Origin of the sequence: Kitasatospora sp. LaBMicrA B282 (assembly GCF_050325825.1) — a bacterium.
Taxonomy (GTDB): Bacteria; Actinomycetota; Actinomycetes; order Streptomycetales; family Streptomycetaceae; genus Kitasatospora.
Genome location: NZ_JBNQTI010000040.1, coordinates 11,196 through 55,351, shown reverse-complemented (window position 1 = coordinate 55,351; position 44,156 = coordinate 11,196). Strand labels below are relative to the sequence as shown.

At 72.5% G+C, this 44,156-nt stretch carries 37 protein-coding genes and 1 riboswitch; of the genes, 12 read left to right on the top strand and 25 right to left on the bottom strand.

The genetic code is table 11. The annotated features are described in order from the left end of the window. The 3 genes from ACQRUO_RS14190 to ACQRUO_RS14180 form a co-directional block, all read right to left on the bottom strand. On the bottom strand, positions 1-495 hold a 495-nt coding region (locus tag ACQRUO_RS14190; protein ID WP_428316232.1), incomplete at its 3' end, for a GGDEF domain-containing protein. Positions 496-838: 343 nt separating this feature from the next. Next, the gene (ligA, locus tag ACQRUO_RS14185) at positions 839-3,175 is read right to left on the bottom strand and encodes an NAD-dependent DNA ligase LigA (RefSeq protein ID WP_428316231.1); all 2,337 of its coding nucleotides are present in this window, start codon (positions 3,173-3,175) and stop codon (positions 839-841) included. Between the two features lie 19 nt (positions 3,176-3,194). After that, positions 3,195-4,235 (bottom strand): methionine synthase, encoded by a 1,041-nt coding sequence (locus tag ACQRUO_RS14180; protein WP_428316230.1) that lies wholly within the window; start codon positions 4,233-4,235, stop codon positions 3,195-3,197. Between the two features lie 119 nt (positions 4,236-4,354). On the opposite strand from ACQRUO_RS14180, the gene ACQRUO_RS14175 reads away from it, so the two are divergent. Together ACQRUO_RS14175 and ACQRUO_RS14170 are read left to right on the top strand one after the other, a co-directional pair. After that, complete coding sequence (locus tag ACQRUO_RS14175; RefSeq protein WP_428316229.1) at positions 4,355-5,077, top strand: ABC transporter ATP-binding protein; 723 nt, start codon at positions 4,355-4,357, stop codon at positions 5,075-5,077. Between the two features lie 64 nt (positions 5,078-5,141). Continuing rightward, positions 5,142-7,484, top strand: coding sequence for an FtsX-like permease family protein (locus tag ACQRUO_RS14170; protein ID WP_428316228.1), 2,343 nt, complete (start codon positions 5,142-5,144; stop codon positions 7,482-7,484). A gap of 82 nt (positions 7,485-7,566) precedes the next feature. Here ACQRUO_RS14170 and ACQRUO_RS14165 read toward each other — a convergent pair whose 3' ends face one another. Beyond that, positions 7,567-8,103: an ArsR/SmtB family transcription factor gene (locus tag ACQRUO_RS14165; protein ID WP_428316227.1), complete on the bottom strand. Its 537-nt coding sequence runs from the start codon at positions 8,101-8,103 to the stop codon at positions 7,567-7,569. A gap of 114 nt (positions 8,104-8,217) precedes the next feature. Here ACQRUO_RS14165 and ACQRUO_RS14160 point away from each other — a divergent pair, with 114 nt between their 5' ends. Next, positions 8,218-9,165, top strand: coding sequence for a DUF2218 domain-containing protein (locus ACQRUO_RS14160; protein WP_428316226.1), 948 nt, complete (start codon positions 8,218-8,220; stop codon positions 9,163-9,165). A 14-nt stretch (positions 9,166-9,179) separates the two neighbouring features. Here ACQRUO_RS14160 and ACQRUO_RS14155 read toward each other — a convergent pair whose 3' ends face one another. From ACQRUO_RS14155 to ACQRUO_RS14145, 3 genes are read right to left on the bottom strand one after another with little or no spacing between them, the layout of a single operon-like run. After that, a complete protein-coding gene (locus ACQRUO_RS14155; RefSeq protein ID WP_428316225.1) occupies positions 9,180-9,941 on the bottom strand; it encodes a class I SAM-dependent methyltransferase in 762 nt (253 codons plus the stop codon). A 50-nt stretch (positions 9,942-9,991) separates the two neighbouring features. Next, entirely contained in the window at positions 9,992-10,198 is a 207-nt protein-coding gene (locus tag ACQRUO_RS14150; protein ID WP_428316224.1) for a DUF397 domain-containing protein, read from the bottom strand. Beyond that, positions 10,195-11,076: a helix-turn-helix domain-containing protein gene (locus ACQRUO_RS14145; RefSeq protein WP_428316223.1), complete on the bottom strand. Its 882-nt coding sequence runs from the start codon at positions 11,074-11,076 to the stop codon at positions 10,195-10,197. The genes ACQRUO_RS14150 and ACQRUO_RS14145 overlap by 4 nt, the downstream gene beginning before the upstream one ends. Before the next feature lie 235 nt (positions 11,077-11,311). Here ACQRUO_RS14145 and ACQRUO_RS14140 point away from each other — a divergent pair, with 235 nt between their 5' ends. Beyond that, entirely contained in the window at positions 11,312-11,737 is a 426-nt protein-coding gene (locus tag ACQRUO_RS14140) for an ATP-binding protein (RefSeq protein WP_428316222.1), read from the top strand. Between the two features lie 48 nt (positions 11,738-11,785). On the opposite strand, the gene ACQRUO_RS14135 is transcribed toward ACQRUO_RS14140, so the two are convergent. From ACQRUO_RS14135 to ACQRUO_RS14075, 13 genes are all read right to left on the bottom strand, one after another. After that, on the bottom strand, positions 11,786-12,583 hold the full coding sequence (locus ACQRUO_RS14135; RefSeq protein ID WP_428316221.1) for a TrmH family RNA methyltransferase: 798 nt from the start codon (positions 12,581-12,583) through the stop codon (positions 11,786-11,788). 11 nt (positions 12,584-12,594) lie between these two features. Beyond that, positions 12,595-13,284 (bottom strand): SDR family oxidoreductase, encoded by a 690-nt coding sequence (locus tag ACQRUO_RS14130; RefSeq protein ID WP_428316220.1) that lies wholly within the window; start codon positions 13,282-13,284, stop codon positions 12,595-12,597. Positions 13,285-13,297: 13 nt separating this feature from the next. After that, positions 13,298-13,825 carry a TIGR00730 family Rossman fold protein gene (locus tag ACQRUO_RS14125; RefSeq protein ID WP_428316219.1) on the bottom strand — a complete coding sequence of 176 codons (528 nt, stop codon included), beginning with the start codon at positions 13,823-13,825 and terminating at the stop codon, positions 13,298-13,300. A 15-nt stretch (positions 13,826-13,840) separates the two neighbouring features. Beyond that, positions 13,841-15,013, bottom strand: a complete 1,173-nt coding sequence (gene mnmA / locus ACQRUO_RS14120) for a tRNA 2-thiouridine(34) synthase MnmA (protein WP_428316218.1) — start codon at positions 15,011-15,013, stop codon at positions 13,841-13,843. Between the two features lie 43 nt (positions 15,014-15,056). After that, positions 15,057-16,226: a cysteine desulfurase family protein gene (locus tag ACQRUO_RS14115; RefSeq protein ID WP_428316217.1), complete on the bottom strand. Its 1,170-nt coding sequence runs from the start codon at positions 16,224-16,226 to the stop codon at positions 15,057-15,059. A 76-nt stretch (positions 16,227-16,302) separates the two neighbouring features. Beyond that, a complete protein-coding gene (locus tag ACQRUO_RS14110) occupies positions 16,303-16,962 on the bottom strand; it encodes a trimeric intracellular cation channel family protein (protein ID WP_428316216.1) in 660 nt (219 codons plus the stop codon). Between the two features lie 99 nt (positions 16,963-17,061). Continuing rightward, positions 17,062-18,174, bottom strand: coding sequence for an ABC transporter ATP-binding protein (locus ACQRUO_RS14105; RefSeq protein ID WP_428316215.1), 1,113 nt, complete (start codon positions 18,172-18,174; stop codon positions 17,062-17,064). Between the two features lie 55 nt (positions 18,175-18,229). Further along, positions 18,230-19,291, bottom strand: coding sequence for an ABC transporter ATP-binding protein (locus ACQRUO_RS14100; RefSeq protein ID WP_428316214.1), 1,062 nt, complete (start codon positions 19,289-19,291; stop codon positions 18,230-18,232). Continuing rightward, positions 19,288-20,298, bottom strand: a complete 1,011-nt coding sequence (locus ACQRUO_RS14095; RefSeq protein WP_428316213.1) for an ABC transporter permease — start codon at positions 20,296-20,298, stop codon at positions 19,288-19,290. The genes ACQRUO_RS14100 and ACQRUO_RS14095 overlap by 4 nt, the downstream gene beginning before the upstream one ends. A 214-nt stretch (positions 20,299-20,512) precedes the next feature. Then, positions 20,513-22,249 carry an ABC transporter substrate-binding protein gene (locus tag ACQRUO_RS14090; protein ID WP_428316212.1) on the bottom strand — a complete coding sequence of 579 codons (1,737 nt, stop codon included), beginning with the start codon at positions 22,247-22,249 and terminating at the stop codon, positions 20,513-20,515. A gap of 96 nt (positions 22,250-22,345) precedes the next feature. Then, the gene (locus ACQRUO_RS14085) at positions 22,346-23,341 is read right to left on the bottom strand and encodes an ABC transporter permease (protein WP_428316211.1); all 996 of its coding nucleotides are present in this window, start codon (positions 23,339-23,341) and stop codon (positions 22,346-22,348) included. Positions 23,342-23,860: 519 nt separating this feature from the next. Further along, the gene (locus ACQRUO_RS14080) at positions 23,861-24,739 is read right to left on the bottom strand and encodes an enhanced serine sensitivity protein SseB C-terminal domain-containing protein (RefSeq protein WP_428316210.1); all 879 of its coding nucleotides are present in this window, start codon (positions 24,737-24,739) and stop codon (positions 23,861-23,863) included. Positions 24,740-24,895: 156 nt separating this feature from the next. Beyond that, the gene (locus tag ACQRUO_RS14075) at positions 24,896-25,732 is read right to left on the bottom strand and encodes an enhanced serine sensitivity protein SseB C-terminal domain-containing protein (RefSeq protein WP_428316209.1); all 837 of its coding nucleotides are present in this window, start codon (positions 25,730-25,732) and stop codon (positions 24,896-24,898) included. A 140-nt stretch (positions 25,733-25,872) separates the two neighbouring features. Next, positions 25,873-25,977: riboswitch (glycine riboswitch) on the top strand. Positions 25,978-26,125: 148 nt separating this feature from the next. Here ACQRUO_RS14075 and gcvT point away from each other — a divergent pair. The 4 genes from gcvT (at position 26,126) to ACQRUO_RS14055 (ending at position 30,654) form a co-directional block, all read left to right on the top strand. Next, a complete protein-coding gene (gene gcvT, locus ACQRUO_RS14070; protein WP_428316208.1) occupies positions 26,126-27,244 on the top strand; it encodes a glycine cleavage system aminomethyltransferase GcvT in 1,119 nt (372 codons plus the stop codon). A 100-nt stretch (positions 27,245-27,344) separates the two neighbouring features. Next, positions 27,345-27,725 carry a glycine cleavage system protein GcvH gene (gene gcvH, locus ACQRUO_RS14065; protein WP_428316207.1) on the top strand — a complete coding sequence of 127 codons (381 nt, stop codon included), beginning with the start codon at positions 27,345-27,347 and terminating at the stop codon, positions 27,723-27,725. 140 nt (positions 27,726-27,865) lie between these two features. Then, positions 27,866-29,134 (top strand): serine hydroxymethyltransferase, encoded by a 1,269-nt coding sequence (gene glyA, locus ACQRUO_RS14060; protein WP_428316206.1) that lies wholly within the window; start codon positions 27,866-27,868, stop codon positions 29,132-29,134. 152 nt (positions 29,135-29,286) lie between these two features. Beyond that, positions 29,287-30,654 (top strand): L-serine ammonia-lyase, encoded by a 1,368-nt coding sequence (locus tag ACQRUO_RS14055; protein ID WP_428316205.1) that lies wholly within the window; start codon positions 29,287-29,289, stop codon positions 30,652-30,654. 67 nt (positions 30,655-30,721) lie between these two features. Here the strand turns inward: ACQRUO_RS14055 and ACQRUO_RS14050 are convergent, their stop codons facing one another. After that, positions 30,722-32,218 carry a UbiD family decarboxylase gene (locus ACQRUO_RS14050; protein WP_428316204.1) on the bottom strand — a complete coding sequence of 499 codons (1,497 nt, stop codon included), beginning with the start codon at positions 32,216-32,218 and terminating at the stop codon, positions 30,722-30,724. Between the two features lie 11 nt (positions 32,219-32,229). Next, complete coding sequence (locus tag ACQRUO_RS14045; RefSeq protein WP_428316203.1) at positions 32,230-33,102, bottom strand: NAD(P)H-binding protein; 873 nt, start codon at positions 33,100-33,102, stop codon at positions 32,230-32,232. A gap of 200 nt (positions 33,103-33,302) precedes the next feature. On the opposite strand from ACQRUO_RS14045, the gene ACQRUO_RS14040 reads away from it, so the two are divergent. Next, positions 33,303-34,232 carry a LysR family transcriptional regulator gene (locus ACQRUO_RS14040; protein ID WP_428316202.1) on the top strand — a complete coding sequence of 310 codons (930 nt, stop codon included), beginning with the start codon at positions 33,303-33,305 and terminating at the stop codon, positions 34,230-34,232. Between the two features lie 77 nt (positions 34,233-34,309). On the opposite strand, the gene ACQRUO_RS14035 is transcribed toward ACQRUO_RS14040, so the two are convergent. The 3 genes from ACQRUO_RS14035 to ACQRUO_RS14025 form a co-directional block, all read right to left on the bottom strand. Further along, a complete protein-coding gene (locus tag ACQRUO_RS14035) occupies positions 34,310-34,786 on the bottom strand; it encodes an ATP-binding protein (protein WP_428316201.1) in 477 nt (158 codons plus the stop codon). A gap of 206 nt (positions 34,787-34,992) precedes the next feature. Next, positions 34,993-36,231, bottom strand: coding sequence for an Ig-like domain-containing protein (locus ACQRUO_RS14030; RefSeq protein WP_428316200.1), 1,239 nt, complete (start codon positions 36,229-36,231; stop codon positions 34,993-34,995). A gap of 291 nt (positions 36,232-36,522) precedes the next feature. Further along, positions 36,523-37,800, bottom strand: a complete 1,278-nt coding sequence (locus tag ACQRUO_RS14025) for a L,D-transpeptidase (protein ID WP_428316199.1) — start codon at positions 37,798-37,800, stop codon at positions 36,523-36,525. 376 nt (positions 37,801-38,176) lie between these two features. Here ACQRUO_RS14025 and glgX point away from each other — a divergent pair, with 376 nt between their 5' ends. From glgX to ACQRUO_RS14010, 3 genes are all read left to right on the top strand, one after another. Beyond that, complete coding sequence (gene glgX, locus ACQRUO_RS14020) at positions 38,177-40,399, top strand: glycogen debranching protein GlgX (RefSeq protein ID WP_428316198.1); 2,223 nt, start codon at positions 38,177-38,179, stop codon at positions 40,397-40,399. An 84-nt stretch (positions 40,400-40,483) separates the two neighbouring features. After that, positions 40,484-42,298: an ABC transporter ATP-binding protein gene (locus ACQRUO_RS14015; protein WP_428316197.1), complete on the top strand. Its 1,815-nt coding sequence runs from the start codon at positions 40,484-40,486 to the stop codon at positions 42,296-42,298. Continuing rightward, positions 42,295-44,118 (top strand): ABC transporter ATP-binding protein, encoded by a 1,824-nt coding sequence (locus ACQRUO_RS14010; protein ID WP_428316196.1) that lies wholly within the window; start codon positions 42,295-42,297, stop codon positions 44,116-44,118. Before ACQRUO_RS14015 ends, ACQRUO_RS14010 begins: the two co-directional genes overlap by 4 nt. Positions 44,119-44,156: the final 38 nt, after the last annotated feature.

Below are 44,156 nucleotides of genomic sequence, written 5' to 3'. Positions count from 1 at the left end.
GGCCGGGCCGCCCACCGCCCCGGCCGACCGGGAGCTGCCGGACCGACCGCCGGCCCCACCGGCCCCGCGCAGCACCCGGTGCAGCCGGCGGCCGATGTGGACCAGTAACCGGTCGCCGGCGGCATGTCCGAGCGTGTCGTTCAGCGACCGGAAACGATCGAGATCGAACAGGATCAGGCCGACGCTGTACTCCTCCTCGGTCTCGTGCTCGGCGATCGCCTCCTGGGCGGCCAGCAGCAACGCATGCCGGTTCGGCAGTCCGGTCAGCGGATCGGTGAGCTGATCCCTGGCCCGGTCCCGGGCGATCCGCCAGGCCGCCACCAGGACGGCCAGCGGGACCGCGAAGAGCGGCAGCAGTTCGGGCTCGTGCCGGCTGACCAGGACGGCCAGCGGAATGAGCGGTGCGGCTCCGGCCAGCAGCACACCGAGCAGCAGGACCGCACCCGCCACCCCCTGCGGCGGACGCGTCAGCGCACCGCCGGTCCCACGATCCATACGCCCTGTCCTCCGTCAGGCCCGCCCCCGCCAGGCCGCATCGCGGCTGGAACCGACCCGAAGAACGGTCGGCCCTGGCACTACCTGATCGCGTGCCAGTCGGTCTCAGCCCGGGAGCGGCCCCGGTCGGCGCCGGCCCCCAGCTGATCCTGCTGGCCGGTGCCCCCACTCCTGCTGACACACTGTTGCGCTCCAGGGTAAGTCCGCCCCCGGGGTGGGGGCGGACTTTCGGTCATCCGGAAGCACGCCAGCACGGGGTCGGCGCCGCACAGTGACACGATGCCCCCTTTACGCGCCCACCACCCGGGTGACGAGGCATCAGCACGATAACAAGAGGGACACGTCAGGCCTGGTCAGCCCCCTCGGGGGTTACCTCGGCGGCCCCGGCGGCGGCCGTTCCGGAGTCGCCGGCTCCGGGAACGGTCGACCCGGCCTCCAGCGGCGGCAGCCCGAGGTGGGCCCGGGCCGCGCCCGGACCGGCGTCGAGCAGCACCGCGAAGCCCGCATCATCCAGCACCGGCAGGCCGAGTTGCACCGCCTTGTCGTACTTCGATCCGGGGTTGTCACCGACCACCACGAAGTCGGTCTTCTTCGAAACCGAACCGGTCACCTTCGCTCCGCGGGAGACCAGCGCCTCCTTGGCCCCGTCCCGGGTGTGCCCCGCCAGGGTGCCGGTGACCACCACGGTGAGCCCCTCCAGCGGACGCTCCCCCTGCTCCTCGGCCGCCTCCTCGACGAACCGCACCCCCGCCGCCCGCCACTTGCGCAGGATCTCCCGGTGCCACTCCTCCTCGTACCACTCGACGATCGCCCGGGCGATGATCGGACCGACCCCCTCGGCGGCCGCCAGCTGCTCCTCGCTCGCCGCGAAGATGGCGTCCAGGTCACGGAACTCGCGGGCCAGCGCCTGCGCGGCCACCGGCCCGACGTGCCGGATCGACAGACCGTTGAGGAAGCGCCAGAGCGGGCGCTCCTTGACCGCGGCCAGGTTGTCCAGCAGCACGGTGGTGTTCTTCTTCGCCTCCCCCTTGAGATTGGCGAAGAAGGAGACAACCTTCTCCTCCCCGGTGGCGTCGTCGAGCTTGGGCAGACCGGTCTTCTGGTCGCGCACCAGCACCTTGATGGGCAGCAGTTGCTCGACACTCAGGCCGAAGATGTCCCCCTCGTTCTTGACGGGCGCCTCGGCCGGCTCCAACGGCTGGGTGAGCGCGGTGGCCGCCACGTAGCCCAGGCCCTCGATGTCCAGCGACTCGCGTCCGCCCAGGTAGGCGATCCGCTCGCGGATCTGGGCCGGGCAGTGCTCGGCGTTGGGGCAGCGCAGGTCGATGTCGCCCTCGGACATCGGGCGCAGCTCGCTGCCGCACTCGTGACAGGTCGCCGGCATCACGAACTCCTGCTCGGTGCCGTCCCGCAGGTCCTCCACCGGGCCGAGGATCTCCGGGATCACGTCGCCCGCCTTGCGCAGCACCACGGTGTCGCCCAGCAGCACGCCCTTGGCCTTGACCACCTGCTGGTTGTGCAGCGTGGCGTACTGCACCATCGACCCGGCCACCTTGACCGGCTCGGCCAGCACCGCGTACGGGGTGGCCCGACCGGTGCGGCCGATCCCGACCTTGATCGAGGCCAGCTTGGCGGTGACCTCCTCCGGCGGGTACTTCCAGGCGATCGCCCAGCGCGGCGACTTGGAGGTGGCGCCGAGCCGGCCCTGCAGCGCGATCTCGTCCACCTTGACCACCACGCCGTCGATCTCGTGCTCGACCGAGTGGCGCTGCTCGCCGTACTTCTTGATGAAGGCCCGCACCTCGGCCAGGCTGCCGACCACCGTGTTGTGCTTCGCGGTGGGCAGGCCCCAGTCGCGCAGCAGTCGGTAGGCGTGCGACTGGCAGTCGATCTCGAAGCCCTCGCGGGCGCCGATCCCGTGCACCACCATGTGCAGCGGGCGGGCGGCGGTGACCAGCGGGTCCTTCTGGCGCAGCGAACCGGCGGCGGCGTTGCGCGGGTTGGCGAAGAGCTTGACCAGCGCCTGGGGACGCTTGCCGGCCCTGGCCCGCTCCTCGTTCTCCTGCCGGCGGCGCTCGTTCTCGGCGGCGAAGGAGGCGTTGAGCTCCGCGAAGGCCTCGGTGGGCAGGTAGACCTCGCCGCGGATCTCCACCAGCGCGGGGACGTCCTCGCCCGTGAGCTGGTGCGGGATCTCCTTGATGGTGCGGACGTTGGCGGTGATGTCCTCGCCGACCCGGCCGGTGCCGCGGGTGGCGGCGAGCACCAGGCGGCCGTGCTCGTAGGTGAGGTTGACCGCCAGGCCGTCCACCTTGAGCTCGCAGAGGTAGTGGTAGTCCAGGCCGTCCAGCTCGCGGGCGACCCGGTCGGCCCAGGCGGCCAGCTCCTCGTCGTCCATCGCGTTGTCCAGGCTGAGCAGCCGCTCCCGGTGCTCGACCTTGGTGAAGCCCTCGGCCGCGCCGCCGCCCACCATCTGGGTCGGCGAGTCCGGGGTGACCAGCACCGGGTGGTCGGCCTCCAGCGCCTCCAGCTCGCGCATCAGCACGTCGAACCGGGCGTCGCTGACGATCGGCGCGTCCTGCTCGTAGTAGCGGACCCGGTGCTCCTCGATCTCCGCCGCCAGCTCGGCATGACGCCGGCGCGCCTCCGCCGGGACTTCCTCCCAGCCCTCGACAGCCGCCACCGAACGCCCTCCTTGACCGTTACTCCGGGTTGTCCACCAGGCTCTGAGCACCCCTCACGCTGAGTGACAGCGCCTGCCGGGCGTGGGCCGGGCTCGCGCCCGCCAGCCCGCAGGTCGGCGTCACCAGCACGCGGCGGCCCAGCAGTTCCGGATCGAGTCCGAGCCTGCGCCACAACGTCCTGACAACGGTGACATTACCGGCCGGGTCCGACACTGCCCGATCGACGCCACCGGACCCGGCGACCGCGGGAACCACACCGGCCAGCAGCACCGCGCCCGCCTCGATCGCCTCACCCAGGTCGTCGTCCTCACGCTCCGTCAACAGCCCGAAGTCCAGGGAGACTCCGGCCACGCCGGCCCGGCGCAGCAGCGGGATCGGCACCGCCGGCGCGCAGCAGTGCACCACCACCGGGGCGTCCAGCGCCCGGACCAGCTCGCGCAGCACCTCCTCGGCCAGCTGCCGGTCCACCGCGCGCAGCCGCTGGAAGCCGCTGGCCGTCTTCACCGCACCGGCCAGCACCGCGGGCAGCGAGGGCTCGTCCAGCTGCAGCACCACGCTCGCGCCGGGCACCCGCTTGCGCACCTCGGCCAGGTGCCGGCGCAGGCCCTCGGTGAGCGAGCCGGCGATGTCCCGGCAGGCGCCGGGGTCGGCCAGCGCCTTCTCGCCGTGCTTGAGCTCGATCGCGGCGGCCAGCGTCCACGGCCCGACCGCCTGCACCTTGAGCGCGCCGGTGTGGCCCTGGGTGAACTCCTCCAGCGCGTCCAGGTCCTCGCCCAGCCAGGAGTGCGCCCGCCGGGTGTCCCGGCCCGGCCGGTCGGCGAACCGCCAGCCGCTCGGCTCGACCTGCGCGAACAGCTCGACCAACAGGCCCGCGGTGCGCCCGATCATGTCCGCCCCCGGCCCGCGGGCCGGCAGCTCGGGCAGGAAGGGCAGTTGCTCCAGGGCGCCGACCGAGGTGCGGGCGGCCTCCCGGGCGTCGGTGCCGGGCATCGAGCCGATGCCGGTCGCGGCGCCGAGCAGGGCGGGGAAGGCGGGTTCGCGGGTCGCTTCGCTGGTCACGGGTGCAGACTACGCGGCCGGCGGGGCCGGCTGCCGGGTACATCCCCGGGATGACCGGCCCGCCGGATTACCCCGCCGGGCTGATGATCACCCGGGGCCGCGCCCCTAGCTTTGCTGCCATGACCAGAACAGAGGACACGGGGGACCTGGCCGCGGACCAGGTGGTGGTGCGCCTGGCCGGCGTGCGCAAGGAGTTCGGGGAGGCGGTCGCGCTCGACGGGGTGTCGCTGGAGATCCGGGCCGGCGAGGCGGTCGCGGTGATGGGGCCCTCGGGCTGCGGCAAGTCCACCCTGCTCAACATGATCGCCGGTCTCGACCGGCCGACCACCGGCTCGGTGACCGTGCTCGGCGAGGACCTCGGCGCGCTCGACGAGACCGGGCTCGCGCTCTTCCGGCGGCGCCGGATCGGCATGGTCTTCCAGTTCTTCAACCTGATCGACGACCTGCCGGCGCTGGACAACGTGGCGCTGGCGGCCCAGCTGACCGGCACCCCGGCCCGCCAGGCCCGGCGCCGCGCGTTGGAGCTGCTGGACGAGCTCGGCATCGCCGACCGCCGCAACGCCTACCCCGCGGTGCTCAGCGGCGGCGAGCGGCAGCGGGTCGCGGTGGCCCGGGCGCTGATGAACCGCCCGGCCCTGCTGCTGGCCGACGAGCCCACCGGCGCACTCGACAGCCAGGCCGGCGAGCAGGTGATGGACCTGCTGATCGACCTCAACCAGATCGGCCAGACGCTGCTGCTGGTGACCCACGACCGGCGCCTGGCCGCCCGGTGCGCGAGCCGGCTGGTCGAGTTCTCCGACGGCCGGGTGGCCCGCGAGTCGGCCCTGGAGCGGACCCAGTGAGCGAGCGAACAATTCAAGGGCTGCGCGTGCGCGAAGCGCTCACCGAGCTCTGCGAGGTGGGCGCATGAGCGCTGTGTGGCGGGCCTCCCGGGCGGCGGTGCGGCGGCGCCGGCTGCAGACCTTCGTGATCGGCCTGGTGATCCTCACCTCCACCGTCGCCCTGGTGGTCGCGCTCGGCCTGGTGCAGGCCGCCTCCGGCCCGTTCGACCAGACCTTCGACCAGCAGCGCGGCGCCCAGCTCACCGTCACCTACGACCCGGCCAAGGCGAGTGACGACCAACTGGTCCGGGCCGCCGAGCACCCCGGCGTCACCGCCGTCGCCGGCCCCTTCCCCGAGGTGGTGCTCACCGCACCCCCCAGCGGGATGCAGACCTCCGACGCCGCCGCGTACGTCCCGCCACCGGGTCCGATCACCTTCGTCGGCCGCGCGGACCCGGGTGGCCCGGTGGACCGGGTCGACCTCACCGAGGGGCGCTGGGCCGAGCGGCCCGGCGAGCTGGTGCTCATGAAGGCCCCCAGCCAGCACTACGCCAAGATCGGCAGCCGACTCACGCTGCCCGGGGCGCCGCCGCTGACGGTCGTGGGCCTCGCCTCCAGCATCAGCCTGACGGCCGACGCCTGGGTGACGCCCGACCAACTGGCCGCGATGCACCCGACCGCCACCGAGATGCTCTACCGGTTCGCCCACGCGGGCACGGCGGGCCAGGTGCAGGCCGGCCAGGCCGCGGTCACCGCAGGGCTGCCGCCGGGCTCGGTGCTCGGCTCGACCTCCTACCTGACGGTCAAGCAGTCGATGACCGCCTCGGCCCAGGCCTACATCCCGTTCCTGGGCGCCTTCGGCGTCCTGGGCCTGCTGGTCGCGGTGCTGATCACCGCCAACGTGGTCAGCGGCGCCGTGGTCTCCGGCTACCGCCACATCGGGGTGCTCAAGGCGCTGGGCTTCACCCCGAACCAGGTGGTCGCGGTGTACCTGATGATGATGCTGGTGCCGGGGGTGGTCGGCGGCGCCCTCGGCACCGGGCTCGGCGTGCTGGCGGCGAGACCACTGCTGCGGATGTCCTTCTCCGGCTTCGATGCCGGCTTCTTCACCGCCACGCTCAGCCCCTGGGTCCCGCTCGGAACGCTGATCGGCATGCCGGCCCTGGTGCTGCTGGCGGCCCTGTTCCCGGCGCTGCGCGCGCACCGCCTGCCCGCCGCCCGGGCGATCAGCGCGGGCAGCGCGCCGCGCGCCGGGCGCGGGCTGTCGGTGCAACGCCGGCTCGCCGGGACCCGGCTGCCGCGGTCCGTGAGCCTGGGGCTGGGCCTGCCGTTCGCCCGGCCGGCCCGGACCGCGCTGACCATGATGTCGCTGGTGCTCGGCGTGCTGACGGTGACCCTCACCGCCGGACTGAGCGGCACCATCAACGCGATCGTGGACTCGGACGCCGGCCGCGTCTCGACCGTCATCTACGCGAGCGCCTCGGGCGGTCCGGGACACCTCGCGCCCAAGCTGACCGACCGGCAGATCCAGGCGAGGCTGAGCTCCCTGCCGGGCGCGGACAAGGTCGTGGCCGCCGCACCCGTGCTGCTCCACGTGGCCGGCGACAACCAGCCCACCTGGGTCTGGTTCCTGCGCGGGGACAGCGAGGTCAACGACAACCCCCTGGTCAAGGGCCATCAGGCACACGGTCCGGACGAGTTCACCACGGGGACCGCGTTCGCCGAGAAGCGCGGCCTGACGCTCGGCAGCCGGATCACCCTGGAGCTGAACGGCCACCGGCAGACCCTGACCATGGTCGGCCTGTCGATCAACGACAACGCGGACGAGGCGAACGCCGACTGGCCGGCCCTGGACGCCCTGGCCCCCGGGCCGGCGGCGGACGGCTACGTCAACCAGTACTGGGTGCGGCTCGTCCACGGCACCGACGTCAACGCCTACGACGCGGCGGCGCAGGCGGTCGAACCCGCCCTGCAGCCCTCCCCCAAGGGCGGCGGCAACAGCATCCAGCTCACCATCGTCGGCACCGCCACGGTGCTCAGCGTGCTGCTCGGCACGGTCGCCGCGCTCGGCGTCTTCAACACCGTGGTGCTGAACGCCCGCGAGCGCCGCCGCGACCTGGGGATGCTCAAGTCGATCGGCATGACGCCACGTCAGGTGACGGTGATGATGGTCACCTCGATGGCGGCACTGGGGGTGGTCGGCGGCCTGATCGGGGTCCCGCTCGGGATGCTCGCGCACGCGGTGGTGGTGCCGCTGATGACGCACCCGGTGGGGATGGAGCTGCCGTCGAGCATGATGCACGTCTGGCACCCGGGCACGCTGGCGCTGGTCGCGGCGGCGGGGGTGGTGATCGCGGTGCTGGGGGCGCTGCTGCCGTCCCGGTCGGCGGCGCGGCTGACCATCGCGGAGGTGCTGCGCAGCGAGTAGGCGGGGGCCGGCGGGGCGGGGTGCGGGGCGGGGGCCGGACTGGGGTCGGTCCGCGCCCCGCTACTCCTTGTCTTCGGGGCGGTCAGTCCGCTTCCGGGGCGAGGGCCGGGATGTCGGCCGGAAAGAGGGTGACCAGCAGCCCGTAGGCCTCCCCCCGCGAACTGTCCACCGGCATCGGGGCCTCGCCCTCCGCGCGCAGCCGGGCGGCCAGCGCGTGCGCCTCCTCGTCGGTCAGCCAGAGGTGGCGCAACAGGGTGTGCTCGGCCTGCCCGGGGCGCGGTGGGAGGCGCTCGGCGATGGCGGCGTTGATCAGGAACTCGGCGCCGCCCTCGCTCTCCTCGTGGAAGGTGAAGCTGCGGCTGGCCAGCGCGAAGTACTGCTCGGTGCCGCCGCGCACCTGCCGGCTCTCGGCGAGCACTACCAGACCGGCCTCGCGCAGCGTCTTGACGTGGTACCCCACGGTGCCCTTGGGCAGCTGGAGCGCGTCGGCCAGCTGGCGCAGCGTCGCCGGGCGCTGGCGCAGCACGTTGATCAGGCGGTGGCGGACGGGGTGGCCCATCGCCTTGAACTGCTCGGGGGTACTGAGGACCAGGGGTTCGGGCTCGTCGTGGGCTGGCATGCCGAAAGTGTCCAGAAATCCGAACGCTTTGACAAGCCGACTGACGGGGCAACAGAATGGCCCTCGACATCAAGCGTCGAGTAATCCCGCCACTTACCTCAGACGGAGGTCCCCGTGCCCATCTCCATCGCCCGCGTCCCCACCGAGCGCCCCGCCCGCTACCTCAAGCAGCTCATCGCCCACCTGGGCCACAAGGCCACCACCACGATGACCGGCACCGCCCGCGGCACGGTCACCACCGGCGCCGGCAGCTGCGCGCTCACCGCCACCCCGCTGGGCCTGCGGCTGGTCGCCACGGCGGCCGACGAGGAGTCGCTGGCCCGGATCCAGGACGTGGTCGCCCGGCACCTGGTCCGCTTCGCCGCCCAGGAGGAGCTCATCGTCGAATGGGCAGCACCGGTGGCGGGCGGCGACCTGGAGCCGGTCTCGCCGCTGGTCGACGAGTACCTGCTGAACCACTGCACCCCCGCCGACGAGGTGCTCCACGACCTGGCCACCAGCACCCGCGAGGGCGCGCCCCGGTCCGCCGGGATGCAGGTCGCGCACGACGAGGGCGTGCTGCTCACCATGCTGACCAAGCTGGTCGGCGCCCGGTTCGCGGTCGAGGTCGGCACCTTCACCGGCTACTCCACCCTCTGCATCGCCCGCGGCCTGGCGGCGGACGGCCGGGTGCTCACCTGCGACACCAGCGAGGAGTGGACCGCCCTCGCCCACCCGGCCTGGGAGCAGGCCGGGGTGGCCGACCGGATTGACCTGAAGCTCGCCCCGGCCATCGAGACCCTGCGCGCACTGCCCGCGGACGCGGTGATCGACATCGCCTTCATCGACGCCGACAAGGAGGGCTACCGCGCGTACTACGAGGAGATCGTGCGCCGCCTGCGCCCGGGCGGCCTGGTGGTGCTGGACAACGTCTTCCTCGGCGGGCGCGTCCTCGACCCCGCCTACCAGGAGGCGGACCACGTGGCGATGCGCGAGCTGAACGACTTCATCGCGGGCGACGAGCGGGTGGAGTCGGTGATGCTGCCGGTGCGGGACGGGGTCACCCTGGCCCGGCGGCGCTGAGGCCGCCGGAACGGCTACGCGGGCTTGCGGGCCTCGATCAGGAACCGACTGGTGTGCGCGACGAACGGGCCCTCGCGCTCGATCCGGTCGTGCAGTTCGCGCAAGCGCTCCCGGTACGTGTGGACGGAGAAGTCGGGCACCATCCAGATCACCTTCCGCAGGAAGTAGATCACCGCGCCGATGTCGAAGAACTCGGTGCGCAGCGACTCCGCGCGCAGATCCACCACCTCGAACCCGGCCGCCTCGGCCGCCTGCCGGGCGTCCTCGGGGTGCCGCTTGCGGCGGACCTCCTCGGGCAGCCGGCCCAGGAAGAACTCCACCAGCTCGAACACGCTGGCCGGCCCGACCTGCTGCGAGAAGTAGGTCCCGCCCGGCCGGAGCACCCGGGCGACCTCCGCCCACCAGACCGCCACCGGGTGCCGGCTCACCACCAGGTCGAACGCCTCGTCGGCGAACGGCAGCGGCGGCTCGTCGGCATCGGCGACCACGACCACCCCGCGGGGGTGCAGCAGCCTGGTGGCCTTGGCGACGTTCGGCGGCCACCCCTCGGTCGCCACGGCGAGCGGAGGCAGCGTCGGCACCCCGGCGAGCACCTCGCCGCCCCCGGTCTGGATGTCCAGCGCGGCGGAGGCCCGGGCCATCCGCTCGCCCATCAGCTTCTGGTACCCCCAGGACGGCCGCTGCTCGGTGGCCCGCCCGTCCAGCCACGAGAAGTCCCAGCCCGCCACGGAGACCTCGGAAGCCTCGGCCACGAGATGATCGAAGGTGCGCGTCATGCTGCCGATCATGGCAGCGCGGGCGCGGAAGCGCTCGTGGAATTCCGGCCTCAGCAGAGGTCGAACGCGCCGCCCTTGAGGCCGGTGAGGAAGGCCGACCAGGCGGGGACGGGGAAGGCCAGGGCGGGACCGTGCGGGTCCTTGGAGTCGCGGGCGGCGATGGTGTGGGGGAGGATGGCGGTTTCGACGCACTGGCTCTCGGCACTGCTGTACGAGCTCTTCCGCCACGTGGCCTGGGACGGCCCGACCGTGCTCATGCTGCCCCCTCTGCTCGTTCGCCGAATTCGCCAGCAGCCTCGGCGATCAGGCTCACGGACTCATCAGGGCTGAGCGCCAGGCTCACGAGACGATCGAACGTGTCACCGTAGCGATCCAGGTCCTCGGCCGCTTCGATGAAGATGTCGCCGGCCCTGCTGTCGACATAGATGATCTCAGGCCCTTCCGCCTCAGGGAAGCTCAACAGTGCGAACGAACCGGGCATCCCGGCATGAGCCCCGGCAGTGAACGGGATGATCTGAAGCGTCACGTTGGGCAAGGCCGCCGCCGAAACCATGTGGCGGAGCTGATCACACATCACTTCAGGTCCTCCGACCGCACGTCGGATGGCCGCCTCGTCCAGCACCGCCCGGAACTGCAACGGTTCGTCCTTGACCAGGACGGAGTACCGCTCAAGGCGTACTCGCACCCGGCGGTCGATCTCGTCCTCATCGGCCGCGTGGAGCACGCTGCGAACCACTGCCCGGTAGTAGTCCGCGGTCTGCAGGAGACCCGGCACGTGCAACGATTCGTAGTTCCAGACGGCCCGCGCCTCGGCTTCGAGGCCGATGTACTCGATGTACCCGTCACGCAGGTCGGCGTGGTACGGGCGCAGCCAGCTCTGCTCGCCGTTGTCCTGCAACAGGGCCAGGACCTCGCCGCGCCGCAACTGCGGTACCTGGTACAGCTCCAGCAACGTCATCAACGTCCGCCGCTGCGGCCGGACCTTCGCGCTCTCGATCCGGTACAGCGTCGCGGTGTTGATGCCCGTCGCCTCCGCGACGTCTCCCTGGGTCAACTCGGCAACCGCCCTGAGCCTGCGCAGCTCGGCGGCCAGACGCCGCAGCCGGACTGTCGGCACTTGACGCTTCGTCACCATGGCACCCGATTCTTGCGACCAACTCCCTTTTGAGCAACTTGGATTCGCACATGCATGCCATGCATTTCCAGGCCTTGCTTTCGATGGACCAGCAGGTGCATCCTGACACAGGACACCGCTGTGGGTGATCACGCAATCACGCACAGCAGCGCCCCTTGGTGCGCCCTGCCCGCATCGCCCCTGGCTGGACGCGCCCTTCCTCCTCGACCTTCAGCACTTCCGAGGGAGCCCCGTCATGGCCGCATGCCTGCCTGAACCCGTCACCCCCACCCCCCGCCACCACTGCTGGCTCCCGCGCAGCCGGCGCTCGCCCGGGGACGCGCGCCGTCAGTTGCGCCGGTTCCTCGCCCAGCTGGATGGCGGCTCGCGCTTCTCCGACACCGCGGAGCTGGTGCTGACCGAGCTCGTCACCAATGCGTGGCAGCACGGCACCCGGGCCGGGCAGCGCATCTGGGTCGGGTTCGAGCACGACGGCACGGCCGACCTGCTGTACCTCGCGGTCGAGGACGCCAGCGACGCCAAACCCGTGCCGCGCCCCGCGACCGGGGACCGGGAGGCGGGGCGCGGGCTGCTGCTGGTGGCGGAGTTGGCGCGCGAGTGGGGGTGCGGGCCGCGGAACGGGGTCGGGAAGCGGGTGTGGGTGGTCATCGCGCCGGGGTGAAGGCCACGGACTGGGAAGTCGGCCCAGCCGACTTCCCACGCAGAACAGCTACGTCCGCCGCTGCCTCGCCGCCTCGTACAGCACGGCCGTTGCCGCGTTCGCCGCGTTGAGGGAGCTCGCGGCGCCCGTCATCGGGATGCTGACCAGGACGTCGCACCGGTCGCGCCAGGCCGTGCTCAGGCCGGAGGTCTCGTTGCCGACCAGCAGGAGGGTCGGGCGGGTGAAGTCGTGGTGGTAGACGGCGCGCTCGCCCTTCTCGTCGGTGCCCACCACCTGCACCGCCGGGTGCGCCGCCAGCCACTCCAGCACCTCGTGGTGCGAGGGCACCCGCACCGCGGGCAGGGCGAAGAGCGAACCCGTGCTGGCCCGCACCGACTTGGTGTCGTAGACGTCGGCCGCGTGGCCGGAGACGATCAGTCCCGAGGCGCCGAAGGCGTCCGCCGAACGGAGGATGCTGCCGATGTTGCCGGGGCTGGTGGGGCGGTCGAAGAGAACGCCGAGGAAGTCGTCCCGCACCGCTATCCGGTCCAGCGAGTCCTCGGGCATCGCGACGACGGCGATCAGCTCCGGGGCGGCCTCGCCCTTCTCCCCCAGCTCGGCCAGCAGCTCCGGTGCCATCGCCACCGTCTCCGCACCGCGCACCTCGCGCAGCAGGGTGTCCGCCCAGCCGGAGAGCCTGCGGCCGGCGTCGTAGAGCAGGGCCCGGATCGGCCAGCCGTGCTCGACGGCGAGCGAGATCGGGCGGACGCCGTGGACCAGGAACTCCCCGGCCCGGCGGCGCTTGGTGCGGTTGCCGAGTAACGCTTCCCATTGCTGGAAGCGGGAGTTGCGTGAGGTGATGCGCATAGCGCAGCAGGCTACCGCCCGGGGCGCACCGTGAGCTCGGTGATTTCGGCGTCCCGCGGCAGGTCGAGGGCGGTCAGCACGGCGGTGGCCACCGACTCCGGGGCGATCCAGCGGGTCGGGTCGTACTCCCGGCCCTCCTGCTGGTGCACCTTGGCCTGCATCGGGGTGGCCACCCGGCCCGGGTACACGGTGGTGACCCGGACGCCGCCACCGTGCTCCTCCTGGCGCAGCGAGTCGGCCAGCGCGCGCAGGCCGAACTTGCTGGCGGCGTAGGAGCCCCACTCGGCGTGCGCGGTGAGCCCGGCGCCCGAGTTGACGAAGACGACGTGGCCGCGGGCCTGGCGCAGCTGGGGCAGCAGCAGGCGGGTCAGCTCGGCGGGGGCGACCAGGTTGATCGCCAGGGTCTCCTGCCAGACCTTGACCGGGGTGTCCCCGACCGGGCCCAGCTCGACCACCCCGGCGACGTGCAGCAGCGAGTCCAGCTCCAGCGGCAGGGTCTGGTGGCCGAAGGCCCAGGCGAGCTTGGCAGGGTCGGCCAGGTTGCCGACCAGGGTCTCGGCACCGGGGAAGCGCTCGCGCAGCTCGGCGGCCCGGCCGGCGTCGCGGGCCAGCAGCCAGAGCCGGTCGCCCCGCTCCAGCAGGCGCTGTGCGACCGCGGCGCCGATCCCGGAGCCGGCGCCGGTGAGCAGGTGGGTGGCCATGGTGGGGTTCCTCTCAGGAAGTGGCGAGGTGCGCGAAGACCTCGGCCGGGGTCTCGGCGAAGGTGATCAGCTCGCCCAGCGGCCGCGGCAGGAAGCCCTCGGCGTCCATCCGCTCCAGCTGGGTGCGCAGGCCCGTGTAGAAGCCCTCGGTGTCGAGCACCACCACCGGCTTGCCGTGCAGGTCGTGCTTCTTGAGCTCCAGCACCTCGGTGACCTCGTCCAGCGTCCCGAGCCCGCCGACCAGCACCACGATCGCGTCCGCCCGGGCCAGCAGCTCGGCCTTCCGGGCGGGCAGGTCGGGGGTCATCACCAGTTCGTCGGCGCCCGGGTAACCCTTGTGCGCGAGCAGTTCGACCATGACGCCGACCAGCTTGCCGCCGGCGGCCTTGACCGTGTCGGCGAGCAGGCCCATCAGCCCGGCGTTGGAGCCGCCCCAGACCAGGGTGTGGCCGCCCTCGCCGAGCTGCCGGGCGAAGTCGGCGGCGGGGCCGGTGTAGCGGGCGTCGAGCGAGTACGCGGAGCAGAAGACGGTGATGTTCATGATGGACAAGGACTATCAGACGCCCGCCGCTCGGATCCCCGCCGGGGCCCGCCGCTCGGTGCTCGCGATGGTGGCCGAACCGACCACCCGGGTCCCGTCGTAGAGCACCACCGCCTGTCCGGGGGCCACCCCGCGCACCGGCCGGTCCAGGCGCACCGTCAGCTCATCGTCCGCGAGCTCGGCGGTCACCGGGACCTCCTCGCCGTGCGCGCGCAGCTGGGCGGTGCATTTCATCGACACCGTGCGCCCGCTCGCGGTGGGCGCGGTGCCGCACCAGCGCGGGCGGATCGCGGTCAGGCCGAGCACGTCGAGGCCGGCGGCCGGGCCGACGGTGACCGTGTTGGTGACCGGGGAGATGTCCAGCACGTAGCGCGGCTTGCCGTCCGGCGCCGGGCGGCCGATCCGCAGGCCCTTGCGCTGGCCGACGGTGAAGCCGTAGGCGCCGTCGTGCTCGCCGACCTTGGCGCCGGTCTCGTCCACGATGTCGCCGGTGGCGGTGCCCAGGTGCCGAGCCAGGAAGCCCTGGGTGTCGCCGTCGGCGATGAAGCAGATGTCGTGGCTGTCCGGCTTCTTGGCGACCGCCAGGCCGCGGCGCTCGGCCTCGACCCGGATCTCCTCCTTGGTGGTGTCGCCGAGCGGGAAGAGCGAGTGCGCCAGCTGCTCGGCGTCGAGCACGCCCAGCACGTAGGACTGGTCCTTGGCGGCGTCCACCGCCCGGTGCAACTCGCGGCCACCGCCGGGCAGTTCGACGATCCGGGCGTAGTGCCCGGTGCACACCGCGTCGAACCCGAGGGCGACCGCCTTGTCCAGCAGCGCAGCGAACTTGATCTTCTCGTTGCAGCGCAGGCAGGGGTTCGGGGTGCGCCCGGCCGCGTACTCGGCCACGAAGTCGTCGATCACGTCCTCGCGGAACCGCTCGGCCAGGTCCCAGACGTAGAACGGGATGCCGATCACGTCGGCGGCCCGCCGGGCGTCCCGGGAGTCCTCCAGGGTGCAGCAGCCGCGGGCGCCGGTGCGGAAGGACTGCGGGTTGGACGACAGCGCCAGGTGCACCCCGGTCACCTCGTGCCCCGCTTCGGCGGCGCGGGCGGCGGCGACGGCGGAGTCCACCCCGCCGGACATCGCGGCGAGCACGCGCAGCCGACGGCCGTCGGACGGGCCGGTGGGGGCACCAGGGAAGTCAGTCATAGTCCCCCAGGGTACGCAATGCCCGCCCCGGCCCCCGCAGCGATTACCGCTGCCCCGCGGTGCGGGCCCGGGCCACCACCGGCCCGATCGCGGCCGCCAGCGCGTCCACGTCCGCCTTGGTCGAGGTGTGCCCCAGCGAGAACCGCAGCGAGGCCCGGGCCAGCAGCGGGTCGCTGCCGATCGCCAGCAGCACGTGGCTGGGCTGCGGCACCCCCGCCGAGCAGGCCGAGCCGGTGGAGCACTCGATGCCGGCGGCGTCCAGCAGCATCAGCAGCGCGTCGCCCTCGCAGCCGGGGAAGGAGAAGTGCGCGTTCGCGGGCAGCCGGCCGGCCCCGGCCGGGTCGCCGTTGAGCACCGCGTCGGGCACCGCGGCCACCACCCGGGCGATCAGGTCGTCGCGCAGCTCGGCCAGCTGCACCGCCGCCTCCGGCTGCCGCGCCACCGCCAGCTCGGCGGCCGCCGCGAAGCCGGCCGCGGCCGGCACGTCCAGGGTGCCGGAGCGCACGTCGCGCTCCTGGCCGCCGCCGTGCAGCAGCGGCACCGGCGTCGCGGTGCGGGAGAGCAGCAGCGCGCCGACCCCGTACGGGCCGCCGACCTTGTGCCCGGTGACGGTCAGCGCGTCCAGTCCGGAGTCGGCGAAGGAGACCGGCACCTGACCCAGCGCCTGCACCGCGTCCGCGTGCATCGGGATGCCGAACTCGCGCGCGACGGCGGACAGCTCGGTGATCGGCTGCAGCGTGCCGACCTCGTTGTTGGCCCACATCACGGTGACCAGCGCGACCGAGGCGGGGTCGGCCTCGATCGCCGCGCGCAGCGCCTCGGGGTGCACCCGGCCGTGGCCGTCCACCGGCAGGTACTCGACCCGGGCGCCCTCGTGCTCGGCCAGCCAGTGCACCGCGTCCAGCACCGCGTGGTGCTCGACCGGGCTGCACAGCACCCGGGTGCGGGCCGGGTCGGCGTCCCGCCGGGCCCAGTACAGGCCCTTGACCGCGAGGTTGTCCGACTCGGTGCCGCCGCCGGTGAAGACGATCTCGCTGGGCCGCGCGCCGAGCGCGGCGGCCAGGGACTCCCGGGACTCCTCGATCACCCGGCGGGCCCGGCGGCCGGCCGCGTGCAGGGAGGAGGCGTTGCCGGTGGCACCGAGGTGCGCCGTCATCGCGGCGATCGCCTCGGGGAGCATCGGGGTGGTGGCCGCGTGGTCGAGGTATGGCATGGCTGAACCAGTGTAGGCGCCCCTCGCCCGGGCGTGGTGCCCGCGGGCCCACCGGCTGTCGGGGAGTCAGACACCCCTAGTCCTCACCGGCCCGGGTGCTCTTGCGGTGCCAGGCCCGGGGCGCGCGCCAGCCGTACTTGAGGGCGAGCATCCGCAGCACGAAGGCGATCATCGCGGCGCTGCTCGCGGTGACCGTGGTCAGGTGGCCGATCGCGATCAGCACCGTCACCAGGGTGGAGCCGACCAGCGCGGGCACCGCGTAGACCTCGCGGTCCCAGCGCAGCAGCGAGGGCGTCTCCATGGCCAGCACGTCGCGGATCACGCCGCCGCCCGCCGCGGTGAGCATGCCCAGCGCCACCGAGGCGACCGCGCCGAGCCCGTGGTCGTGCGCCTTCACCGTGCCGGTGACGCAGAACAGGCCCAGGCCGAGCGCGTCCAGGGTCTGCACGGTGCGGTTGATCCGCTCCACCTCGGGGTGCAGGAAGAAGACCACGATGCCGGCGACCAGCGGGGTGAGGAAGTACCCGAGGTTGGTGAAGGCGGCCGGTGGGGTGGCCCCGATCAGCAGGTCGCGCATCACGCCGCCGCCGAGCGCGGTGGCCTCGGCGAGCACGCAGATGCCGAAGATGTCCATGTTCTTGCGGACCGCGAGCAGGCCGCCGGAGAGTGCGAAGACGAAGATGCCGATCAGGTCCAGCGTCTGCTGCACGTCGGGCGAGAAGATCTGCGAGGTCACCGGCCCAGTGTCCCCTGTGCGACGGGATGTGCCGAAACGTTCCGCCGCGGACCGGGCCCGCCCGCCGGCGCCAGGGGCACCGACGGGCGGCCGTACGGCTCACTCCTCGCCGGCGGCCTCCGCCTTCGGCGCGGGCTCCGGCGACGCCGCCGGCCGGGTCACCGGCTCCGCCGCCGCCCGGGTCTCCGGGAAGTGGCAGGCCGTGAGGTGCCCCGGCCGCAGCTCGGCCAGCGGCGGCTCCTGCGCGGCGCAGATGTCCTGCGCCTTCCAGCAGCGGGTCCGGAACCGGCAGCCGCTGGGCGGGTTGATCGGCGAGGGCACGTCCCCGGTGAGCAGGATCCGCCCGCCGGCCCCGCCCGGCTGCCGGTCCTTGCGGCGCGGGTCGGGCGCCGGCACCGCGGAGAGCAGGGCGGTGGTGTAGGGGTGGGCCGGATCGGTGTCGAGCGTGTCGCGGTCGGCCAGCTCGACGATCTTGCCCAGGTACATCACCGCCACCCGGTCCGAGACGTGCCGGACCACCGAGAGGTCGTGCGCGATGATCAGGTAGGTCAGGCCGAGCTCGCGCTGCAGGTCGTCGAGCAGGTTGACCACCTGGGCCTGGATCGACACGTCGAGCGCCGAGACCGGCTCGTCGGCCACGATCATCTTCGGCCGCAGCGCCAGCGCCCGGGCGATGCCGATGCGCTGCCGCTGGCCGCCGGAGAACTCGTGCGGGTAGCGGTTGTAGTGCTCGGGGTTGAGCCCGCAGAGCTCCAGCAGCTCCTGGACCGCCTTCTTCACCCCGCCCTCGGTGGCCACCTTCTGCAGCTTGAAGGGGGCGCCGACGATGGTGCCCACCGTGTGCCGCGGGTTCAGCGAGGAGTAGGGGTCCTGGAAGATGATCTGGATGTCCCGGCGCAGCGGCCGCATCGCGTTCACGCCCAGGTGGGTGATGTCCCGACCCTCGAACTCGACCCGCCCGCCGGTGGGCTCGTCCAGTCGGGTGACGAGCCGGCCCATGGTGGACTTGCCGCACCCCGACTCCCCCACCACCCCGAGGGTCTCGCCGGCCCGCACCGAGAAGCTGATCCCGTCCACCGCCCGCACCGCGCCGGCGGCCCGGCGCAGCACGCCCTTGCGGATCGGGAAGTGCCGCTCCAGGTCGGTGACCCGCAGCAGCGGCTCACCGGCCGGGGTCGCCACCGGCTGGGCGACGTCCTGAATGTCCGTCATGATGCTTTGCTCTCCGTAACGTTCACCGAAGCTGGCACGGTGCTCTGGTCGGGCGTCACAGCTTGGGCGCGATCTGCTCGGCGAAGATCCGGCCCCGCTCGTCGGCCGGCAGGTGGCAGGCGGCGAAGTGGCCCGGGGTGGTCTCCACGAGCTCCGGCCGCTCGCCGTGCGACCGGCCGCCGGTCAGCTCGGCGTACGGGCAACGCGGGTGGAAGGCGCAGCCGGACGGCACGTTGATCAGGCTCGGCGGGGTGCCGCGGACCGGCACCAGCCGGTCCTGCAGCGGCCGGTCCAGCCGCGGCATCGAGCCCAGCAGGCCCCAGGTGTACGGGTGTTCGGGCGCGTCGAAGAGGTCGACGGCCGAGCCGCGCTCGACGCACCGGCCGCCGTACATCACCAGGATGTCGTCGGCCAGCTCGGCCACCACGCCGAGGTCGTGGGTGATGATGATCACCGCGGAGCCGAACTCCCGCTGCAGGTCCCGGATCAGGTCCAGGATCTGGGCCTGCACGGTGACGTCCAGCGCGGTGGTGGGCTCGTCGGCGATCAGCAGCGAGGGGTCGTTGACCAGCGCCATGGCGATCATCGCGCGCTGGCGCATGCCGCCGGAGAACTGGTGCGGGTAGTCGTCCACCCGGCGGTCGGGCTGCGGGATGCCGACCCGGTCGAGCATCTCGATCGCCCGCACCCGGGCCTGCTTCTTGCTCGCCGCCGGGTTGTGCACCCGGAACGCCTCGATGATCTGCGCGCCGACCGTGTAGTACGGGTGCATCGCGGTCAGCGGGTCCTGGAAGATCATCGCCATCGACCGGCCGCGCAGCCTGCGCACCCGGTCCGGGTGGGCGGCGACCAGTTCCTCGCCGTCCAGCCAGATCTCGCCGCCGATCCGCGCCCGCTTGCTGCGGTGCAGGCCCATGATGCCGAGCGAGGTGACCGACTTGCCGGAGCCGGACTCGCCGACGATGCCCAGGGTGCGCCCGCGGGCCAGGTCGAAGCTGACCCCGTCGACCGACTTGACCAGGCCGTCGTCGGTGTCGAAGTGGATCCGCAGGTCGCGCACGGACAGGAACGGGTCGCCCGGCCCGGCGGCGGCTGCGGGGGTGGCATCGACGGTCATGACAGCCTCACCCGGGGGTCGACGGCGGCGTACAGGAGGTCAACCAGCAGGTTGCAGACCACGATGAAGCAGGCCGCGACCAGGGTCACGCCGAGGATCTTCGGCAGGTCGTTGTCGGAGATCGCGGAGACCGCGAAGAAGCCGATGCCCTGCAGCGAGAAGACCTGCTCGGTGATCACCGCGCCGCCCAGCAGCAGACCGAGGTCCATGCCGAAGATGGTCAGGATCGGGGTGAGCGCGGCCCGCAGGCCGTGCCGGACCACCACGTCGCGCTCCGGCAGGCCCTTGGCCCGCGCGGTGCGGATGTAGTCCTCGCTCATCGTCTCCAGCATCCCCGAGCGGGTCAGCCGGGCGTACAGCGCGGAGTACAGGAAGGCCAGCGAGATCCACGGCAGCACCAGGTTGTCCGCCCAACTCAACGGGTTGTCCGTGAAGTTGACGTAGTGCAGATTGCTGAAGATCGGCCACTTGTAGCTGAACAGGGTGAGCAGCAGCGCACCGGTGAAGAAGATCGGCAGCGAGACGCCGGCCAGCGCCACGCCCATCGAGAGCCGGTCGAAGATCGACTTGGGCTTGAGCGCCGAGATCACGCCGGTGGCCACGCCGGACAGCACCCAGAGCACCGCGGCGCCGATCGCCAGCGAGAAGGTCACCGGGATCCGGGTGCGGATCTCCGGCCAGACCTCCACGTGGTTCTTGAAGGAGTAGCCGAAGCAGGGCACGTGGCAGGTGGTCGCGTCCGGACCGTACTTGTACTGGGCGCCGACGAAGAGCTGCTTCACGAACCGCCCGTACTGGATGTAGAGCGGCTGGTCGAAGCCGAGGTTCTTCTTGATCGCCGCCATCGCCTCGGGCGTGGGGTTCTTGCCGATGTACTGGGCGGCGAGCTGGTCGGTGGTCTCACCCGCGATGCGGGGGAGCAGGAAGAAGATGCAGAACGTGACCGCGCTGACGACCAGCAGCAGTACCAGGGCGGCGAACGTCCTGCGGATGATGTAGGCCAACACAGTTGGACGGCTCCGGGTGCCCCGCCCCAGGGGGGGGGGGGGGGGGGGGGGGGGGGGGGGGGGGGGGGGGGGGGGGGGAGGGGGGGGGGAGGAGAAAAAAAAAAAAAAAAAAAAAAAACCCCCCCCCCCCCCCCCCCCCCCCCCCCCCCCCCCCCCCCCCCTTGGGCCGGCTCCGCTCGCCTTCACCTGCCTTCGGGGACGGGGAGCCAGGCTCTTACTTGGAGGTGGTGCCGATGTTGAGGTAGTCGTACTCGCCGTCGTAGGCGGAGGTGGCGACCAGGTTGGTGTCGTTGGACGGCCGGAAGTTGAAGACCTTGTAGTCGGTCAGCGGGACGATCACCGCGTCGTTCATCACCTGCGCGTCGATCGCCGCGTAGTCCTTCTCCCGGGCCGACTGGTCGGTGTTGCTGCCCGCGTCGTCGATCAGCTTGTTGACCGCCGGGTCGTTCAGCTGGGAGAGGTTGCTGTTGCCGGAGGCCTTGATCGAGCGGCCGTCGACGATCTGCTGCAGGAAGCCGTAGCCGGTCGGCCAGTCGGCGGCCCACTGCATCATGATCATGCCGATGCCGTTCTTGTCCGTGAAGTCCGGCACGCCCGCGTAGTCGGAGAAGTACTTGCCCTGCGGGTACTGCTGGATGGTCACGTTGATCCCGACCTTGCCCAGCGCCGCCTTGATCGAGGTGGCCGCGGCGACCTCGGTGTCGCGCTCGCTGCGCGCGGTGATGGTGGTGCTGAAGCCGTCCGGGTGACCGCAGGCGGCGAGCTCCTGCTTGGCCTTGGCGTCGTCACCGTTGTTGTTCGGGCTGGCGTACGGGTTGATGCTCTGGTAGCCCGGGATGTCCGGCGGCAGCACGCTGGTGGCGATCGAACCGCGGATCGGGCCGCCCTCGGAGGTCTGCACCGAGACCTTGTCGAGCGCGTACTCGACGGCCTTGCGGCAGTCCACGTTGTCCAGCGGCGCGACCTTGGTGTTCAGCGCCATGTAGGCCAGGCGACCGCCGAAGGCGTTGTCGGTCTGCGCCTTCAGCTTGGAGTCGAGCAGCAGCTTGGCCTGGGTCTGCGGGTCGACGCCGCCGCCGACCAGGTCGACGTTGGCGTTGCCGGCGATCAGGTCCTGGTCGATGGTGTTCTGGTCGATGTTCATCTTCAGCACGATCTTGTCCGCGAGCTGCTTGCGGAGCGGATCGGTGCTCGGGTCCCAGTTCGGGTTCGGGACCAGGGTGGCGCCCTTGCCGTCGTCGTACGACTGGAACATGTACGAGCCGCTGGAGACGATGTGCTTCACGTAGCCGGCGCCGTCGTCCTTGGCCTGCGGCACCGGGGCCGTCTGCGGCGCGCTGACCAGGTAGTCGAAGTCGGCGAACGGCTGGTTCAGGTGGAAGACGATGGTGGTGTCGTCCGGGGTCTGGATCGACTTCAGGCCGTCGGGGCTCTTGTCGGTGTACGGGCCCTGGTAGCTGGGCGTGTTGTCGACCAGCAGTTCCTGGAAGTAGGTCGGGCCGTTGGAGTTCACGGTCGGCGCGAAGTTGCTGCGCTCCACCGCGTACTTGACGTCCTTGGAGGTGATCGGCGTGCCGTCGCTGTACTTCAGGCCGGCCCGCAGGTGGTACGTCCAGGTCAGGCCGTTGTCGCTGACCTGGCCCATGCCGGTGGCCAGGTCCGGGACCAGCTTGTCGCCGGCGCTGCCCGGGCCGGGCTGGAAGGTGGTCAGCGCCCGGGCGTAGAGCCGGGAGAAGTTCCAGATGTAGGCGTAGTAGGTGTTGCCCGGGTCGAGCGAGTCCGGGGTGCCCTTCATCTCGTAGGTGACCGTGCCGCCCTTCTGGGAGGACGCGTTCACCATCTGCGTGGTCGCGGCGTTCTGGCCGGCGACGGTGGTGCCGCCACCGCCGGAGGACTTGCTGCTGCCACAGCCGCTCACCACGAGCGCGGCGGTTGCGGTCACCGCTGCCATGGCGAGAAAGCGGGATCGGCGCATTGCTGGATCAACCCCTTGGGAAGAATGGTCTGGACCAGACCTGACGGGCCAGAGCTGACTGATGTGCAGAGGTCAGTTGCTGCGCGGGTCGAGCGCGTCGCGCAGTCCGTCACCGAGCAGGTTGAAGGCGAGCACGGTGATGAAGATCGCCAGACCCGGGACCACCATGTACTCCGGGTCGACCTGGTAGTACTTGATCGCGTCGTTCAGCATCCCGCCCCAACTGGACTGCGGGGGCTGGATGCCGACGCCGAGGAAGCTGAGTGCCGCCTCGAAGAGGATGTTGGTCGGGATCAGCAGGGTCGAGTAGACCAGGATCGGGCCGACCAGGTTCGGCAGCAGCTCCTTGAACAGGATGAACGGGCCGCGGGCACCAAGGCTGCGGGCCGCGTAGACGAACTCCCGCTCGCGCAGCGAGAGCGTCTGGCCGCGCACGATCCGGCCCATGTAGGGCCAGTTGAAGAAGCCGATCACGAAGATCAGCACCGCCAGGTGCAGCGGCAGGCCGTGCAGGCCGAACGCGCCGCCCTGCAGCGAGGCCGAGATGGAGATCGCGAAGAGCAGCAGCGGGAAGGCCAGGAAGGTGTCCATCACGCGGCTGATCACGGTGTCCACCCAGCCGCCGTAGTAGCCGGCCATCACGCCGAGCACGGTGCCGATGGTGTTGGACAGCACGGTGGCGCCGAAGGCCACCAGCAGCGAGACCCAGGAGCCCTCGATGATCCGGGAGAGCAGGTCACGGCCCTGCAGCGGGTCGATGCCCAGCGGGTGGGAGAGGCTCATGCCGCCGAACGAGCCGGTCGGCAGGCCGCCGAGGTCGGCGTCCAGCAGGTCCTGGTGCAGTGCGTCCGGGCTGAGCCCGAAGACCGATTCGATCGGCTTGGCCAGCAGGGCCAGCAGCACCAAGAGGATGACCACCACGCCGCCGGCGACGGCGGCCTTGTCGCGCTTGAAGCGCAGCCAGGCGATCCGGCCGAGCGAGCGGCCTTCGATCGCGGCCGGTGCGCCCGTGGTGGCCGGGGCGGGATCGCCGGGAACGGCCGGGGTGGTGTCGGTGGGTGTGGTCATGGGCAGTTGGCGTCCCCTCGCCGACGGTTGTCGGCCCATGGGCAGCCTGGAGACGGGCATGGCGGTGTCAGGTCCTGGTCAGAACCGACGAGCCAGGCCGGCTTGGCTGCTCGGCTGGTGCGGTGCGCAGAACTCTCGCCGCTGGCGACAGGCTCGCGCCAGCCCCGCCCGGCGAAGGATGCCCAACTGTGATCTACCGATATTCATGATCGGTAAACCTGAATGATCATCAGATGTTCACCGTGGATGATCATCTGGAGCGTCGGTGGTACGTGGACGTTCGATCCTTGATGCACCGTCAGATTCGCCGACGGAGGCCACCGCGGTCGACATCGGCGCAGGTCGTGCCGGGTGGACGGACGGTGGGGCGGTGATCGGGGCCGCGCCGGGGGTGGCGGCGGGGGTGCCGCGGACGCTCAAGGCACGCTCAAGTGCGCGTGCCGGCGCGACTCGCTCGTCGTCGCGGTCGGTGACCGGAGCAGGGGTGCGCGCTCAGCGACCGCACCCGGGCGGTCACGGTCAGCGACCGCCCCAGGGCTGCTGCGGCCAGCCCTGCTGCGGGGGCAGCGAGGCGCCGTACTGGGGCGCCTGCGGGTAGCCCGGCGGCGGGTAGGCGGCCGGGTACGGCTGCGGGGTGGCCTCGCGGTGGTAGAACGGCCGGGTGTTGGCGCGCAACCACAGCGCCACCGGGTCGTACTCGTCGCTCATCGCCACCGTGGAGACCGCCAGCCCGGGCGGCGCCTGCGCGATCGCCCGCTGCATCAGCGCCCGCACTGCCTCCACCGAGCCCGGTGAGGTGTCGTACAGCTCCAGCCCGATCGCCAGGTACGGCTCGCCCAGCACCGGCTCCACCCAGGCCCGGCGCAGCGCCCGCACCGGGCGCACCGAGGGCGCCTGCTGCATCAGCAGGCCGTGGAACCGCTCCAGGCCCGGCAGCTGGGGTTCGCCGATCCGCAGCGGGCCGGCCGGCAGCCGGTCCAGGCCGGCCGCCACCCGGCGCAGGTCCGCCCAGGGGACGCCGACCCCGCCGCCCGCCGCGTGCGGGTTGAGCCACAGGCCCCAGCGGGTGCGGTAGAGCGTGTCGGCGATCTCCCGGCCGGAGATCACCTCGTGCGCGCGGTTCCAGCCGCTGGCGGCCAGCTGCTCGGGGGAGGTGGCGGCCGGCGCGTAGCCGTGGCCGCCGATGTCCATGTTCCCGTACTGGGCGTCCGGGCTGCCGGGGCTGCCGTGCCAGAGCAGCATCCAGACCCGGCCGGCGGCCAGCTCGCGCAGCAGCTGCTCGTAGGCCTCCCAGCGCTCGGGAGCGACCTCCCGCAGGGCCCGCTCCAGGGCCCCCGGGTCCGCGCCGGGGGCCGGGCCCCACGGCCCCGCGCCACCGCCTGCCGCTCCCGTCGTCACCGGTACCCTCTCCCCGTTCCGCCCGCGTCCTCGCCGCGGCGCTCGCCGCGTGTCGGCGCCACCCTACGGCGCCCGGGTGACCAGCGTCATGCCGACCGGCGGGTCCGCCGGTCCGGCACGCTTCTTCGGTCGGTCAGCCCCGCTCGTAGAACGCGGTCAGCCCCGCTCGTAGAACGGCAGTACCCGCTGCAGCAGCCACTCCACCACCGGGTCGGCCACCAGATCCAGCAGCACCATGTGCACCCCGCCCGGCAGCGGCGCCACGCCCAGCGCCCGGCCGAGCGCCGTGTTCACCGCCACCGGGTCGGCGGGGGCCGCCGGGTCCAGCTGGACGCCCACGAAGAGCACGGTCGGCTCGCCCTCCACCGAGGCCAGCGCCCGGCGCGCCGTCAGCACCCCGCCGAGCGCGTCCAGCTCGGCCCGCACCGCGTACAGGAAGGCGGCCGGCTCCTCGGCCGGCTCCGGCTCGCGCAGCGCCACCCGGGCGCCCTCCGGCAGCCCCGCGCCGCCCGGCGCGCCCCAGCGGTCCTCGCGCGGCCCGCGGCGCAGCTCGGCGACCCCCTCCGGCGGCACCGGGATGCCCACCGGCGCCTGCGGGTTCACCGCGATGCCGATGCCCAGCGGCAGGCCGCGGGCGAACTCCCAGGCCGGGGCGACCGCGCAGGACAGGCCCGGGGCGTGCCGCAGGAACTGCTCCTCGGAGGAGAAGACCGGCACGTAGGGGGCGCCGGCCAGCTCGATGGTCGGCAGGTCGAGCGCGGTGCCGCCCGGGTCGCCGCCGGCGGGCAGCGGGATCCACACCTGGCTGCGGGCCAGCACCTCGATCACCCGGGGGGTGGCGCCGGGATCGCCGAGCGCGGCGGTGAGCACCTGCTCCAGCTCGTTGGCGGGCCAGCCGCTGCCGGCCGGTGCCTGGCCGGGCTCGGCCCAGCCCTGGGCCGGCACGGTGGCCTGACCGCCCGCGTAGCCCTCCGGGTACCCCACTGTCTCCATGGTCCCGGAGCCTACCGAGCCCGCCCCCTCTCCCGCGGGCCGCATCGGCATGCCATGATGTGCGCGTCCGCTGTGCGGACATCCGTTCGCCCGCAGCGTCACCGCCCGCTGCACCACCCCTCAACTTCATACTGGCCGCTCGAACCCGCGCGGGAGAGTCCGGAGGTGCCCTCGGCGGCACGGACCGGCGCCGAAGGAGCAAGTCCTCCCCGGAATCTCTCAGGCACCCCTACCGTGTGGGCGAGGCGAATCTGGAAAGCGGACACGGCCGTGCCGTGCGCCCACCCACGGTGCAAGCCGCGTCATCCTTGACGCGGTGAAGCTCTCAGGTTGTGACGACAGACGGGGAGACTCCACCCCTGCACGTCCATTCACGACACCGGGAGTCTCACCATGTCTCTGCGCCTGACCGCGCTCGACGCGCTGCACCGCACCCTCGGCGCGACCATGACCGACTTCGCCGGGTGGGACATGCCGCTGCGCTACGGCAGCGAGCGCGAGGAGCACCTCGCGGTCCGCACCAAGGCCGGTCTCTTCGACCTCTCGCACATGGGCGAGATCACCGTCTCCGGTCCGCAGGCCGGTGAGCTGCTGGACCACGCGCTGGTCGGCTTCATCTCGGCGCTCGGCGTGCTGCGCGCCCGCTACACGATGATCTGCCGCGAGGACGGCGGGATCCTGGACGACCTGATCGTCTACCGGACCGCCGAGGACGAGTACCTGGTGGTGGCCAACGCCTCCAACGCCCAGGTGGTGCTGGACGCGCTGACCGAGCGCGCGGCCGGCTTCGACGCCGTGGTGCGCGACGACCGCGACGCCTACGCGCTGCTCGCCGTGCAGGGCCCCGAGGCCAACGGCATCCTCTCCTCGCTCACCGACGCCGACCTGCCCGGCCTCAAGTACTACGCGCTGCTGCCCGCCACGGTGGCCGGCAAGCAGGTCTGGCTGGCCCGCACCGGCTACACCGGCGAGGACGGCTTCGAGATCTTCTGTGCCCCGGCCGACGCCGAGCACCTGTGGCAGGCGCTGACCGAGGCCGGCGCCCCGGTCGGCCTGGTGCCGGCCGGCCTGTCCTGCCGCGACACGCTGCGCCTGGAGGCCGGCATGCCGCTCTACGGGCACGAGCTCTCCACCGAGCTGACCCCGTTCGACGCGGGCCTGGGCCGGGTGGTGCGCTTCGACAAGACCACCAACGGCGGCGAGTTCGTCGGCCGCAAGGCGCTGGAGGCCGCCGCCGCGCAGGCCGAGGCCAACCCTCCGCGCAAGCTGGTCGGCCTGGTCTCCGAGGGCAAGCGGGTGCCGCGCGCCGAGTACGCGGTGGTCTCCGCTGAGGGTGCCCCGATCGGTCGGATCACCTCCGGCTCCCCCTCCCCCACGCTCGGCAAGCCGATCGCGATCGCCTACGTGGACGCCGCCTTCGCGGAGCCCGGCACGGCCGTCGCGGTGGACGTGCGCGGCAAGCACGAGCCCGTCGAGGTGGTCGCGCTGCCGTTCTACAAGCGCGCCCGCTGAGCCCGCTGCCGCCGACGGACTCCCACCCCGCGTCCCGTTCCACCGTCCGCTCAGCGGACCGTTTCCTCGTCACCGCCTCAGATCCTGGAGAATGAGCACCATGAGCAACCCTCAGCACCTGCAGTACAGCGCGGAGCACGAGTGGCTGACCGCCGCCGACGAGGCGGGCGTGTCGACCGTGGGCATCACCGAGCACGCGGCCAACGCCCTCGGCGACATCGTCTACGTGCAGCTGCCCGAGGTCGGCGACACCGTCACCGCCGGTGAGACCTGCGGCGAGCTCGAGTCCACCAAGTCGGTCAGCGACCTGTACTCCCCCGCCACCGGCGAGGTCGTCGAGGTCAACCAGGACGTCATCGACGAGCCGGCCCTGGTCAACTCGGCCGCCTTCGAGGGTGGCTGGCTGTTCAAGCTGAAGGTCACCGAGGCCCAGGCCGGCCTGATGACCGCCGCCGAGTACTCGGACCTCACCAAGTCCTGACCGGGTTCACGTCGGGACCGACCGACGCCGGGGCGGCCGCAGCGCGGCGGCCGCCCGCCTGCTCCCCCTCCCCGCCCGCGGCTCGCCCCCTCCTCCGACGGCCACCGCGCGCGCAACCCCCTTCACTGGAAGACACCACCATGACGGTTCTCAACCAGTCCCTGCACGCACTCGACCCCGAGATCGCGGCCGCGGTCGACGCCGAGCTGCACCGCCAGCAGTCCACCCTCGAAATGATCGCTTCCGAGAACTTCGCCCCGGTGGCGGTCATGGAGGCCCAGGGGTCGGTACTCACCAACAAGTACGCCGAGGGCTACCCCGGCAAGCGCTACTACGGCGGCTGCGAGCACGTCGACGTGGTCGAGCAGATCGCGATCGACCGGATCAAGGCCCTGTTCGGCGCCGAGCACGCCAACGTCCAGCCGCACTCGGGCGCGCAGGCCAACGCCGCCGCGATGTTCGCCCTGCTCCAGCCGGGCGACACCATCCTGGGCCTGAACCTGGCGCACGGCGGCCACCTGACCCACGGCATGAAGATCAACTTCTCCGGCAAGCTCTACAACGTGGTGGCCTACCACGTGGACGAGCAGACCAACCTGGTCGACATGGAGGAGGTCGAGCGCCTGGCCAAGGAGCACCAGCCCAAGCTGATCGTGGCCGGCTGGTCCGCCTACCCGCGCCAGCTCGACTTCGCCGCCTTCCGCCGGATCGCCGACGAGGTCGGCGCCTACCTGATGGTGGACATGGCCCACTTCGCCGGCCTGGTGGCCGCGGGCCTGCACCCGTCCCCGGTCCCCTACGCGGACGTGGTCACCACCACCACCCACAAGACCCTGGGCGGCCCGCGCGGCGGCGTCATCCTCTCGAAGGCCGAGCTGGCCAAGAAGATCAACTCCGCGGTCTTCCCGGGCCAGCAGGGCGGTCCGCTGGAGCACGTGATCGCCGGCAAGGCGGTCGCCTTCAAGATCGCCGCCTCCCCGGAGTTCAAGGAGCGCCAGGAGCGCACCCTGGAGGGCGCCAAGATCCTGGCCGCCCGCCTGCTCCAGGAGGACGCCAAGTCCGCCGGTGTCTCGGTGCTCTCCGGCGGCACCGACGTGCACCTGGTCCTGGTCGACCTGCGCAACAGCGAGCTGGACGGCCAGCAGGCCGAGGACCGGCTGCACGAGGTCGGCATCACGGTCAACCGCAACGCGGTGCCGAACGACCCGCGCCCGCCGATGGTCACCTCCGGCCTGCGGATCGGCACCCCGGCGCTGGCCACCCGCGGCTTCGTCGCCGACGACTTCCGCGAGGTCGCCGACGTGATCGCCGAGGCGCTGCTGCCCGGCTTCGACGAGGCCAAGGCCACCGCGCTGAAGGCCCGGGTCACCGCCCTGGCCGCGAAGTACCCGCTCTACCCGGAGCTGTAAGGCCCACCCCCGGGCGTGGTCGGCATCACTCCGGCCGGACCCCGCCCGCACCCCGGGGCACCGCGCACACTGGAACGTGAGCCGGTGCCCCGTGGCACGCCCCGACTCTCTCACCACGAGACTCCACGAGACCCAGACAAGGACGTCACCCCGTGGCCATCAGCGTCTTCGACCTCTTCTCCATCGGCATCGGTCCGTCCAGCTCGCACACGGTCGGCCCGATGCGCGCAGCCCGGATGTTCGCCCGCCGGCTGCGCTCCGAAGGCCTGCTGGAGCGGACCGCCACCGTCCGGGCGGAGCTGTTCGGCTCGCTCGGCGCCACCGGCCACGGCCACGGCACCCCCAAGGCGGTGCTGCTCGGCTTGGAGGGCAACTCGCCGCGCACCGTCGACGTGGCCAAGGCCGACCTGGACGTGGCGCGGATCAACGAGACCAAGCAGCTCAGCCTGCTCGGCCTGCACCGGATCGACTTCGACCCCGACCTGCACCTGGTGCTGCACCGCCGCCGCTCGCTGCCCTACCACGCCAACGGGATGACCCTGGCGGCGCACGACGCCGCGGGCCAGGAGCTGCTGGCCAAGACCTACTACTCGGTCGGCGGCGGCTTCGTGGTGGACGAGGACGCGATCGGCGCCGACCGGGTGGTCCCCGACGACACCCAGCTGCGCTACCCCTTCCGCACCGGCGAGGAGCTGCTGCGGCACACCCGGGAGACCGGCCTGTCCATCTCCGGCCTGATGCTGGAGAACGAGAAGGCCTGGCGCACCGAGGCCGAGATCCGGGCCGGCCTGCTGGAGATCTGGGCGGTGATGAAGGAGTGCGTCGCCGCCGGCCTGTCCCGCGAGGGCATCCTGCCCGGCGGCCTCAAGGTCCGCCGCCGGGCCGCCTCCGGCGCCCGCGCGCTGCGTGCCGAGGGCATCGGCCCGGCCAACGCGATGGAGTGGGTCACCCTCTACGCGATGGCGGTCAACGAGGAGAACGCCAGCGGCCAGCGGGTGGTCACCGCACCGACCAACGGCGCGGCCGGCATCATCCCGGCGGTGCTGCACTACTTCCAGAACTTCATCCCCGGCGCCGACGAGGACGGGATCGTCCGCTTCCTGCTCGCCGCGGGCGCGATCGGCATGCTCTTCAAGGAGAACGCCTCGATCTCCGGCGCCGAGGTCGGCTGCCAGGGCGAGGTCGGCTCCGCCTGCTCGATGGCCGCCGGCGGCCTGGCCGAGGTGCTGGGCGGCACCCCGGAGCAGGTCGAGAACGCCGCCGAGATCGGCATCGAACACAACCTCGGCCTCACCTGCGACCCGGTCGGCGGCCTGGTCCAGATCCCCTGCATCGAGCGCAACGGGATGGCCTCGGTCAAGGCCGTCACCGCCGCCCGGATGGCGCTGCGCGGCGACGGCCGGCACCACGTCTCGCTCGACAAGGCGATCAAGACCATGAAGGAGACCGGCGCCGACATGAAGGTGAAATACAAGGAGACCTCGCGCGGCGGCCTCGCGGTCAACGTCATCGAGTGCTGACAGCGCCGGGCATGCCGGTGCCGGACCGCCCCCCGCGCGGCCCGGCACCGGTGTTCGCCCGCTCCGGTCAGGCCGGCGGGTAACCGTAGGCCGTCGACCAGTCGGCGAGCACCTTGTCGCGGACCGCGGCCGGCCAGCCGTGCTCCAGGTCGCCCTTGACCGGGCGGTGCTCCTTGTCGAAGCGGTCGGCGAGCAGGCAGTTGTGGACCACCTTGCCGGCGCGGTAGCTGTGCTGCTCCTGGGCGGAGAGGTAGACCGAGAGGATCGCGGTCGGCTTCGCCGGGAAGTGCACCTCGCCGTGCTCCGGGTGGGTGCGGGTGGCGAAGGCCCAGACCACCTCGTTCACGTCGGTGATGTCGATGTCGTTCTCCACCACCAGCACCTTGGGCACCCCGAAGCCGGCCTTGCCCGCGAAGACCACCTCACCGATCCGGCGGCAGAGTTCGGCCGAGTCGACGTCCAGGGCGTCCGCCCAGTCCGGGTGGACCGAGACGATCAGCCAGTGCAGCGCCGACTCGAAGGAGAACCAGGCCGAGGCGGCCGGCAGTCCGGCCGCGCGCAGCTGGTGCAGGATCTCGGCGGCGTGCATGGTGCCGATCCCGGTGTGGTTCTCCTCCACCGGCGGGCCGGCGGCCACCACCGGCAGGATCGCGCCGTCCCGGTGGGTGACGGCGCTGACCCGGAACAGCGGCTTCGGTGTGCTGTCGTGCGCGACATAGCCGGGGTACTCGTCCATCGGGCCCTCGGGCACCGTCTCCTCGAAGGCGATGTGCCCCTCGATGACGATCTCCGCGGTGGCCGGCACCATCAGGTCCACGGTCTCCGCCGGGACCACCTCGAGGCCCTCGCCGAACAGCGCGCCCAGGAAGTGGCTCTCGTCGTCGCCCTCCGGCAGCGGCATGCCGCCCACGTAGGGCAGCGCCGGCTCGACGCCCAGCGCCAGCGCGATCGGCATCGGCTCGCCGAGCGCCGACCACTGGGCGCGGATGATGCCCAGGTGCTGCGGATCGGGGATCAGGCAGGCCAGCCGGTCCCGGCCGGCGATCATCATCCGGTTGACCGACCAGTTGGTCCAGGCGGTGTCGGGGGTGCGGACGATGTTCATCCCGAAGGTCTGGATGTACCGGCCGCCGTCGTTGCCGTGGATCAGCGGGGTCGGGAAGGCGAACAGGTCGACCTCCTCGCCCAGCCGGACGTTCTGCTTGCACGGCGCACTCGCCCGGTCCACCACCACCGGCGGGATGCCGGGACGGGTGCGCGCCCCGGCCACCGCCTCCATGATCTCCTGGCCGGTCGCGGTGGCCGGCAGCCCGAGCGCGACGGCGATCCTGGCCAGCGGGTGGTCCGGGCCGCTGAGCCCGCCGGGCGCGCCGAGCACCCGGAAGCCGGTGCCCTGGTAGCCGGTGATGTTGCCGAACAGCGGAGCCGGCGCCCGCAGGTCGTAGGAGCGGCGGATCACCGCGCCGATCTCCAGGTTCCAGTCCACCTCGGCGTCGATCTCGTGGACCTCGCCGATCGCGTCCAGCTCCGCGATGAACTCGCGCAGGCTGCGCAGGTGCTTCACGCCGGGCCCCGTCAGCTCGCGTCGGCGCCGCGCAGCGCGGCGGCGTGCTCGGCGGCGAACTCGGCGAACGAGCGGGCCGGCCGCCCGGTCAGCGCCTCGACGTCCGCGCTGACCTCGCTCGCCAGGCCGGCCGCGTAGAGCCCGTAGAGCTCGACCAGGCCCTCGGCGCGCCAGGCCGGCCAGCCGGCGCCCAGCATCCCGGCCAGCGCGTCCCGGGGGTCCACCGCCGTGTAGGCGACCGGGGTCCCGACCACGCCGCCCAGCTGCTCGGCGATCCGGCCGTGGTCCAGCCCCTGCGGGCCGGTCAGCGTGTAGACCGCGCCCTCGTGGCCGGCCCCGGTCAGCACCGCCACCGCGGCGTCCGCGACGTCGCGGGCGTCCACGTAGGAGACCGCGCCGGTGCCGCCCGGCAGCAGCAGCCGCCCGGCCTTCAGGTCCTCGGTCATGCCGAGGAAGTTCTGGTAGAAGCCGTTGGGGGCCAGCACGGTCCACGGCAGCCCGCTCTTCACCAGGTGGTCGAAGCCGGCCACGTGCGCGGCGACGAACCGCACGCCCTCGGGTCGCTGGTCCACGCCGGCCGCGGCGTGCAGCACGATCCGCGGCAACCGGCCGGTGCGCACCGCGGCGTCGATCACGTTCTGCTCGTGCTCGGCCATCTCCGGGTGCACCGCGACCAGCAGGTAGACCACCTCGGCGCCGGCCAGCGCGGCGTCCAGCGAGGCCGGGTCGGCGAAGTCGGCGGCCACCGCCTCGACCCCGGCGTCCCACCCGGCGGGCACCGCCGCGGTGTCGCGGACCAGTGCCCGCACCTGCTGCCCGCGCTCGCGCAGCCCGGCGACGATCTTCGAACCCACGGTGCCGGTGGCACCGGTGACCACGATCACGAAAGCACTCCTCATGCTCGGGTGACGGCGACCAGTTGATGACCTGATCGATTGACTGTCCGTCAACTGGACAATCGCAGAGGGCCACTGGCCGATCAAGGTCGAAATCGAGCACAATCCATCAGCCCCGCTGATCGATCCGGCCCACCGGTCGACCGGGGCGGACCGGCGTGGACCGGCGTGGACACGGGGGAACCGCCTTGGACCTGACGGAGATCGAGACCTTCCTGGCGCTCTGCGAGGAGCTGCACTTCGGCCGCACCGCCCAACGGCTGCGGCTCTCCCAGTCCCGGGTCAGCCAGCTGATCCGCTCGCTGGAACGCCGGATCGGCGCACCGCTGTTCACCCGGACCAGCCGCCGGGTCGCGCTCACCCCGCTCGGCGAGCACACCCGCGGCCGACTGGGCGCCGCCTACGAGGCGCTGCGCTGCGGCTTCGAGGAGGCCCGGGTGATCGCGCAGGGGGTGATCGGCAGCCTCCGGGTCGGCTTCCTGGGCTGCCTGAACGGCGCGCCGCTGACCGGACTGGTCAGCGAGTTCGCCCGGCGCCACCCCGCCTGCGAGGTCAGCCTGGTCGAGGTGGGCTGGGGCGACCTCTACCGCCCGCTGCGGCTGGACGAGATCGACGTGCTGGTCACCCTGCTGCCGGTGGCCGAGCCGGACCTGCGGGTCGGCACCGTGCTGGTCTCGCACCCGCGGGTACTGGCCGTGGGCAGCGGCCACCCGCTGGCGGCGCGGCGGGAGGTGGACGTCGAGGAGCTGGTGGACTGGGTGGTGCTGGACGGCCCGCCGCAGCTCCCGGAGGCACTGCGGATCGAAGCGGCGCCGCCGTTCACGCCCCTCGGCAAGCCCGTGCGCCGGGCCCCGGGCGGGCGGACGTACCAGGAGGCACTGCACCACGTGGCCACCGGCGAGCTGGTGTGGGCCACCCACGCGGGGCTGTTCCGGGTCTACCGGCACCCGGGCGCGGTGCACCGCCCGCTGCGCGGCATGGCGCCGGCCAACGGCGCGCTGGTCTGGCGCACCGACACCGAGAACGCCAAGATCCGCGCCTTCGCCCGGCTGGCGGAGGAGCTGATCGCGGAGGCCGGGCCGGTGCGGGCACCGGCCGCGACCCCGCAGGTGGGCTGAGCGACCCCGCGGGTCAGCCGGCCCCCGCGAGTGGGCCGGACCCCGCGAGTGGGCCGGACCCCGCGAGTGGGCCGGGCTCAGACCACCCGCTCGCGCACCTTCAGCTCGAACCAGACGCCCTTGCCGCGCGGCAGCAGGTCGGCACCCCAGCGGTCGGCGAGGGTGTCCACCACCTGCAGCCCGCGCCCGCACTCGGCCAGCCCGGGCTCGGCCACGATCAGGCAGGGCAGCGCCCGGGAGGAGTCCCGCACCTCCACCCGCAGCCAGCCCGGCCGGCGCAGCAGCCGCAGCCCGATGGTGCGCCCGCCGGTGTGCCGGACCGCGTTGGCCACCAGCTCGGCGGTGAGCAACTCGCCCACCTCCAGCAGCGGGTGCAGCCCCCAGGTCTGCAGCACCGAGAGCACCAGCCGGCGGGCCAGCGGCCCCGACTCGCCGCGCGAGGGCAACCTCACCTCCTCGCCGGCGCCGGGGTCGCGCAGCCGCGGCAGCACGGTGCGCTCCAGCTCCCAGATGGAGAGCCGTTCCAGGGCTGCGAGCCCGGACCGGCCCGCCACCGGTCCTGCCGCCGGGCATGGCCGCTGGCCCGCTAACGGGGCCTCAGCTGCCAGGCCGGAACCGCGATGTGATGACTGATCGACTTCGCCCCATCCCGCCATGCCCTACATCATCGCGGTTAGCGAGCACCCGCGTACGGACAATGACGAAACGATCACTATTCATTTGGCATATGACAGACGCGCGAGGCGTCAACCCGCCGGGGCTACCACGCGCTCCACGGCATGTTCCAGCCGCTCAGCCCGTTGTCCGGGGAGACCTGCGCGCCCTTGGAGTTGACGACCTTCACGACATCTCCCACCATCGAGGCCGCGTAGAACTTGGCGGCCGGCGTGTCGGTGCCCCCGGCATCGCCCGGCGCGTCCTGCAGACCGACGCAGCCGTGGCTGACGTTCTGGTGGCCGAAGGTGCCCGCCGAGGACCAGTTGTTGCCGTGCACGTAGGTGCCGGAGTCGGTGAGCCGCATCGAGTGCGGCACCATCAGGTCGTACGCGCCGGGCGCCAGCCCCGGCACCGAGGCCGAGGTCATGTGGGCGGTGCCCTCCTTGGCCTCGATCACCATGGTGCCGTTGTAGGTCGGGTGCTCGTCCGAACCGCCGCTGATCGGGACGACCTCGGTGGTCTGGCCGTTGTCCTGCACGGTCATCGTGTGCGCGGCCTCGTCGACCGTGCTGACCTGGGCCCGGTTGCTGATCGTGAAGGACTCGTCGCGGTCCGAGCCGCCGTAGACGCCCGGGGCCACCTCGACGTTCTTCAGCCGGATGTGGATCTTGACCTGGGTGTTGACGTTCCAGAAGTTCTGCGGGCGGATGTCCAGCCGGCTGCTGCCCATCCAGTGGCCCTTGACCTGGGTGCCGTCCGAGGTCTCGAAGGTGATCGCCTGCTCGACCGCCTGCTTGTTCTGGATCGGCATGCCGAAGTTGAACGAGACGATCATGCCCACGCCGTAGGTGGCGCCGGTGGTCACGTTGTCCTGGCTGCGCGAGGTCCTGGCCGGGGTCAGCGTGCTGAAGCTGCTGGTGGCGCTGGTGGCCACGCCCTTGGCGTCGGTGGCCTGGGCCTTCACCTGGTAGGAGTCGGCGACCGAGAGGCCGGTGGCCGGCACCCAGCTGGTGCCGTCGGCGGAGATGCTGCCCTGGACCTGCCGGCCGCTCTTGTCGGTGACCGTGACCTGGCCGAGCCTGCCGCCGCTGACCGCCACCTTGAGCGCGTCCGGGGCGGCGTTCGTGGTGCCGTCCTTCGGCTCGATGTCGACCACGGCCGCGGAGGCGGAGCTCGCCGGGGCGGACGGAGCTGCGGCACCGGCGCTCGCCGTGCTGCCCGCGCCGGGGTTGCCGGCGCTCGCGGCCTTCGCCGTGCCGTTGCCGCCGTGACCACCGCACGCCGTGGCCAGCAGCAGGGTCCCGCCCACCGCCAGGGCCGCTCCCACGCGTATCGAGCGCATCCTCTACTCCCTGCCTTCCGTCCGGCCCAGCGGCTGGTGCGCCTGGCTCGCCCTCGTACCGCCAACACGTCACGGGCGGGCCACCGGTTCCCCACCGGTGCGACAAATCGCCCGATTGTTACATCCGATTACTTCACCCGTTCGGCGGCCCCGCTACCTTCCACCGGATATCCGCTACCGAATGGTGACCTTAACCCGAACGGCCCACCCCGAGACGAAAACGCCTCGGAGCGGGCCGCACGGTGCACCGGGTACCGGCCATTCAGCCGGTCATCGGAAATTCCGGGTCGGTCACCAGGAACCCCACGGCAGCGTCCAGCCGCTCAGCCCGTTGTTGGGCGCGACCTGCTTGCCTATCGAGTTCTTGATGATCACCACGTCGCCGATCAGCGAGGAGGTGTAGAACTTGCCGGCCGTCGAGTTCGCGTCGCCGCCCTTGGCGTCCTGCAGGCCCACGCAGCCGTGGCTGGCGTTGGACTGGCCGAACGCGCTGCTCCAGTAGTTGCCGTGCACGTAGGTGCCCGAGTCGGTCAGCCGCATGGCGTGCGGCACGTCCGGCACGTCGTACTCCCCGCCGACCACGTTGGAGACGGTCGCGGAGTTCATCCGGGTGACCAACTCCTTGCCCTCGATCGTCATGATCCCGTTCCACGACGGGTTCTGGTCGTTTCCGGCCGTGATCGGCAGGGTTTCCGTGGTCTGGCCGTTGTCCTGCACCGTCATGGTGTGCGCGGCCGCGTCCACCGTGGAGATCTGCGAACGACCGATCGTGAACGACTCGTCCCGGTCCGAACCGCCGTACACGCCCGGCGAGACCTCGACGCTCTTCAGCTTGTAGTGGATGGTGACCTTGGTGCCCGGCTTCCAGTAGTCCGCCGGACGGAAGTCCAGCCGCTGGTCACCGAACCAGTGGCCCTTCACCTGGGTGCCGTCGGAGGCCTCGAAGGTGATGCCCTGGGCGACCGCGTCCTTGTTCTTGATCGACTTGTTGAAGTTGACCGAGACGATCATGCCGACGCCGTAGGTGGCGCCGGTGGAGACGTTGTCGTTGGACGAGACCGTCTTGGCCGGGGTCAGCGTGGTGAAGCTGCTGTCCAGCGCGGCCTGCTGGCCCGCCGCGTCCTGCGCCTGGGCGTGCACCTTGTAGAGCATCCCGACGGCCAGCGCGCCGGACGGCGCCCAGGACAGGCCGTCGGTGGCGATGGTGCCGGGCACCGGGTTGCCGTCCTTGTCGGCCACCGTCACCTGGGTCAGCTTGCCGTCCGCCACCGCGACCTTGACCGCGCCGCTCGGCGCCACGTCCTGTGCGCCGTCCGCGGGCGTCACCGTCAGCTTGGCGGTCGACAGCTTCGGCGAGGCCGCGGCCGACGGCGAGCCCGCCGCCGCGCTGCTGCCACCGGTGCCACCGCCGCCGCCCGCGGCCGTGGTCTTGCCCGAGGGGTCGTCCGGCCCGCAGGCGGTGCCGAGCACCAGCACCCCACCGGCCAGCAGCGCGATGGCGGCCCGCTTGGCCACCGTCCGGCTCGCCCGCATCCCTCTCGCGGCCGCAGCCGCCTGAACCGCCTCCACTGGGCGCTCCCCCTCTTCCGTCATCGGCGAAGCACCGCACCGGGCCCGCGTCGCGACAGAATAACTGGGCCGAATGAGTGAATCTTCGGCGGGACGGGCGTGACCATGAGGTGAAAGGGGGTCAGGTCATCCGGGGTGGTCGAGCGGCCGTGGACCGCCCCGCGGCCGGTGCCGGCGGGGCCCGGAACGCCACCCGAGTCACCCGCTTCCCGCGGCGGAACGTCCCGCGCTCGAACTCCTGCTGCCCACCGATCGAGCGTCGCTCCAGAGCGGCCTTCAACCATCGGATTCTGCCAGGGTGACGAGGGAACGATTCCACTCGGCGGACATCCGTCCGTAACACGGCATCGGCGGGCAGCTCGGAAGGACGGCGGGCATGACGACAGAGCGGGAACTGGAGCAAGCCCCGGCGCACCGGTCGGCCCCGGCCCCCGCGCCGGCCGCCGGCCCCACCACCGGCCCCGACCGGGGCCCGGCCGCCGCGGACCCCTGGCCGGGCAGCTGGCAGCCGCTCGGCGCCCGCTACCGGGTCGGGTCGGACGGCAGCCACGGGACCAACTTCGCGCTCTGGGCGCCCGGCGCCGAGGCCGTGGAGCTCTGCCTGTTCGACGACGAGGGCACCGAGACCCGCCACCTGCTGCCCGAGCAGACCTTCCAGACCTGGCACGGCTACCTGCCCGGGATCCGCCCCGGCCAGCACTACGGCTACCGGGTGCACGGCCGCTGGGACCCATGGACCGGCGCCCGCTGGAACCCGGCCAAGCTGCTGCTCGACCCGTACGCCCGGGCGGTGGACGGCGAGTTCACCGGGCACGGCGCCTGCTGCGGCTCGGTGCGCGACTGGCCCGAGGCGGAGGTCGCCGACACCGTCCGGGACAACCGCGACTCGGCCCCCCACACCGCGCGCGGCGTGGTGGTGCACGACGACGACGACTGGTCGGACGACCGCCGCCCGAAGACCCCGTGGGCCGAGACCGTCCTCTACGAGCTGCACGTGCGCGGCTTCACCATGCGCCACCCGGGCATCCCGCCCGAGCTGCGCGGCACCTACGCGGGCCTGGCCCACCCCGCCGCCATCGAGTACCTGACCTCGCTCGGGGTGACCGCCGTCGAGCTGCTGCCGGTGCACCAGTTCGCCAGCGAGGACCACCTGCACCGGCGCGGCCTGACCAACTACTGGGGCTACAACTCGATCGGCTGGTTCGCCCCGCACGGCGGCTACTCCGCCTCCGGCACCCGCGGCCAGCAGGTCGGCGAGTTCAAGCGGATGGTCCGCGCGCTGCACCAGGCGGGCATCGAGGTGATCCTCGACGTGGTCTACAACCACACCGCCGAGGGCGGCGAGCTGGGCCCGACCCTCTCGCTGCGCGGCATCGACAACGGCGGCTACTACCGGCTGGGCCGCGGCAACCGGGGCAACCGCGGCTACAACGACTTCACCGGCTGCGGCAACACCCTGGACACCCGCCGGCCGCAGACCGTGCGGCTGGTCACCGACTCGCTGCGGTACTGGGCCGCCGAGATGGGCGTCGACGGCTTCCGCTTCGACCTGGCCGCGGCCCTGGCCCGCGGTAGCGACGGGGTGGACATGAACCACCCCTTCCTGGCCGCGGTCTCCCAGGACCCGCTGCTCAGCCGGGTCAAGCTGATCGCCGAGCCCTGGGACGTCGGCCACGGCGGCTACCAGGTGGGCAACTTCCCGCCACTGTGGGCCGAGTGGAACGACAAGTACCGCGACACCGTGCGCGACTTCTGGCGCGGCGCCCGCCGGGACGTGGCCGAGCTCGGCTACCGGCTCTCCGGCTCCTCCGACCTCTACCAGCTCGGCGGTCGCCGCCCCTACGCCTCGGTCAACTTCATCACCGCGCACGACGGCTTCACCCTGCGCGACCTGGTCTCCTACAACTCCAAGCACAACCTGGCCAACGGCGAGGACGGCCGGGACGGCACCGACGACAACCGGTCCTGGAACTGCGGCGCGGAGGGCGAGACCGCCGACCCCGCGGTGCTCGACCTGCGCCACCGCCAGCTGCGCAACCTGCTGGCCACCCTGCTGCTCGCCGGCGGGGTGCCGATGCTCACCGCCGGCGACGAGTTCGGCCGCACCCAGGGCGGCAACAACAACGCCTACTGCCAGGACAACGAGACCAGCTGGGTGGACTGGTCGCTGCTGGAGCAGCCGCAGTGGCGGGCCCTGCGGGACCTGGCCGCCACCCTGATCAAGCTGCGCCGGGCCCACCCGGTGCTGCGGCAGCGGGCCTTCTTCTCCGGCCGGGCGGCGGTGCCCGGCGGGCAGCGCGACCTGGCCTGGTACACCGCGCGCGGCACCGAGATGACCGACGGCGACTGGTACGCGCCCACCGGCCAGCTGGCCATGCTGCTCAACGGCGACGCGATGAGCGAGCGCGACCAGCACGGCCGCCCGGTCACCGACGACAGCTTCCTGCTGCTGATCAACGCCGCCGACGCGCCGGCCGCGTTCACACTGCCCGGCGGCGGCCCCTGGGAACTGCTGGTGGACACCGCCGACCGCCCGTCCGGCCGACCGCTGGCCCCGCGTTCCCTGCGACTGCTGCGCAGCCGAGTGACACCGCGCTAACCGTGGCCGGTTCGGTTCGGCCGAACCGGCCCGGCCCGGAAAACCTGATGAGAAGCGGCCACCACCCCGCCTACCCTCGGCCTGATGTCCGAGAACGCCGAACCCCCGTTCCCGCAGCCCGGCACCGCACCCACGAGGTCCACGGTCCGCTCGCTGCTCCGCCTCGGCCCCTACGCCCGCCCGATCCGCTGGCGCCTGGTCGGGGCGGTGCTCGCCGCGCTGGCCGCCTCCACCGCGGTCCTGCTGGTGCCGCTGGTGCTGGGCCGGATCGTCGACGGCCCGATCGGGCACCACCGGCTGTCCGCGCTCTGGCCGCTGATCGGGCTGCTCCTGCTGCTCGGCGCCGCCGAGGCCGGCCTGTTCGGGCTGCGCCGGGTGCTGGTCGCCCGGCCGCTGGCCCGGGTCGAGGGCGCGATGCGCCGCGACCTGTACGCCAAGCTGCAACGGCTGCCGGTGGCCTTCCACGACCGCTGGCCCTCCGGGCAGCTGCTCTCCCGGGCCACCTCGGACATGTACACCCTGCGGCTCTTCCTGGCCTTCCCACTGATCTTCCTGATCGTCAACTCGCTGATGTTCGTCGCCGGTTCGGCGATGATGCTGGCACTGGACTGGCGGCTCGGCCTGATCGCGCTGCTCCCGGCGATCCCGCTGGTGCTGATCTGCCTGCGCTTCGAGACCCGCTACTCGGCCGCCGCCCGGCTGGCCCAGGACCAGAACGGCGACCTGGCCACCGTGCTGGAGGAGTCGGTGCTGGGCATCCGGATCCTCAAGTCCTTCGGCCGCCAGCGCACCATGGCCCGCCAGTTCGCCGCCCGGGCCGAGCTGCTGCGCGGCACCGAGCTGCGCAAGGCGCGGATGCTGGCCGACCTGTGGGCGGTGATCGTCGGGCTGCCGGAGGCGGCGCTCGGCACCTCGCTCGCGGTCGGCGCGGTGCTGGTCGCCCACGACGAGCTGACCACCGGCACGCTGGTCGCCTTCCTCTCCACCGCGCTGGCGCTGCGCTGGCCGGTGGAGTCGCTCGGCTGGCTGCTCGCCTACAGCAACGAGGCGGGCACCGCGGCCGACCGGTTCTTCGACGTGATGGACACCCCCGAGGAGCCGGGACCGGACGGCACGGCCGGCGACGGTGACGGCGCCCTGGCGAGCGACGGCATCCGGCTCACCGGCGTGCGGTTCCGCTACCCGGACGCCCCCGCCGACTCGCCCGACCTGCTCTGCGGCATCGACCTGCACGTCCGGCACGGCGAGACGATGGCCCTGGTCGGCGCCACCGGCAGCGGCAAGACCACGCTCACCGCGCTGCTCCCCCGGCTCTACGACGCCACCGCCGGCACCATCACGCTGGACGGCCGGGACATCACCACGCTGCCCACCGGGCAGCTGCGCTCGATCCTCGCGGTCGCCTTCGAGGAGCCCACCCTGTTCTCCGCCACCGTCCGGGAGAACGTGCTGATGGGCGCCCCCGGGGCGAGCGAGGAACAGCTGGCGCGGGCCCTGGAGGTGGCCCAGGCCGGCTTCGTCGGGCAGCTGCCGCAGGGCGTGGACACCGAGGTCGGCGAGCAGGGCCTGAGCCTGTCCGGCGGCCAGCGCCAGCGACTCGCACTGGCCCGCGCGGTGGTCGGCGACCCCGACTTCCTGGTGCTGGACGACCCGCTCTCCGCGCTGGACGTGCACACCGAGGCGCTGGTCGAACGGGCGCTGCGCGAGGTGCTGAGCGGCACCACCGCCCTGGTGGTGGCGCACCGGCCGAGCACCGTGCTGCTGGCCGACCGGGTGGCGGTGCTGGCCGAGGGCCGGATCCTGGCCACCGGAACCCACCAGCAGCTGCTGGAGAACTGTCCCGAGTACCGCGAACTGATGTCCGGCGAAAGCGCGCTGGAGACGAGTGTGAGCCGATGACCACCACCGTGGCCGAAGACGAACTGCCCGCGGTCGCCGACGAGGAGATCCCGGTCCCGCCCGGCGCCTCCGCCGCGCTGCTGCGCTCGCTGCTCGCCCCGCACCGGGGCCGGGCCGTCGGCGCGATGCTGATGATCCTGCTCCAGCAGGCCGCCCTGCAGTCCGGCCCGCTGCTGGTCGCGCTCGCCATGGACCAGGGCATCCCGGCGCTGCGCCGGCACGACTCCGGCCCGCTGGTCGCGGTCACCGCCGGCTACCTGGGCTGCGCGGCGCTCAGCACGCTGCTGCAGCGCGCCTTCATCCGGCTCACCGGACGGCTCAACCAGGACGTGCTGCTGGAGCTGCGCACCCGGATCTTCCGGCACGCCCAGCGGCTCGGCCTGGACTTCCACGAGCGCTACACCTCGGGGCGGATCATCTCCCGCGCCACCAGCGACGTGGACGCGCTGCGCGAACTGCTCAACGAGGGCCTGCAGGAACTGCTCGCGGTCATGCTCTCGGTCTGCTACATCGCGGTCATCCTGCTCGTGATGGACTGGCGCCTGGGCCTGCTCGCGCTCGGCTCGGTGCTGCCGATGGCGCTGCTGGTGCGGATGTTCCGGCGCCGCAGCTCCCGGGTCTACCGCACCTCGCGCACCGCGGTCGCCTCGGTGATCGTGCGCTTCACCGAGACCATGAACGGCATCCGCCCGGTGCAGGCCTTCCGCCGCGAGGAGGCCAACCTGGCCGCCTTCGACACGGTCAACCGGCAGTACGCCACGGCGAACGCCAACGGGCTGCTGGAGATGGCCCGTTACGTCGGGCTCTCGCGGGCCACCGCGAACCTCTGGGTCACCCTGGTGGTGCTGGTCGGCGCCTGGCTGGTCACCGACGGCAGCCTGGAGGTCGGGGTGCTCACCGGGTTCGTGCTCTACCTGCGCCGGTTGTACGACCCGATCGACCAGCTGGCGATGTTCCTGAACAGCTACCAGTCGGCCGCCGCCGCCCTGGAGAAGATCGCCGGTCTGCTGGCCCACGAACCCAGCGTCGCCGAGCCCGCCGACCCGCAGCCGCTGCCCGCCACCACCGGGACCGGCGCCGGCCCCGGGCGCACCGTCGCCTTCGCCGGCACCGCCTTCGCCTACCGCACCGGCAAGGTGGTGCTGCCGACCTTCGACCTGACCCTGCCGGCCGGACAGACCACCGCGGTGGTGGGCGCCACCGGCGCGGGCAAGTCCACCCTGGCCAAGCTGCTCGCCCGGTTCTACGACCCGACCGCGGGCCGGATCACCCTGGACGGGGTGGACCTGCGCGAGCTGTCCACCGCGGAGCTGCGCCGCGGGGTGGTGATGGTCACCCAGGAGTCCTTCCTGTTCTCCGGCACCGTCGCGGAGAACATCGCGATCGGCCGCCCCGAGGCCACCCGGGCCGAGATCGAGGAGGCCGCCAAGGCGATCGGCGCGCACGACTTCATCACCGCGCTGCCCGACGGCTACGACACCGACGTCCGCAAGCGCGGCGGCCGGATCTCCGCCGGCCAGCGCCAGCTGGTCGCCTTCGCCCGGGCGCTGCTGGCCGACCCGGCGGTGCTGATCCTGGACGAGGCCACCAGCTCGCTGGACGTCCCCGGGGAGCAGGCGGTGCAGCGCGCCATGCGCACGGTGCTGGCCGGCCGCACGGCGGTGATCATCGCGCACCGCCTCTCCACCGTGGAGATCGCCGACCGGGTGCTGGTGATGGAGGCCGGCCGGATCATCGAGGACGGCACCCCCGCCGCACTCATCGCCGGCCGCGGCCGGTTCGCCACCCTGCACACCGCCTGGCGGGAGTCCCTGGTCTAGGCACCTGCCCGTGCTGCCCGGGCTAGCCGGGCAGCACG

What these genes read in the sequence shown, in the direction of transcription:
- ACQRUO_RS14105 (WP_428316215.1), bottom strand. Translation starts at nt 18,174, where the DNA reads ATGACGGACATTCAGGACGTCGCCCAGCCGGTGGCGACCCCGGCCGGT.
- gcvT (WP_428316208.1), top strand. Translation starts at nt 26,126, where the DNA reads ATGTCTCTGCGCCTGACCGCGCTCGACGCGCTGCACCGCACCCTCGGC.
- ACQRUO_RS14100 (WP_428316214.1), bottom strand. Translation starts at nt 19,291, where the DNA reads ATGACCGTCGATGCCACCCCCGCAGCCGCCGCCGGGCCGGGCGACCCG.
- ACQRUO_RS14075 (WP_428316209.1), bottom strand. Translation starts at nt 25,732, where the DNA reads ATGGAGACAGTGGGGTACCCGGAGGGCTACGCGGGCGGTCAGGCCACC.
- ACQRUO_RS14015 (WP_428316197.1), top strand. Translation starts at nt 40,484, where the DNA reads ATGTCCGAGAACGCCGAACCCCCGTTCCCGCAGCCCGGCACCGCACCC.
- ACQRUO_RS14175 (WP_428316229.1), top strand. Translation starts at nt 4,355, where the DNA reads ATGACCAGAACAGAGGACACGGGGGACCTGGCCGCGGACCAGGTGGTG.
- ACQRUO_RS14125 (WP_428316219.1), bottom strand. Translation starts at nt 13,825, where the DNA reads ATGAACATCACCGTCTTCTGCTCCGCGTACTCGCTCGACGCCCGCTAC.
- ACQRUO_RS14155 (WP_428316225.1), bottom strand. Translation starts at nt 9,941, where the DNA reads ATGACGCGCACCTTCGATCATCTCGTGGCCGAGGCTTCCGAGGTCTCC.
- mnmA (WP_428316218.1), bottom strand. Translation starts at nt 15,013, where the DNA reads ATGACTGACTTCCCTGGTGCCCCCACCGGCCCGTCCGACGGCCGTCGG.
- glyA (WP_428316206.1), top strand. Translation starts at nt 27,866, where the DNA reads ATGACGGTTCTCAACCAGTCCCTGCACGCACTCGACCCCGAGATCGCG.
- ACQRUO_RS14135 (WP_428316221.1), bottom strand. Translation starts at nt 12,583, where the DNA reads ATGCGCATCACCTCACGCAACTCCCGCTTCCAGCAATGGGAAGCGTTA.
- gcvH (WP_428316207.1), top strand. Translation starts at nt 27,345, where the DNA reads ATGAGCAACCCTCAGCACCTGCAGTACAGCGCGGAGCACGAGTGGCTG.
- ACQRUO_RS14130 (WP_428316220.1), bottom strand. Translation starts at nt 13,284, where the DNA reads ATGGCCACCCACCTGCTCACCGGCGCCGGCTCCGGGATCGGCGCCGCG.
- ACQRUO_RS14165 (WP_428316227.1), bottom strand. Translation starts at nt 8,103, where the DNA reads ATGCCAGCCCACGACGAGCCCGAACCCCTGGTCCTCAGTACCCCCGAG.
- ACQRUO_RS14010 (WP_428316196.1), top strand. Translation starts at nt 42,295, where the DNA reads ATGACCACCACCGTGGCCGAAGACGAACTGCCCGCGGTCGCCGACGAG.
- ACQRUO_RS14150 (WP_428316224.1), bottom strand. Translation starts at nt 10,198, where the DNA reads ATGAGCACGGTCGGGCCGTCCCAGGCCACGTGGCGGAAGAGCTCGTAC.
- ACQRUO_RS14140 (WP_428316222.1), top strand. Translation starts at nt 11,312, where the DNA reads ATGGCCGCATGCCTGCCTGAACCCGTCACCCCCACCCCCCGCCACCAC.
- ACQRUO_RS14085 (WP_428316211.1), bottom strand. Translation starts at nt 23,341, where the DNA reads ATGACCACACCCACCGACACCACCCCGGCCGTTCCCGGCGATCCCGCC.
- glgX (WP_428316198.1), top strand. Translation starts at nt 38,177, where the DNA reads ATGACGACAGAGCGGGAACTGGAGCAAGCCCCGGCGCACCGGTCGGCC.
- ACQRUO_RS14170 (WP_428316228.1), top strand. Translation starts at nt 5,142, where the DNA reads ATGAGCGCTGTGTGGCGGGCCTCCCGGGCGGCGGTGCGGCGGCGCCGG.
- ACQRUO_RS14090 (WP_428316212.1), bottom strand. Translation starts at nt 22,249, where the DNA reads ATGGCAGCGGTGACCGCAACCGCCGCGCTCGTGGTGAGCGGCTGTGGC.
- ACQRUO_RS14115 (WP_428316217.1), bottom strand. Translation starts at nt 16,226, where the DNA reads ATGCCATACCTCGACCACGCGGCCACCACCCCGATGCTCCCCGAGGCG.
- ACQRUO_RS14030 (WP_428316200.1), bottom strand. Translation starts at nt 36,231, where the DNA reads ATGCGCTCGATACGCGTGGGAGCGGCCCTGGCGGTGGGCGGGACCCTG.
- ACQRUO_RS14145 (WP_428316223.1), bottom strand. Translation starts at nt 11,076, where the DNA reads ATGGTGACGAAGCGTCAAGTGCCGACAGTCCGGCTGCGGCGTCTGGCC.